Here is a 55,076-nt window from a genome sequence, read left to right as displayed (position 1 = left end):
GAGGCGGGCACCGGACCGGCGTACAACGGGGCATCAGCGGCCCCAGGGGAGACGAAGCTGCTCGGTGGCGGTGAGGCGGCCCCGGTCGGGAGCGGGGAAGGGCTGGACGGCGTCGAGGACCGAAAGCCGCGCACCAGGACAGGCTGGTGGCGGCGGCCGCGAGGTCACCGGTACCGATCTCGTGCCGCGGAACCCGGTCCACGGCCGCACACCGCCACCAGCAGGCTCCGGGCCGCACCCGGTGCCGGCGCGGGGGCGCCGGTGAACGCGGCGCAGGCGGCCGGACGGGGCAGGCGGTGCCGGGCGATGGCGCGCGGGAGATGCCGGACGGAGGACGCGGTCGAGCGGCCAGCGCGGCGACGGCGCGACGGCCGGTCGCGGCGTGAGCGATCTGGACGTCCGGCAGGCGGCGCCGGGCGGGCCCGAGCTCGCAGCGCTCGAACGGTACGGGGGTTGAAGGGGGCGGGTCCGTACGGCACGGGCGTCGGGAGCAGTTCGGTGACGCGGCCCACGGGCGGGTCCTTCGGGACCCGCCCGGTGGGCCGGCGCCCGGGGCCGCGGGCAGCACGCCGGCGGGTGTGGGCCGGCTCCCCCTTCCGCGGCGCAGCCGGGAAGGGGGAGCCGGGCTGTACGGGCCCCGGGTGCCCGCGGGTTCAGTCGGCCTGCGGCCGGCGAGGGGCGGGCCCCCTCTCCCGCCGGCGGCCGCGCTTGTCGGCGTTGGCCGCTCGCTGAAGTGCGCGGAAGGTCCGGCCGCCCTGCCGTTTCTTCAGGTGGGGGATGTTGTTCGCTGCCAGGCCGAGCGTGGGCGGCCCGTACACCGCGCGCAGATCCGATGGCGTCTGCGAGGTGTAGCCGGCGGCCTCGAGCGACTCCTCGTCGGGGAAGACGTCAGCGTGCGCGTGGTGCACCGGGTCGATCAGATCGTCCTGGGTGCCGCCGTAGCTGTAGCGCCAGCGGAAGTTGGCGGGCGGGTCGGGCCGCACCCACTTTTCCATGAGCGCGACCTGCTTGGTGTAGCTGTAGAAGGTCACGTGCGGGGCGCTGCGGAAGATCCGCAGCCACGCCTGCAAGTACGGCAGGGACCAGTAGTCGCCGGCGTCGTGGACCCTCACGTGAACCGTGCCTCCGTCGGCGGCGCGGTAGCGGCGGTGGGTCAGCTCCTGGGTCATCTGCGCTTCCCAGCCAGGCAGGTCGTCCATGACGTACTGCAAGTTGCGCTGGTGCGCCGCCAGGACGGTGCCCCGCTGGAAATGTCCCGCCCTCGCGTAACACAAATCGGCGCAAACCCCGGCAGTCGGGCAGGCGTTGTAGCGGCGCCCGTCGGGCAGCTCGCCCTCGTAGGCCGGCAAGCTCCACTTGTAGATGCGCTCCGAGGCGCAAGCGGAACGCATCGGCAGCAGCAGGAACCGGGGGCGCCGGACGGCGCCGGCGTCGGCGCCGTCTGCCGGGTCGGTCCCGGTCACGGAACGCGCGGTGTCGTTCACCTCTGTCCTCCCGTCGTCGGATGTTCACGGCCCGTACGGGCGTGGGGATGGGGCCGGGCCGGCATGGCCGGCGGCGTCACCCGGGGCGGAGCCGGGCTCCGGCGGGCCGGCGGTGCGGCAGGTGATGGGAGCGCTGGGCTCGTCATGTGGTCGATGGGCAGTGGGTCCTCCCTGGCCGGCGGATACGTGTGCGGCCGGGGTTCCGGTCCGCATGGGCAGTGACCATGGGAGGTCGTGCCTGTGGACAGAAACCGGCGATCGCGCGGCCCGGTCCGACGGCCGGGCCCGGACGGCGCCCGCCACCGGGGCAGTCCGCGCCGGGTGGCCGGGGGGGGTCACCACGCCGTACGGCGCCAGGTGCTGCGGACGCCGCGAGGTGTGCGTGCCCCGCGTCTTCCAGCGGTGCGGAAGGGCGGCGCGCGGCAGGGGGACACCACAGGCCTGGCAGACACAGGCGAGCCGGGCGGCGGCCGGGCGGCTGCGGGGGTGGACGAACGGCGGCGAGCACCAGCACCTTCCCGGGCCAGCGGTGCCGGGGCGGCCGGCAGCGGCCCGGCACGCGGGAGCATGGGGGGACCGGGGGCGTCCGGACAGTGCGCCGGAACCGGGACCAGGCGGCGGGCCGGGCCCGGCCCGGAACAACGACCGGCGACCGGACGCACAGGCGACGCCGGAGCCAGGCCGGGCGACGACCGGCGCACCGGGTCAGGCGACACCGTGAAGAGCGCGGACAGGGCCGACGGCCGAGCCCCGGGGGCAAGCGGCGCCGGGCGGCCGCGGGCAAGACGGGCTCGGGCCGAGACAGCGAGGCGGGGGCCAAGGCGCAGCGGGGCGCGCGGCAGCGAGCAGCAGCACCTCACCTGCCGCAGCGGCGCAGCACGGCGGCGAGCGGACGGCGACCGCCGGGCGGCAACCGGCCGGGCCCGGACCGGCGGACAGCGGGGCGGACGACGGCCGCGGGCGCCAGGCGGACAGCGGGGCGGAGGCGAGCACCAGTACCTCCTCCCGGCGCCGGCGCGCGGACGGCGCGGACGCCGGCGGCGTCGGGACGGCGCGACGGGGACGCCGCAACCGGGACCAGGCGGCGGGCCGGGCCCGGCCCGGAACAACGACGGTGGACCGGACGCACAGGCGACGCCGTGGCCGAGGCGGGCGGCCGGCGGCGGACCGGCGCGCGGCACGAGCAGCAGAACAGCGCCGGCAACGACCACGGGGGGCCCGGCGGCCGCGGGGGCCGGCGGCCAGCAGCCCCTCTCTGGGACAGCAGCCGGCGCGGGGCGGGCGCGCGACCGCGTCGAGCGGCGCGCAAACCAGGCACCGCGACGGCGGCCGGCTTGGAGGAGCTCGCGCCCGGCGACGCCGCAGGACGACGCCGGACTCACGGGTCGGCGGCGAGGCCGCGGCCCGGCGGGCCCGTACGGCCTCATCCCGGAAACCACGCCGGGCGGCACCGCGGCTGGGCGACGCCAGCGGCGGCGGCGCGGTCGGGCCCGGGGCGGACACCCGGGAGCGCGGCGGGCGGCGAGCGGGCGGTACGGCGCCAACGCGGCACAGCGGCGAAACGACGGCGGGCCCGGACCGGCGAACGGCGGCGGCACGGCCGGACGGCGCGGCCGGCCGGACGGCGAGGCCGGACGGCCGGCGAGGCCGGACGGCCGGCGAGGCGTAGCGGCGAGGAAGGCGGCCGGGCGGCGGTCCGCACGGGGCCGTGGCGACGCGGCGCGGCGGCACCCGGGGCGCAGTAGAGCAGGACGGCGCGGGGGCGGGCGACGGACGTCGGGCCCGGGCAGCGGAGGCAGCGACGGGCGGCGCGGACGCCGGGCAGCAGCAGCGGCCTCGAACAGCGGCCGGCCCGGCACCATGCAGCGCTGGAGCAGCGGGCAGCACCACGGCAGCCAGACCGGCCCCCGGCGGCGGGCGGCGCAGCACCAGGAGCAGCAGTACCTCCTCCCCCCAGGAGCGCGGCCGGCGCAGCACGGCAGCGAGCAGCGGCGGGCCCGGGAGCCGGCGACGCACGACGGGCCGGGGCGCGGCCGCCGGCGGGAGCGCGGCACGTCGGCGGGGCACCGGGGCAAGTCACCACCACGACCGGACCAGGTGTCGAGCAGTGAGCGGAGGCGTACGGGCCGAACGGCGGATACCGGGCGGGCGGCAGGCGGGCGCGGGCGGGGCCGACGGACTGGCCCGGCGGCACGGCGGCACGGCGGCACGGCGGCACGGGCGCGGCGGCACGGGCGCGGCGGCACGGGCGCGGCGACGACCCGGCGGCGGAACCCGAACGGACACGGACACCGGACACGGACACCGGACGCGGGCACCGGACGCGGGCACCGGCAGAACGGCACAGGCCCGGCCACGAGCACCACCCCGGCCGGACCGGACGGCGAGCAGGAACAGCAGGACGCCAAGTTCGGCGGAACCCGGACGGACACGGCCTCCAGGCGGCCGGCAGGCGAGGGGTGTCACGCTGTCACGCCCGGCACCCGGACAACCGGCAAACACGAAAATCCGCAGGTCAGAGCACGTTTCCAGCGGGCGTGACAGCCGGACGTGACACCAGAACGTGACAGGGACCCAGAACGAGCAGCCAGCGGCACCGGCGCGGCGGCGGACGGCGGCGCGGCCGGGCGGCGAACCGCAGGGCCGCGGGCGGCGGGCACCGGCGGCAGGGGCCGGGCGGCGGTGCGACGGACCCGGGCGGTAGGCGACACGGCCTGACGGCGGGCCGGGGCCGGACAGCGGGCGCCGGGGGGCAGGCGCCGGACCGGGGTGCGGCGGGAGCGGCACCGGCGCGGCGGCGGCACGCGGCGGCGAGCGAGGCCGGGCGCGTGGCAGGGCCCGGCGGCGGCACCACGGCGGGACGGAGCGCGCCCAGGGCCGGACAGCGCAGGCGCGGCGGGACGGTAGAGCCCCGGGACCGGGCGGCCGGCGGCCGGCACCGGCGACAGGACGACGGCGGCCAGGAACAGGGGCAGACACGGCACGACCCGGGCCCGGACAGCGGCACCACGACGGGACGACAAGACGGCGGGCGCCGGGGCCCCGGCGGCGGCCGGAGGCGCGGGGTCGTGAGGCGGCGGCCGGAGGCGATGGCGCGTAGCCGGGCAGAGGACGACGGGCGGCCGCGCGGCGGCGTGAGCGCGGCACGGCCGGACGGGGCAGTCACGGCCGGACGGCGAGCAGCACCCCCCCGGGAGGACACCAGCGCGACCACGACCGACGCAGCAGGAGCAGCAGCAGCCCCGGAGACAACAGCAGCGACCACGACCACGAGCAGCACGAACAGCAGGAGCAGCAGGAGCAGCAGCGCCGGGGCACAGCAGCGGCGAAGGCAGGCAGCCGGACACGACAGCAGCAGCAGCAGCGGGCCCGGGGAACCGGGCAGCGAGGACGCCGCGGCGCCGGACAGCAGCACCGGCAGAGACGAGCGCCGCACACCCCCCGCCGGACCCGGCAGGCAGCGGACGCGGACGGCCGGACCGGGAGGCGGACCCGACGGGCGGCGGCGGTGCCGGCGACGGCGAGGGGCCGGACGGCGGGCGGGCGACGGACCGGGAGGCGGCGGGCGAGGGGGCGGGCGGCCGTCACCGGCACGGACCGCGGGGCCGGCGGACCCGGCGGGGGCAGCCGGGCCGGACGGCGGCACCGGCGGCGCGGGCGACGGGCCGAGGGCGGCGGGGACGGGGCGGCGGGCCGACACGGGCGGCGGGGGGCAGCGCGCCCCGGGGTGCGGCAGGCGGGCGGACGCCGGCGACGGCGAGGAGCCGGACGGCAGCAGCGCGACGCGGCGGACCGGGCCGGACGGCGGCACCGGCGGCGGGGCACGGCGGGCCGAGGGCGGCGGGAGCGGCAGAAGGCGGCGGCACCGGCACGGACGCGGCGGCGGCAGCCGAGCCGGACGGCGCGCGGCGGCGCGGGCGGCGGGCCGAGGACGGCCAGGCGAGAGGGTGTCACGCTGTCACGCCCAGCACCCGGAAGACCGACAAACAAGGAAAACCCCAGTTCAGAGCACATTTCCAGCGCGTGACAGCCGGACGTGACACCAGAACCAGAACCAGCGGCCGACGACACAGCGCAGCGGCGGGGCCAGAAAGCATGGCGGGCCCCTCTGGGAAGGGGCCCGCCCGCCTGACTGGAGATCGTCCCAGACCCTGGAAGGGCACTGGCGGAAATCCGGATGCTGGTTAGCGAGACGTCATGATGAGAAGCGTGGCATGCAGCAGCAGCGTGGCGGAAACCAGTGCCGACCCGAGGAAGATCACCAGCGCCAGACGCTGGATCTCCGACTTGTTCGAGCTGATATCAGTGTCCTTCACAGGCAGTCTCCTAGTAGGTGAATCAGGGCGTTGCGAATTGACAGGTCACGGCGGGCGGTCTCTGCCATGCGGGCTCGGCCCGGAGCGGCCGATCCAGACCGCGCGGCGCTCAGTGACGCCGCCAGTTCCCTCGGCGGGATTCGAACCCGCGGTCTCCCCGCTGAGAACGGGGCGAGATGAGCCGGACTACTCCACGAGGGCGTGGGCTTCGCGGGAGGCGCCACCCTCCGCTTTGACTCTTCTAATTTAACTCATATTGCTATTTACGTCAACCTAAAAGGGTCAATGGCGGGCGGTGAAGGACCCCGAGAGCGACTTCCCAATAGTCACGACACCAGGTAGTGAACCCAGGACAGGGCCGGAGACTCAACAGCATCTACCTCGAAGGCACGGAGCCGGTAAGAGCAAAGGGACCGAAGGGACCGAAGCCGAACTCGGCGGCCGTACGGACGGCGGGGCCAAGTAGAAGGCGGAGGGCAGGCGGCGTCCCCTCCGGGCGTTCAGAGCGGCTGCCGGCGGCGGGCGAGCTGGGGCGCGTCGACGGGCACGGACGCGGGCCGGCCGGGGCGGGGCGGACCCGGCAGGGCGGGGGCGGGCGAGCGGCGGCGGACGGCGGCGGGCCGAGGGCGGCGGAACGGCGCGGACGGGAGCAGCACCGCCCCCGGGACGGCAACGGCGGTCCAGCAGCACAGGGACCAGTCGGCGCGACGGAACACCGGACCGGGGACCAGGCAGACAACGGGACCGCTCGGACGGGCGGCAGGCGCCAGGCGGCGGTGTCAGAAGTCGCCGTCGGCGACCTGAAGAACGGTGAGTCCGAGGGCCCGCCACGCCTGGACCACCTGCGTGCGGTCATCGAGGACGCAGGTGACGTCATAGGCGTCGCGTACGTGGGCTTCGAAGAGCTCGACCTTCACGATCGAATCCTTGCGGAAGTCGCCGGCGGGCCGCATGAAGGGTCCGTCGTACGGGACGCCGACGTGTTCGTTCAGCCATGCCTCGGTGGCGGTCCGGCAACTGTCGGTCCGGCCGGAGAGGAACACGATGCGCCGGCCATCCGTGTGCAGGGCCCGTACGACGCTGATCACAGGAGCGTTGGGGAGGTCCTGGTGCACCCGGGTTTCGTCGAAGGGGCTACGGCCGTCCATCAGGGCGACGGTCCCGTCGATGTCCACCAGGACGGCCTTGGGGCTGTCGGGCTTCGGCTCGTACTGCACCCCCACCGGAGCAGCCACGCGGACTTCCTCCGGCATGGGAAGCGGCGACGGCTTGCCCGCCAGGAAGCGCTGGTGCAGGCTGCGGATGGTGTCCTCACCGACAGACGTCTCGCGTACCGCGTCGCGCTCCACGCAGGTCTCCAGCGGGACGTGGGTGAAGTCGTGCACCTGGAGCTCGGCGCAGGCCCGGTCGGCGAGGCGGGCCAGGTCGCGGGCGATGCGCTGCGGCAGGTTGGTGTCGTCGCAGACCACGTCGTAGCCCTGGCGCAGCAGCGTGAGGATCGTCGCGTCGCGGACTGCCATCACGCGCTTCTCGGTGACGCCCTTGATGTGCTCGCTGGAGTCGAGCATGGCACGCAGGTCGTCGCGGTTGACGCGCACCCGGTCCGCGCGGTTCTCGGCGGTCCAGGTACGTGCCCAGGTGGTCTTGCCGCTCGCGGGCAGGCCGCGGGTGAAGTGCAGGGTGGGCATCAGGAGTTGTCCTCGGTGGTGTTGACGGGGCGGACGTCGGCCTCGGGGCGCAGGGTGCGCCAGATCTTGGCCGACGGGTCGCCGCCGTCCAGGAGCATGAACAGCCAGGCCCGCACCGGCGAGCGGCTGGCGATCATCGCGTACGGCTTGCGGTCCTTGGGGGTCCACCCATGCGGCAGCGCCGCCAGGATGCGCTGGTGCTCGGCGCGGGCCTCGGCGAGGATCGCGTCGCGCCGCGCGGTCAGGTCGGCCGCGATGTCCTTGACCCAGTCGTGGAACTCGTCGGGCAGGCCGTCGCAGATCTCGGCTACGGTGTCGCCCGCGCCGAGCCGCTCCCAGACCGCACGGGCGTTGAGCCCGGTGATGATCCGGTGCAGGGCCACGTAGTCGTCCTGCTTGATCTTGATCATGGCGTTGTCGCGGCCGGGGAAGCGCAGCACGAAGCCCTCGGCCCCGTGGCGCGGCGGCGCGGCCAGGGCGTCGGCGAGCGTGTTGAAGGCGAAGGTGTCGACGCGGGGGCCGTCCCACGGCAGCTCGTCGGCGGGCAGCGGGGTGCCAGTGGCGATGTCGACGCCGCCGAGCAGTACCAGGTCGTCCAGGGTTCCGTAGTCGCAGACGATCCGGTTCTCCGGGAAGATGATCTCGAAGAGGTAGGTGACGCCAGGCTTGATCGAGGCGGTGTCGGCGTAGCGCTCCTGCCAGATCCTCGTCGCGTGCAGCGCCTGATCGGAGGCGAACGAGCCCCGGGTCGCGATGGCGTGGCCGCCATCGGGCAGCGGGTAGAGGATGCCGAGCGAGCCGTCGAGCTTGTCGGTCACCACGACCGTGTCGTCCAGGTCGAAGGTGCCCTCGGGGTGCTCGGAGTAGTTGAAGAACTTCGCGTACGGCCGGGCGAGGATCCGCCCCTGGCGGTCGATGACCAGCCCGCGGCACTGCCGGGTGACCTCGTTCCACTCCCGCTCGAACACGGCCTTCTCCGCGTAGTTGAAGATACGCAGCGGCAGTGTGAGGTGGGCCTGCTCGCGGATGTAACCGGCATCGAGGCTGCGCGCGAGAAGAACGGGGTCGAGCAGGTCATCTATGTGGGAATACATCGCCTCTCCTGGGCTGGGACGGAACGACCGATCGTGCACGTGCGGCGGTGCCGGGCGCATACGGATTTCTCGGGACTGGACGCCGGTGCGAACTGTTCGGCTGGGGCCCCCGGAACCTTGTTCTCTAATGTACTCAAATAGGGATGGTAAGTCAACTTTTAAGGGTCGAGCAGGCCGGTCCCCGGCCCGATGAGCGGACGCCCCCAGGCGCCGAGCGGGCCGGTTCGCATCGGGATTCACGCCGCCCAGAGGGGACACCACAGTGCGGTGGGCGTAGTCGCTCAAGCCCGCCCGTCGTCCAAGGCCGAGCGGCAGTCCTCGTTGCTGCACAGGTCCTCGAGAGGCGTGCCATCGACCTGGTCGAGCTCGCCGCCCCCCGGTTCCAGGCTGACCGCGGTGAGGCGGTGGCCGTCGAGGGTCGTCAACTTCGGTTCGAGCTCTTCATTCTCAAGGCAGCACCGATGCACGTCGGCTTCGGCTTCGCTGCGGGCAGTGACCTGAATCATCACGGTGGCGCCGTACTTGTAGGAGTAGACGGTCAGCTGAGTCAACGAGGTGTCCTGACTACAAGAGGGTGTTCGGGAATCCTTGGCTCACCGGCTGCCAGGGGCGTCATCAGGTGCCGGCCCCCGGGTGCGCTTCACTCGTCTGCCTCCTCGTCCCCGTCATCGTCGAATTCGGTGTCGGACTCGTCGCCGGACCAGCAGCGGGCGCAGAACCAGGCCGATGCGGCCAGCTCTGACGACCTGTTGCTCATGCCGGGGTGGGTTGCCTGCGTTGCCTCGAAGAGTCGCTCAGTGCTGTGCGAGCAGGACTCGCAGCGCAGGATGGCGATCGACTGGTGGACCAGACTGCGGCGCGTCATCTCGCGGCGCAGCGCGTGCGTGTACTCGTAGACGGCGCGGCTGTTGTCCCCCATGAGCTCGATGAGCTGGAGGCTGCGGATCAACGTTGCGTTGTCCATGCGCTCCCGGGCGGCGCGCGTCATGCCGTACCGCGCGAACCGGTCGGCCTTGGTGCGCAGCGCGGTGAACTCCTCTGCTTCCGGGGCGCGGTAGCCGTCCGGTGGCCAGAGCCGCATCCGGGGCGCGAAGGTCGCCGCCATCCAGGCCCAGGGCGCAAACGGGTCCGCCATCACCCGAGCGTCTCGATCGTGGTCCATCGGGGGCTGGTGCAGCGCGGTGGTCTTCCTGGTCAGGGACAAAGAACGACTCCGGAAAGCGGGTCGAGGGTGGACGACAGGCAAGAAGGGGTGTCGGCGGTCGCGGCCCCGGCGGGGCCATCGCCTCCAGGCCTCGCGAGAGGGCTCTGTGAGCGCTCCTGCGGGGACTCGAACCCCGTTTACCGGACTGACAACCCGGTGCCCTACCTATGGACGACAGGAGCCTGCGTTAGCGTGCCCTCGGCGGGATTCGAACCCGCGGTCTCCCCGCTGAGAACGGGGCGAGATGAGCCGGACTACTCCACGAGGGCGTGGGCTTCGCGGGAGGTGCCACCCCCCCCCCTTGACTCTTTTAATTTAACCCATTTCGCCACTTACGTCAATTCAAAAGGGTCAACGATGGGTGACGAAGGACCCTGAGAGCGACTTCGTAATAGCGCGACATCAGGCAGCGAACCCAGGACAGGGCCGGAGACTCACCATCATCTGCCCCGGAGGCACGGAGCCGGCAAGGGCAAAGGGACCGAAGGGACCGAAGGATCCAGGAACAGGCACGGCGGATCCCGGACGGCGCCAAGGGCAGGACGGCGGGGCCAAGTAGAAGGCGGAGGGCAAGCGGCGTCTCCTCCGGGCGGTCAGAGTGGCTGCCGGCTCGTAACGGACGGAAGGCAGCGCGGCGCAGGAGCGGTCCAAGCCCGGTGTCCCTCCCGATAGTGTCGGGTCGGCGGAAGCTGACCGGCGGGTCGGATCGCTGTGGCTTCTCGTACGGCAGCGGATATGGAAAAGGGGTTCCGTGGAGGGCCTGGAAGATCTGAGGGGTCTCCTCACGGAGATGGCGGGCCAGTACGCCCGGGAGGACGGAGACAGCGGCCCCGCCCTGATGGCGCTCGGCGGCATCGGGGGGCAGGAGGGCGAACGGGTTGTGGACCTGGATGCTCCGATGCTGGGCCACTCCACACGCGAGATCCGTGACCTGCTCAAGCGCGGCGACTCCTTCGGACTGCACGTCCGGGACGCCCAGCGGGCCGTGCACCTGAACCGGGCAGGGTGCCTGGCGCTGCTGGCCGCCCTCGTCGGCGCCGGACACCTGACCGCGCCCGATGACCTCGACCAGCCCCAGCACTGCTACAACTGCTTCACCGAGGACTGCGAGTACCCCGACTACCGGACCTGGACGCTGACGCCCGCGGGGCGGAGCCTGGCCCATGCCTCCGGCCGCAGGCCGTCCACCCGCAAGAACGCCGACGCGCTGGCCGCCAAGGTCGTCAAGGCCGCCCGGGCGGTCAACTCGGATCCCGATGCGACGCTGTGGTGGGTCAAGGAGATCCGCGCTGTCGGCGCCTACGCCGATCCCGGCCGGGAGTCGCTGCTGCACGTCGATCTCGCCGTGGAGCTCCGGCCGCGCCTGGACGACCCCCACGAGCAGCGCAAGGCCGAACAGCGCCTTCACGATGCCGCCCGCGACCACGGGGAGCGGCAGCGGGTGCTGGACATGGGCGGGTACGGCCACTGGCGTACCCGGCTCGCGCTCGCCGGGCGCAGCAAGGTCGTCCGGCTGTTCGAGTCGGTCCGGGGCGTTGAGCGGAGGGTGCTGTTCGAGGAGGAGCGGGAGCTGACCGTCTCCACGAAGACGACCGTGCCCTATCAGCGACCGGCGGAGGTGCCGTTGACGTCCTGTTCGTGGTGCGGGCGGCAGGGTGAGGCGGCGCGCGTTGCCCAGCGCGGGGCCCCTCTGGCTTCCTCCCCTGTCGGGCTGTGCGAGCAGTGCCTGTCGCTGGGCTGGGCCGATGATCTCCAGTACCAGGGCTCGATCGAGGTGTGGCCGTGGGGTGCGGTCCGCAGGCTGCGCCCGGCGCTGGCCGAGGAGCCGTTGCACACGTCCGGGTGCGCGCTGTGTGGCCGCGAGGACGTGGTGGAGCGGCCGTGGTGGCCGGGCGATCACCGCGACGGGTCCGGCGGTGACGAGCCGGTCGTGCTCCGGTTGTGCGACGTGTGCCCGGGGCTGCTGGAGCTGGTCGACTCCCCTGGCCGGGACGGCATGTGGTGTGCCCGGCACGAGCACGCGTGCATGGTCGGCATGCGCGCCCTGCTGTGGCGCCGGGCCGGCGTCGAGGAGGTGCCCCCGAGCGCGCGGAAGGCCCGTAAGCGGCCGCGGCTGACCGCGCTGCACCGGGACGTTCTGGCCCGGGTGGAGGATCACGGGGCGCTGTCGGCCGTGGACCTGGCCCGCGCACCGATCAGCCAGATCCACCAGGACTCGCGCTGGTGGATGGTGCGGCTGGCCCACCTGTTCGACCACCGCCTCGTCGCCGAAGTCCGCGACGGCGGCGATGAGGCCCGGGGGCTTGTGCGGGCTACCAGCGACCTCGAGCGGGATCTGGAGGCCCAGCTGGATGCGCTGTACCGGCCGGGCCCGGTCTGGGACGGGGAGCGGGTACTCGAACCCGCGCCGCCCGCAGGCTGGGCCGAACTGCGCGACAGCGCGGGCCAGGAGGCCGCCAGGCTGGACCGGGAAGCGTTGCGGCGGCGCGCGGATCACCCCGTTCCGCAGGCCGAGCGCGGCCGTTGGGGGTAGTCGCCGGTACCCGTCGTAGTGCGGGTGATGGTTGGGCGAAGTGGCTGGCTGCCGCTTCGTCGCCTCCTATGCTCAATGCTGCGGTGCGTACGGTCGTCGGAGCGGCCGCCACACCGGATCCCAGCATCCATTGACCGGCAGGAGCCCAGCGGCAATGTCTCACGCTTCCCCGTCCCGGGCCGGGCTGGCCACCACCGCCTTCGGAGTGTCTTCGACGGGACGGGACCTGGTCGCCACCGTGTCCGCGTTCTGCGGCTTCTCCGCCCCCGGCGAGGGCCTCGCGGAGCGCCTGGTCGCCGAAACGTTCGCCGCGCTGGACCAGGTGCCCCTTGATGTCCGCCTGTACGTCCATGACCTGCAGGACACGGCCGAGAAGTGGCCGGCCCTGCCGATCACGCTGCCGCCGACACCGTGGCAGGCCGCCACCCTCGTCGACGACCTGGCCGCGCTGGTCACAGATCTGTCGGTGGCCGAACTGCGCGAGGCAGCCGAGGGCTTGGCGCTCACCCGCGGCGACGTCGCCCAGGCCCACGACGAGCCCGTCCTCACCCAGGTCTGGGCGGCGCTCGACAAACCGGTGCCCGATGTTGCGGCACTGCCACGGGACCGCCGCGCCCGGGAGGCCGCGCTGCTCCAACTGTTCGACCACCTGGACCCGCGCGAGTGGACTGCCGAGCAGACCGGCGCCGTTCGCAAGGCCCTCCTGATCCGCCTGGCCTGCCTCGGCGACGCCCTGCTGCGCGTCTCCGCCCTTTCACCCGCCCACCTGGACTGGCAGGGGGACAGCGAAGGGCTCACCGCAGTGGTGCCGGTTCCCGGAGCGCCCCAGCCCCCGGAGGCGCGGGTCGCCGCTGAAGCCGTCGAACCGCACCCCTTCACCTCGTGGGACGAGCCCATGTGGGGATCCTCCGAGACCGGCGCTTCCCACGAATACTGGCGCTGGACGGTGGGGTGGCGTTCCGCCGACGGCGTGTTCCACAGCGACGCCGGAAGCACCGAGGCGAGCGAAGCCGCGGCGCGGTTCGGCGCAGAGCAGACCCTCGCCGCGTACGCCGCACAGGCATCGACGGTGCGCCAACGGCTTCGCCACCGCCTGCTGGTGCCGCGGCAGCCCGGCACGCTGTCCATGAGCGACCCCGCCGTCCTGGTGCTGGGACTGCGACCGCTGCTTCAGGCGGTCTGCGACGAGTACCGCTCCGAGACGAGCCGGCCGGAGGACGCGACCGGGTGGCGGGTCGTGCCGCATCAGGACGAGGACAAGGAGTGCGGCCTCGTCACGATCCTCCTCGACGACTGCTCCCTGCCTCACCCCGAGCTCGGCGACCCGGCCAACACCGCCGACCCGGCCGACCCCGCGTTCGAGGACTTCCTGCACTCCCACGCCGTCGTCCTCACCCCGCCCGCCCGCACCTACCTGGCTGGGCTCTCCCAGGCCGGCCCCGGCGTACTCCCGCTACACCGGCGCCACGAGGCGGCGATGCGTACGGTCCTCGCCGTCGGCGGGGAGGCGGCCGACCTGCTGGCCGCCGACACTGGTCCCCTGCCCGACGGCATGGCCTGGATCGACCTGTTGGACGTCGCGGCGCTGGAGGAGTTCCTCACTGCCACGGAGCCCGATCAGCCCCGGTGACCTCCCGGGCCGGCCAAGGCCGGTGCGTACGCCAGGCCGATGACCGTGGCGTCGTCGCGGTAGCCCTCGGCGTCGGCCTCAGCGGCAGCGACCAGGGCATCGGCCAGGGCCTGGGGCTCCGCCGCGTGCGCGCGGCACAGCGCCTCCATCCATTCATGGCCCACCTGATCGGAGACGCCGTCGGTCACGAGCAGGACCAGGCGGACGGCCGCGGGGATCTGCGCCTCACGGCACATCGCCGCGCCCGCCTGCGCGAGACCGGTCCTCGACCAGTTGTCGTGGTGCTCCGCGATCTCCACAGCCACGCCGTTGCGGCGCAGGTACTCGCCCATCGTCTGGTCGGTGCTCCACCGGGTGAGCACGGTGCCGTCCCAGCCGTAGGCGCGGCAGTCTCCGATCCAGTGGATCGTGGTGGGCTGACCCGGCTCCATGCGGGCGTAGACGGCGGAGGCGTGCGGCGGGGTGTCGTAGGCGTGGGCCATCTGTCCTGCGGTGGTCAGGGCGGCCAGTCCGCCCATGGTCATCCCGATGTGGGTGATGACCGGCGGCGTGATGCGGGCGTAGCGGACGACGGCCGCGTCGTGTCCCGCGCCGTCGACGACGGCCGCGCACACCCGGCCCCCGCGCCGCTGGACGTCATACCCGTCCGCACACGGCGGCTCGGTGCCCGGACGCTGCGCCATCCCCACCCTGATCGCCGGCATGTCCGCCGCGCGGTCGGTACTCGTCTCGGTCATCGCTTCTCCTTCTTCGTGTCGGCTGGGCCAGGTAGGCCCGTCCTGTATCCAGTCAGGAGAAGAAGTGCATCAACGAGTCCAAGGGAGTGGGAATCTGAGGCCACTGGGACAGAAGTCACGACCGCCGACATGTGGGCCGGCATACCTCATGAAGGCGGGCGCACCGGGGCGGCGGTCGAGCTCGAAGAGAGCAGGAAGCCGGTCAACCGTGTCTCAGCGAGGTCAGGCTGGCTCGCCCCAGGGCTCGGGGTCGGGAATCAGCAAGTTCTCGGCCTGCTGGGAGTCGCCGACAGTGAGGTGCCGCGCGAATGCCGCGAGATCGGCGCGGTTCAGGATCAGCGGCCCTTCATGCTGCCGGTGTTCCGTTGTCCCGACGCCGAGGGACTCATCGTCCCAGCCGCCGAGTTGCGCGACTCGGTCGGAGGTGCCGGTCCGGTCCGCCCGGTCCATGTCCTCCGGCTTGTGACCCGAGGCCAGGAACTCGGCACGGGTGCCGACCTTAGTGCACGCGTCAACGACCGAGGACCACTCCAGGTAGAGATCTTCATCCTGGTTCGCCTTGATGATGCTGCGTCCCACGCGGGTCCTCCGGTTGCGTAGCTAAGGCGGCAGCCAGCTGCTGCTCGCTGCCGTCTCCGGTTCGGATGAGGGTCGGACGCCATTGTCGCCCGCCCTGGGTGGACGCGAGGTCGCCGCCGGCCTTCTGTGGAGGAGCCTCACAAGGCGGCGTTTGACCCTTTTAAGTTGACGCCTACCCCCACCTAGGGTAAAATTATAAGCGTCAAGAGGGGTAATCGACCTTCTGGACGTCGGGCAGTGAAGGGCGGTCGCCCCGCTCTTCGTCCGGGGGCGACTCCCTCGGGCCGCCAGGCATCTGCCGCACATACGGCAGCCACGCACACCAGGGCCCACCGAGCGAGCCCGCCTCCATGCGCCGAGGCCGCGTCTGCGGCCCGATTTGGCGCCCACGCGACGCATCCGCGGCAGTCGCCCCGCGTCGACATCCACCCAGTTCGCATCGCACCGTTAGGACTTCGAGCCATGCCCAACTTCCCGCTCGCCGACGCTGCCTACGCATGGATGAGCACCCAGGACGCGCCTGTGACGTACTGGGACATCGCCCACGCCATCGCTGACGACACCAACGCCGAGGGATGGAGCGCCGCTCACGAGGCCATCGTGCACCTCGGCTTCGAGGGTCGCCTGGTCAACTTGTCCGCTCGCGAGTGGAGCAACGTGGGCGTCACGGCCCGCAGCGCCCGCAAGGGCCGCCACCGCTACTTCGCCACCGACGCCCAGTACAAGGCATGGAACCGTCCCAGGTACTCCGTGATGTGGGTGTCGTCCGACTTCATCGGCGAGACCGACGCGGACGCCTGGACGCGCGGCTACGCGCTGAAGGGCGTGAAGATCACCGGGGACGAGTACGACATCAACGGCATCCGCTCCGATGACTGGTCGCGCTACTTCTGGACCGGCCATGCCCGCAACGCGGCCGACGCGTACGCGCAGGGGTTCCTCGGGTGCGCCTACGACGTGTGGGACCGGTCCGACTTCGAGGCGGACGTAGAGGAGATCGCCGAGATGGTCGCACGCGTGCACGCCGAGTTCGTCGACGAGGACACCAGCGCCCCCGAGTACGTCGCCGCTGTCGCGCGTGACCTGCAGGCTCGCCGGGCCGCCGAGGCGGCCTGATGCTGTACCGCGAGGGAGAAGTGAACTGCGGCCACTGTCACGAGCCGCAGGGCACCGCCATCGAGGACTTCAACGGCGATACCTACGGGGACGGCGAGGTCACGTTCGCCCACGAGCCCTGCATGCGCTGCCGCGTTCACAGCCTCGACACCCAGGAGTCCTGCGACGACGACTGTCCCGACTGCGAGGACCGCGATGACGGGTAACAGCACCCCCTATTGACCCTTTTAATTTGACACGCTCCTACACATGGCGTACATTAGAAGAGTCGGCGGGGGTGATCAACCCCGCAGGCGCCGTACGGCGACGTGGACGCGGCCGGTCCGCACCGTATGGCCGGCTCGCAGCTACAGGAGCTGGCCCTGAAGGCATTCGGGGCTGGGGTTCAACTCCCCTCGGGTCACGATGTGCTGGCGCACTCCACCCACCGGCGCCCCGGCAGGGCACACGCCAGCACACCCATCGGACCTGACCGACTGATTCTCGGTCGGGTTGAAGAGGCGAGGACGCTCGCCTTGGAGCGGTAACTCAGTGGCAGAGCCCCCGTTTGGGGTGGTCGCGGGTTCGAGTCCCGTCCGCTCACGACGTGTCAGCAGGGAGGTGAAGTCCCCCGCGGATCCGGCCTAGCTGACACTCTCCGCCTGCGGTTCCTGGGGAGGTCTCACAGGCGGACCGGCATCGGCCGGGGAAGGTGACGCTCGGGCCCTACGGACCCAACCTGATCCGGTCCCCGGCCGACGCCGGACATGACCTCGACGGCAACTAGACGTCTCGCCTGGCTCCCAGTCGAGAGGTCGCGGTTCGAATGCCACCGCGCGTGCGCAGTTTGCGCAGCGCTCCTGTCGTTCAACGGAGAGGACGCCGGCCTACGGAGCCGGAAATCAGGGTTCGAGTCCCTGCAGGAGCACGTACCGCTGTCGCGCCGTCCATCGGCGCCCAGAGGCGATGGCCCCGGGCACCGGGGCGCGATCGCCAACCCAGGGGGTGTAGCTCAGAGGCAGAGCGACGGTCTCCAAAGCCGGCGGCGCAGGTTCGATCCCTGCCGCCCCCGCCCTATACCCGCCTCCCGATTCATTGCGCCGCCGGACTTCGTCCTCGGCCGGCCACGTCGAAGGGGTTCGCCGTCCGTCTCTCCCGGCGGACTGGTTCCGCTGCTCAGTAAGGGAGTTCACCCATGGCGCCGTCGTACCCGCTCTCCGGAGTGAAGAGGGTCCTGCACCCCGATGGCACCGTCGACCGTGTCGAGTTCCACGACAGGCCACAGACCGCCGACGAGGCCCGCGCTCTCGCCAAGTACCGCGATCTGTCGCCGCTGGAGCTGATGCGCCGGCTGTCCGCCGCGGAATGGAACGCGGACGTCGCCCATTCCGAACGCGACCAGTGGAAGGCGATCGCGCGGCGGACTCAGACGGAGCTGGCCCAGGCGGAGCGGCGCCTGGCCGCGATCACGCCGGACGGCTGGGAGCTGCCCAAGGCCGTTCAGGAGCTGCTCACGCACGCCGAACGCCACGGTTGGCGCTCGGCACGGGCCTGGACGGCGCGCGGAGCGGACGAGATGCTGCTGAAGATCGTCATCGGCCGGGACACGCTCCCGTCCGACGCTCCCTCGCGTGGGACCCAGTGGCGGTTCGAGCTGACCTGGAGCTGTGTACCGGGCTCAGCCCGCCGGGCCGGGACCGGCCTCGCCCGCACGCCTGATCGCCCGCAGTGGCATGACGCTCCGTCGGTGCGCAAGATCTGCGCGCTGATCAGCGACCACCCCTACGCGGCAGACGCAACGTGATCGCCTTCGGCGCCCTCGTCCTGCTCGCCCTCGGTTACGCCGCAGGCCGGCTCCGGCCCTGGGAGCGCTTCGGGATGTGGGTGGAGGACCTGCTCCTGCCGCACCACCGCAAGCGCTGGCTCGGCAACCGCGTGCGCGAGTGGTCCCTCTTCGCCGCCCTGGCCGTCACCCGGCCCCGGGCCGCACTCGGAGTCTGGCCGAGGCGCAAGACCCGCAAGACCACGGAGGCGTCCTGATCATGGCCCCCATCGCCGCGCCGTCCTTCGGCGCGGTCGCCAAGCCCTCACTGGTCGGCCACCTGCAGTGATCCGGTGCCGCCATGAACAGAAGTCGTCCGCACAGCAGAGGAGTTCCTTGTCCGTCCGCCATCTCACTGAGCGCGTCGAGCTGCCGCTGCCCGGCATCGGCTCCGCCGCCGCGCGCGTGACTGTCCTGGAGCGCGGCCGCGTCCGTTACGTCGTCCGTGCTCCGCACGTGCATGGGACCTTCGTGGTCATGCCGAACCACATCGCCAACGGTCCGGATCTGCCGACCACCGTCGCGGTGCAGTTCGGGGACGGCCTTGAGCCGCTCGGCAGCTTCTACCGCGAGCACCGCCCTGACGAACCGGTGGTTTACGGAGCCCGTATCCATGGCTGGACCGAGCACTTGCACCCGGACGACCTGCCGAGCGGATGGTTCCTGGGCCGCTACGCCACCGGGCTGAGCAACGGCATTCACCGGGAGCTCACCCGCGGCACGCGGCGCCGCACCGAGGCCGTGATCCTTGCCATCGTCACGCACTGGCGCAGCCTGCCCTGCCGGCGCGACCTCATGGTGACGGCGGCGCGTGAGAAGGCCGCGGAGTACGCCGAGCACGAGGGCGACCTCGCCGCCGCGGCGGAGGCGCAGGCCGTCGAGCTCGAGCAGGAGCGCCGGGCCGTTCGTCACCGGCTCTGCGTGCTGGCCGGCATTCTGCGGCGTCGCCCGCGTCTCGTGCAGGCTCCGCAGGCCGAGCCGGTGCAGCTGCAGTTCGAAGATTCCCGCCGGGGCCCGCTCGGGCAGATCACGGTACGCGAGATCGCCGTGAACGCCGAGGTCGCCGGCGGTGTCGTCTACGAGGTGACCGGCCCCCGGGTGTCCGGGCGGTTCACCGTCGGACCGAACCGGTACCGGCCGGAACCGATCCCGCAGGGCATCTGGGTCGCCTACGGGCACGCCAGCGACCGGTACTACGAGGACGAGCGGGCGCACGCCCCCATGGTCAACGGGGTGCACCTGTGCGGCCAGTGGGATCACAACACGAGCGACGACATCACCCCCACCGCCCCGGACACGATCGGCGCCCGGGTGCCGTCCCGGGGCTCGGCACCGTACGCCACCGAGCGCCGCACCGCGGCTGTCGTCCGCGCGCTGGCCCTGCACTACCTGCGTCGGCCGGACCTGGCGGCGCTGCGTCTGGCGGCTGCCCAGGCCAACGTTCCGAGCCTGCGCGCAGACGCCCGGCGTCAGCTGAGCGAGGTCAAGAAGGAGCTCGCCATCGAGGAGCGCAACGCGCGCCGCCATCGGGCCCGCGAGCGCGGGCTGCGCTCCCTGATTCTCGGGGAACTGCGTGAGGACCTGTCTGCCGAGGCCGCCTGACCGCATCGGAAGGGGTGGTTCAGGGCGATGCTGCACAAGCGGTTGGAGGAGCGGCCCACGGCGACCCAGACCCGGCTGAACACGCCTGGAACGGGCGCTGCCCACGCTGGGGCCGGCACTGCCACCGGCGACCGGGACCGGGACCGGGTCTTCGGTCCCGCGACCGTCCCCGGCCTCGCCGCACGGCCGGGGCCCAGGCGTCCGCGCCTCCGTCGGCCGACCGCCGCGTGGCCGCGACGGCCGTGCGCTCTACCAGGCGGCGACGCGGGTGATGTGCGCGAGTAGCACGGCAGTCACATCGGGTGAGGCCGGCACCTCGGCGTTGACGGTCATGGTCGAGGCGTCGAAGTCGCGGCTGGCCGTGTGCGTGATCGTGGCGGTGCCTCCGTCGCGGGACAGTGAGAAGGACGGCACCCCGGGCAGGCGCTCGGGCAGGTCCGGCGCTGCGGCGGGCCCGCTGATGGGCGTGGCGCCGTCGAGGTCGGCCAGGTCGGCGGCGAGGTGGTGAAGGTGCCAGTCCTCGTGCGCGCACGTGCCGTGGCACTTCACCCCAGCGAGGCGCCGGGCACCGGGCGCGTACAGCACGTGCCGGGTGTGGTCCCGGAAGTTTTTCGTGTGGACGGTCGTCTGCTCGGCGCCCGGGTTGAGCCGGACGATCCAGAAGGCGTCGCCGTCCTGGTCGTGGAACTGCCAGGTCATGCGGATCTCGGCGGCGATGGCGAGGTCGGGCCAGTCGACGGCGACGCCGGTGTCCTGGCCCTGCCAGGTGTGCAGGTGCACGCTGCTGCGGCCGGCGGCCGGGTCGGCGATCCACATTCCGGGGGTCCGCGGCCAGTCCCTCACGCGGCCGAGCAGCAGCACAGACTGGTCGGGCCAGTTCGGCACCGGCGGGTGCTCGCGGGCGTTCTGGTAGACCGGGCAGGTTCCGCACTGAATACGCGGCGTGTCCGGCGAGGCGTCCGGGACGGGCCGTGATGCGAGCTTCGCGCCCATGCACCGTTCGTAGCCGCCCCAGCGCTGACGGCCGGTGCGGGCCTCGAAGAGTGAGGCGAACCGGATCGGCCGGAGTCCGCAGTGGGCGGGGGTGTCGAAGTGGGCGTTGAGCGAGAGCCTGTTCCACCCCTGGCCGTCCGGTCCGTGCGGGCTGTACTCGTGGGGGTTGTCGAGGTAGGTGGGCACAAGTCCTCCGTTCAGGGTGTGCTTGGGCATGCCGGAGCCCGGTCGCAGAGCGAGGGCTGTTTGATCAGATGCCGGCGCTGGAGGCCGCGCGAGCGGGCTTCTCGCCGGGAGTGGAACGGCCGGGCAGCGGCACGGGGTTGAGCATCGGGTCGTCGAGCTGGGCGTACCAGTCCTCCTCGTTGGCGAAGACGGTGTCGCATCCGGCGGTGCAGATCAGCTGGCCGGGCTTGAGGAGCCTCTGCACCTCGTGCACCGGCGGGTGGCCGTAGCCGATAGCGGAGCCGTGGTTGCAGAACCCTCGGTCACGCACCGCGTGCCACGCATCGGCCTCGGCGTCCATCTCCGCCATCTCCAGATCGACGTCCAGGCGCTGAGTGAGAACGGCCTCCAACTCGTCTGCGCTGCTCTCGTCGGCGTACAGCAGGTTGGCTCCTTCGTAGGGGGCAGGGCCCGGCGCGATGAGCACCGTCAGAAAATCAAAAGTACGCACATGGGTAACTGAGAGTCAAGTTAAAAGAGTCATCCATGCACCACCCACCCCCTTTTTTCGACCCTTTTAATTTGACTCTTTGGCGTTATCTAAGTACATTAGTGCAAAGTTGGAGATCGCGTCCACGTTGATCTCCGCGCGCCAGAGCACGCTCGTCCTGCCCCAGATCGTCGACCGGTCGGGCATCTTGCGGGCCTTGTCCGCCGCTCCGCCCTAACCAGGACGTGCCGCCTGCGCATGCAGCCGCAGGTCCCTGATCAGCCGCCCGGCGCCGTCACCAGAAGCCGGGCTCCGTCGGCCCCGCACGCTCACCACCCACGGTTGCGTGCCGCCTCCAGCCGAAAGGCCCCATAAATGATCACGAACGTCGAGAGTCTCGCCCCTGCCCACGTCGTGGGGGAGATCCTCGTTGCGGCCATTCACAACATCGCCGAGCAGGACATCGACGGGCACGACCTCACTGCGGTCAGGAACCGGCTCGACGGCGACCTTTCCGCCATCGTCCGCTCGGCCAAGACGTACGCCGAGTCCGTCGAGGACGGCAAGACCGACGAGGAGGCCAAGCGGGACGCCGCCATCGCGGTCGTCGACAACTACCGCCTGCAGCACAACCTCTAGCGCTCGCGGGCAGTTCCCGGCCCTGCCTCACGAAGTGCACCCAGCAGAAGGAGACCGCGTGACCGACCTGATCACCCTGCCGCTGACCGGCCTTGAGGTACCGCACACCCGCTATCGGATCACCAGCCTCCAGCAGGTGACCACGAGCTGTGGCGTCGCGCTCAGCGCGAACGTTCGCCAGGGCCGCGCTCTCGTGGGGGTGATCGAGAACCACGGTAGCGGCGGCGGCACGGGGTTCACTCCGGCAGACTGCACCGGTCGTCAGGGTATGGCTGAGTTCACGCGCGCCTGCCGCTGGAAGGGCGAACCGCTCGGCGAGGAGGAGGTGTACGACCACCTCATCGACGAGTACGACCTGACACGTACGGCCAAGCGGAGCGCGCGGAAGCGGACGAGTCTGCTGCGCGGGCTCGACGCCGACGGGTGCACCGAGCACGTCATCGAGGCCAAGGTCCCCGCCGTCTGGCTTGTCAGGGGCGACTACCCGTACTTGGGTCGGCTGGCCCGGGAACTCTCCGAGCAGCAGCCCGCGCCGAAGGTCTGGCAGGTGTGGGACGGCGAGCAGTGGCAGGAGCTCGTGCTTCCTGACACCACGAGCAGCGCCCCCATGGTGAGGCGCTCGGCATGACGGCTCTCTGGTACCGGGCGAACGACGACCGGCGCGTCATCGTCCACCTGGAAGACCCGTCCTACGCCATCGACAGCGCGCGCTTCGCCCGGTGCGGAACCCTGCTCGCCGAGATCGCACCCCCACTCAGCGACGGAGACACCCGGCGCCTGTGCCGCACGTGCGGCCTGGACGACGACGAGCTCGGCACGACGCGCTCCGACTTCCATCACATCCAGCCGAACGTGGTCGGGTAGCCCCGCTGCCGCCGGTGCGGCACTCCGGCCGGCTGCCCGCCCACCAGCGGAACCTCCGGCGGGCGGGGCCGGTACGGTGCCAGGCGCGCAATTCCGCCCCGCCCCGGGCGCCGGCCCCGTCCCACGAAGTGTCGGAGGCCGATCGGCCGGCGGGACCTGCTCGCCGACCACACCACGGCCGCGGACTTCAACGCCGCCCGCTCAAGGGCGCCCTGGGAGCGGGATCGCCGCGGGAATCGGGCGAAGCTCGGCGCGCCCCGATCTGGCTGCCGGAAGCGACCGTGACACCCTTTCAGGCGTTCTGTCATATTCGGCACGCAATGTCATGGAAATGGTCAAGGAGGGGTTGCCATGGTGCGACGGAGTGAGTACGACGACGGCCAGGCGGCAAAGCGGCTGCGGATCCCTGTGGCCGCCTTCCGCTGGGCACGTCACTGCGGGCTCGTCCCGGAACCGGATCTACCTACACGCCGGTGGTCGGCAGCCGCCGTGGCGGCGATGGACCCGGCCGCGATCCGCGAGGCGCTTCCCCGGACGCCGATCTCCGGTGCTGCCGCCGCGAACCAGATCGCCGAGACGCTCGGCACCCCGAACCTGAGCGGCGAGAAAGCGACCGTCACCGCGTTCGTCATCCGCCGGCTGATCGACCTGCGGATCCTCACCGATCTCAGCGCCAATCCGGACGGATCCCTGGTCAACCCCGACCAGCTCGACCTCGTCTGCGCGCGCGAGGATCTCGCCGGACTGGTGGCCGCCAACACCCCGCTGGGCCCCGACCAGGCCGCGCAGCGGCTGTCCGTCCGGCGCACCGACTTCAACCACATGGTCCGGCTGGGGTGGATCACGCCGGCCGACAGGGTCGAGGTGCGGTACGGCACTTCGCGGGCCGGGGCCGTCGATGTGCCGCTGTTCCGCGCCGCCGATGTCGACAGCCTGACGGCGGCCCATCCCGAAGTCGAGTGGACCACGCTCCGCGCCGTCGGCAAGGGGATGCGCTCTCCTCTCGCCGCGCTTCCGGCGGTCACTGCCTGATCTCGGCTGCGGGCGAAGCGGGGCTCGGACTCAGGAGGTCCAGGTGTGGAGTGCGCGGGCAACCCCGCGGAGGTCTTCCTCCCCGGCGCGAACTGCTCCGGCGAGCCCCCACAGGGCGTCCGGCGGGGCTGTGACCGTATGCCCGGACATCTGGAGATAGGCATCGGCGGCCGCGTATCCGACGACGAGGTTGTAGTCCGCGAAGGGGCGCATGACCAGAGCGTGGTGCAGGAAGGTGGCCGCTCGGGACGCAGCGTCTTCGTAGTACGGCTGCCCGGCGATCTGTTCGTACCTGTGCGCGCTGCCGGTCCAGTGAAGGGCCCCCCAGTCAGCGATGGCGACGTTCCGGGGGGCGACTTCCTCCTGGATGGCTAGCAGCCAGCCAGGATCGACGTAGACGATCGGGCTCACCGCATGCCCTCGGGCGCGTCCTTGACGGCCTCCAGCGCGGTGGGCAGGGCCGTACGGGCGGCGGTCAGGAACCGCGCCCTGTCCGCGTCCTGGACCAGGGTCTGCTTGGCCCACGACCGGGTGGAGACGCCCAGGCTCTGGGCCCGCTCGTTCACCCTGGCGAGCTCTTCCTCGCTGAGTTCTACAGAAATCTTCGGCATGCTCCCACGATACCGCGCCATGCCTCCACGTGTGGAGGCATCCACGGAGGCAGCGCACCCCGAGGGTGCGCTCATCCGGCACAGCGGCGCCCGCCCCCAGGAACGGCCGGCCGCGGAACGCACCCCAGCCCAGTCGACCCTTTTATTTGATTTACGCCCACCTTCTAAGTACTCTAGTGATTGCGAGCCTGAAGGCCCTCACTCACCGATTCACGACCCTCTCGGGGAGCCGTCCATGACGCGTCAGACCACTCACCCGCTCGAGCATCACAACTTGCGCACCTCGGACCGCTCACCTCGCGAGCTCGCCACCAGCTTCCGGAACACCTTCGGACTCGACCTGGACCCGAAGTATCAGCGCGGTGACGTGTGGACGCTCAACCAGCGCGTCGCGCTCATCCGGTCCTGGCTGACGGGAACGCCGACCGGTGTGGTGATCCTCAACGACCGCACCACGCCGGACTGGAAGGACGCCAACGGCTACGACCCGACGGACCGCGGCGAGGCCATGTACGCGTGCATCGACGGCAAGCAGCGGCTCACTACCGCGTACGAGTGGTACGACGACAAGCTGGCCGTCCCTGCCACCTGGTTCCCGGCCGGCGACGTGACCGCCGTCGAGGAGACCTCCGACGGCCCGTACGTCCGCATCTCCGGGTTGACCAAGCCGGCCCGGCTCAAGTTCGCCAACCGCGCGCACCTGTCCATCGCGATGGCCAAGGTCGCCACGGTCGCCGAGGAAGCTGAGATCTATCTCCTGGTCAACGGCGGCGGAACGCCGCAGACCCCCAGCGACATGGACAACGCCGCCCTCGTCGCGGAGACGGCTTCGCCGAAGGCCGCCCGGTGACCGAGCCGATCCGGCGCCCTCAGCGTCGGCTGTCCGCCGAGGATCGCGCGCTCGTACGGGCGGTGCAGTCCCTCGCCCGGCATCGTATGCTCCACCTCGGTCTCGTCGACCCGGTGCCCAACCCCTCCCCGATGAGCGAGGGGGAGGGCGCCTGGGTCCGCCGGCACGTCTGGCCGGCGTTCCTTGGCCGGATCGACGACGGCTACGCCTTCGGTTTCTGGCGCTGGTCCTTCTGCGAGCGGGGTACCTGCTGGAACTGCCTGTTCGGACGCTGTGAGTGGTGCATGCACCGGCAGAAGGGCGGCCCGGACGCCTGCGACAACACCGAGATCGTGCACAACCATATGGGGCGTAACGTCGCCAAGTTCCTGCCCCGGCCTGGCGGCGAACCGTGTGTGTGGTGGTGCAGGTGTCCGTGCTCGAAGAGCGACGAGCAGGGCGAGCCGCCGGTCTCGGTCCCGACCCGTCGCGCTGCGGCGCCGCGCCGGGACAGCCCCCGCCGTCCCGGCATTGGAAGCCCACCCGGTGACCAGGCAGCCCTCCCCGGCTTCTAGATCGCTCCCCCGGCACGTGCCGACAACCACCAATCGATCGTGGCGTCGGTCGTCCCGTCATCCTCTGACAGCGAGGACCATCTACTGCTTGGCCTGCTCGGCCGCGGTGGCCGTGGCCCGCTCACCGTCCTGCACCTGCTGCAGCCGCTTGAGCGTGGCCGCGAGGACGTCCTGGGCGCCGGAGCTGTCCCCGGCGGTCCCGTCGATCTTCACCCTGATGTTGATGTTGCCCGAGCGGCTGAAGGCCGACAGGCTGTCTTCGCTACGGCCGGGATTGGTGACGAGCACGGACTCCTCCCCCACCGGCTTGTCGAGGCCCTGCTCCTTGTCGGCTTCCTTGCCCCTCCAAGCTGCGTAAGCGGCCTTGGAGTGTTGCGCGGTGTCGTACAAGCAGACCGAGACGCCCATCATGTCGTTCGTGGAACCGTTGTAGACGAACCAGGCCGAGCCGCCCCGTACCCAGCCCTCGGGCGCGCCGGTGCTGCCCGAAGCCGTGCAGTAGCTGGCCTCCTTCGTCACGCGCTTGTCCTTGTAGGGCTCCCACCCCGAGATCACGTCTCCGGTGCCCGGCAGCGCCTGCGCTATCTCGCCCTGGCTGAGTTGCTTGGTGACCGGCTTGTCGGTGTCCGCCTCGGAGTTGCCCGACGAGCAGGAGGTGAGAACGGTGACGCCCAGGAGGGCAACGAGGGCTGCAGTACCTTTGCGTGACATGCGCACACCCTAGATCGTTGACGAAGCGCGCGTCCTGACAGGCGATTTGACTGTGACCGGAATCGCCCCGGGGGCGCGTTCCCGGGCGCACCGCAGGTCCTTCTCGGCCTTTCCGCTTCTTTTCAGCCGCTCTCTCACCGTGTGTGCGTGAACACCGTGTGCGCATTCGCCATGCCGGTGACACTGCCGGGAGCTGCACCGCTGATTTCGGAGGGACAAGGTAGTGATCAGTCGCTTTGCCGAGTCGGAGTTCAGGGTTCCGTCCACCCCTCCCGCCTGGGAGGAGTTGCGGAAGACCATGAGCGCTCTCGCCGCCGGCGAGCCACGACCGGCAAGCCGGCGGTAGCGGGCAGTGACAATGCCAGGCCTCCGGCAGCCGGCGCGCCGTCCCAGGATGCTGCCGCTGCCTTGGCGCACGGCCCTGCTGCTTCGCCTTCGCCCGCTTCAGGGGAACCGGCCGTGGCGGCCGGTCCCACCCAGGCGGCGCAGACCGCCGGCAGCGGCGTACCGCCCGGCCCAGGCGAAGCGGCCGGGGCTGGGCACGCCGAGTCCCCGGTCACGGCCGGTGGGGCTCCCGCCGATCCCTCTCCCCCAGCCTTGAATCCTCGCGGCGAGCGGGACGGGCAGGGTGAGACCGAGAGCGTTCCGGCCGGCGGCGGGGTGCCACTCGATTGCCGGGGTGGCATGCGGGTCGTGGCCCTGTGGTCTCGTGCCATGCGGCGCGATGTCCGGTCCTGTGTTCATCGGGTGACGGCAGACAGAAGCCCCGGCCGGGCCGCAGGGGCCGGCCGGGGCTTCTCATGCCGTCATGGCGTGGTCAGGACGGGAGGGTCTCGTGGATCTCCCGCCCGGCATCCTCCATGCCGTCATCAAAGACAAAGAAATCGTCGTTGGGCGCGTAGCTCAGCGGCTGGAGCCACCCGGCCGAGGCCCACTTGCCGGTGTCAGCAGCGTCCTTCGAGAAGTCGGTGAAGCCGGTGCCCTCGTCACCACCGTCGTCCACGGCAGCCTCCGGCTTCTTCAGGTACAGACGCACGGAGATCACGGTGCCCGGTGCGAGCGCGTCCTCGTCGCCGCCCTGCTTCACCTTCACCGAAGCGATCTTGTCCAGGCCCGTCGCCGCGAGCGAGTACGTCTCGCCATCCGGCCGCACGAAGCAACTCTTGCCCTTGAAGTCCGGTTCGCTGTACAGCGTCACACCGAAATCGCTCATCTCCATGTCCTTCCAAAGGTGCACCCCCGCTGTGCCTGCAATGACGCACAGCGGGCGGCAGCGCCCATGGAGTGTAGCCCTATGTAGCTAAGCCGATTCGGTGAGTGACATAGTCCGTCAGGTCCTGGACGGGCTCGCGCTCAGCGTGTGAGTGCGGTGCAGCGGATGCCGTCGGCGGGGTGCCACTCCATGGCGGGCTCCACGGCGGTGCCGTGGTCGGTGCAGTACGCGGTGGGGATGATGCCGCCGCAGGTCTGCCGGGCGCACCGGCACCAGGTGCCGGGGGCGGTGTAGGGCAGGCCGTGGCGGATGACGCCGCCTGCGAGACGCGGCGAGGCCGAACCGCGCAGGTGGGCGGGCCAGGCGAGGGTGACGCGCAGGCCTCCGGATCCGGCGCGGAATCGGTCGATGACCTCCAGGCCGTCGGGGACGGCGAGCGGGGTGGTGCCGGGGCGGTGAGCTTGCGGAGGGACGCCCCTGTCTCGGCGGCGAGTTGGGCGAGCGTGTCGGCGGCGGCGTCGGTCATCCAGCCGGACAGGAGGTCCTGGCCCTCCGGATCGTCGGTGAGTTCCAGGAGGGGATCGTCCATGCGGAGGTGCTCGGGCGCCCCCGCGCCGAGGGAGGGCCCGACGGTGAGCGTGGCGGCGGGTACGGCGGCGGGGACGGCGATCTTGTCGTGGTCGAGGAGCCACGCGACGACGTCGCGGAGGGCGAACTCGGGGTGGACGTCGGTGCCGGCCACTGGGGCGGGGAAGTCGGGGTGTCGGCGGCGCCAGTTGACCACCGCGGCCCGGCCGACGCGGGCGATCCGCGCGACCCTCGCCAGGAGCAGCCGGTACTCGCCTTGCGGGTCGGGGGTGAGCGTGGCGAGGGGTGAGCGGCGGTCGGCGGTGAGGGTGCGTAGGGCGTGCCAGTCGACGGTGGGGCGGGTGACGGGCAGGAGGGCGATGTCCTCGGCGGAGTACAGGGGGATGGTGGTGAGGCCGCCCTGCCGCTTGTAGTCGACCTCCACCGAGCCGACCGGGGCGATCCAGCCCAGACGCACCACCTGGTCGAAGTCGGTGCGGCGTACGCCGAGTCGGTGGGCGGCCTGGTCGGGGCCGAGGGGGACGTGGCGGTCGAGGAGGGCGGGCAGGTCGCGGCGGCGGGCGAGGGCGTGGACCTGGTCGGGATGGACGTCGGGTAGGCGGGCTCGCCGCCGAGGTAGGTCAGCAGGCCCGCGCGGACGAGATGGCCGACGGCGGCCGGGGTCACGCGCGGGCGGAAGCGTCGGGGCTCGCCCAGTGCTTCGGTGAGCCGGTCGGCCGCCCAGGATGCTCCGGCCGGGCCGCGCAGGGCGGCGCGGACCGCTTCCGCGTCGGCCGCCTCCACGGCTGCCCGCGACCACCGGCGCGGGCCGGCGTCGGCAGGCGGGACCAGGCCCGTCGCGGTGGCCCAGCGCCACGCCGCGACCGGCACTCGCAGTCGGCCCGCGGCCTCCGACTCGTCGTACGTCTCGCGCATCACTCACTCCGATCTCACGGTGGCGTGGCCCGTCGGCAGGGCCACGCCGGAAAGATGCCGAAAGATCCCGTTTCATGTCAATAGCCCTTTTTTCGGGGCGAGTTGGGGGCGTGCCTCACAAGTCGCGTACGTGTACGCGAGGGCAAAACACACCCGGACGGGTGACCCGGGCGGGGGCGGGAACGACGAAACCCCCGCCGCGTGCGGCAGGGGCTTGGAGACGGGGCACGAACGGGTGCGCGACCCCCAAGGTCGCCTGTCCGGCCGGGGCGCTATGGCTCCGGGGCGCGCAGGTAGGAGCGGGCGAAGCGGGTGGCCGGCTCGATGAGCGGGGCCGCTCCCTCGGCGGCCCCGAGCTCCTGCGCGCGTTCCTGGAGCGCGGCTGTGGTCTCCAGCCAGACGGCGAGCGCCACTGCGGTCTGCGGGTCCAGCGCGGCCGTGTGCGATGCCGCTGCGAGGGCGTGGGCGTGGGCCGCGCGCTGGGGGTTGTCCGGGTAGGCGTACCAGCACACGGTCGCCCCGCTGACCGTGCCGTCCAGGGCGACGTCCTCGGGTACGAACGCGGAGACGACCAGGGCGCCGGCTTCGTCCTGGTCCACCATCCAGCGCTCATCCGGCGCCGCCACGGCCTCGCCCGCGCGCCGCCGCAGAAGGGCTGCGGCCTCGCGCAAGAGTCCCTTCGCCATCACGCCCTCCGGATGGGTCCTACCTCCAGGGTCCTCCCACGGCGGACGCTGCGCAGGGGCCCGGCGAGGGGCTGGAGAGCGCGTCCGGTCCCCTGCGTGGGGTTGCAGGGGACCGGACGGAGGCAACGGGGCGAGACCAATCGGCACCCGGGGCCGAGCGTCAGAGTAGCCACTCACGGGCGGCGGGGTTACTGCCTGTTGAAGCGTTCGTGGGCGGACTGGCGGGTGGTCTCCAGGGGGCGGGCGATCTCCTCCCAGGAGAAGCCGGCATTCCTTGCGGCCTGGACGGCGGTCCTCTGGAGGATCTCCGCCGTGGCGCGCAGCTCGGTGGCGGCGGCGATGGCGGCCAGGGGGCGGTGTTCGTCGAGCCGGAGGAGGTCCACCTGCGGGAACGTCAGGTCGGCGATGGCGTCCTCGGCGGTCTGGATGGCGTTGCGCACGTGGGGCGGCAGCACCTTCGCCATGCTCACCTCGGTGTGGTGGAACCAGTCCTCGCACGCGATGCTGTCGGTCGTGTCGGGGTCGTCGAACTGCGCTTCGCGCTTGGGTCCCTTCCAGCCGCAGTAGCAGGTGGCGCGGATGCCGGCGGCGCGCGGGCGGCCCTCGCGGCCGTCGCACTTCAGGCTCCAGGCCCAGGACAGGTCGTGCTTCTCGGCGGCCTCCAGGGCCTCTTCCCAGGTGTCGCGCGGCGCGTCCGTGCCGTCCGGCAGCACGGCGACCACCCAGCCCTCGTGCCCCTCGGGGCTGTACTCGGCATCGCGGTGTGTGAAGCCCATCGTGTCCCTCTCACCAACTCGCGTGCTGTCAGGTTTCCCTGACAGGCTAGAGTCTGTCAGGGAAACCTGACAGCCGCGAACGGTGAGGACGGTTGTGCGAGGGATGAGCGGCCTCAGCCCTCGGCAGGGGCCCCACGGCGGCAGTAGACGAAACCCCCGCCGTGAACGGCGGGGGTCAGGGGGCGGACGACATGCACGCAAGCGGGCTCGGTCGGTCGGCGACCGACCGGCCAGCCGAGGTGCTGGGGTCAGCAGTCGATGAGGTGCTCGAACTCCTCGCCCAGGCCGTCAAACTCCTCGTCTCCGTCCTCCCACCCTCCGGCCCCGCTCGGTCCGTGCGCGACATCGCACAGGACGTACCCGGCACGGGTCGTCCATCCGATCCGGAGGACCGTCTTCACGCAAAGCGCCACCAGGCACTCGTCAGGGTCGATCGGATCACCCGCAAGGCTGTGCACCGCGACCGCGATGCAGTGACCGGAGTCCCTCGTGGCGCAGTACCAGGGAGCCAGCTCGGGCGGGAGCTCTCGGGGGTAGACCGCACCCAGCACCGGGGCACACACGTACTTCCTGATGACGCCCTGCGGATCGACGGTGCTCACGGGCGGCTCCTTTGACTGGGCTTCCATCGAGCGTCTTGCAGCGCCACGCCGCGCAGGTGTGCGCGCGGGCGAAGTACACCCAGACGGGTGACCGCTGCGAGAGCGCGGAAACCCCCGCCGCGAACGGCCGAGACTTCACGGGCGGCCGGCGCCCCCGCGAGCGCGTGCGGGCTGGAAACCACGTGCGGGAACCCTGCGATTGCGGATCATGTCCCGATGGACATGGACATCTCTCTCCTCACCACAGGCATCACGGTCGCCGGCACCGTGGCGGTCCTGCACCTGGGTTCCCTGGAGACCGCGCGACGCGCTCGCCACGCGGAGACCCGGAAAGACACGGCCGCCGAGAGCGCGGCTCTCGCAGCCCAGGCTGATGAGTTGGTGGCGGCCGTACTGGCGTTGCAGATAGCCGGGGACACTCACGATCACGTCTGGGGAGGCTGGGCCGCGCGCGGCAGGGTCGCCCTCCGCGCCCTCACACACGGAGCCGTCGCCTACGGGCAATCGGGCCGGACGGGCGGGCCGGCGGTCTTCGCCGCCGCCGGCGAAGCTGCCCGGACCGTCTACAGCTGGGACCACGAGACCGGACTCTCCGCAGCCGCTCTTGCCGCACCTCTCGCACGGCTGGGGACGGCGGTCGCGCCGCTTAAATCGAACAGTAGTACGCTTACCGTGTGAGCGAGAACGACACCCCTGCCTTCGCCTTCCCTGCGGACCTCACCGCCCTCCAGGCCCGCCTCCACCAGGCCCGCGCCGAACTGGAGGCGCTGGGCCGGACCCTGCCGTGGTCTGTGGAACCGATGGCCGGCTGGGGCCCCAAGACGAACGGCAACACGGGCGAGGTCATCAAGCCGGGCCGTGAGCCCTCCCCCGGCTACACCCCCGAGCAGATCGCCGAGGACACCCGCCTGCGCACCCTCGTCCGGGACCTGTCGGACCAGGTGTCCACCCATCCGCACTGGGGCACTCTCGAGCGCGGCCCGGCGCTCGTCGACGCCCGTATCGCACTGAAGTCACACCCCGACATCCTCGGCCGGCCCGCGGCCGCCGCCTGAGAGCGGGGGCAGCCGCCGTGCAGATGCCGATAGCCGACCGGCTACAGAAACAGGAGACCCTGCGCGACTGGCTCCGGTGGCAGCTCGACCAGACCGAGCGGACGATCCGAGAACTCAAAGCGCAGCAGGTCGAGGAGCAGCGGCGCCAGGAGGTCGCGCGCCGGGAACTGTCGTGGAAGGTTTTGCCCTCGCGCGCGGTGGAGGGGCATCCGACGCTGCACCGGGGAAACTGCCCGGACGCCAAGAACATGCCCAGCTTGCTCAACCGCGAGGAGGTGCGGCTGGCGTTCGAACAGTTCCCCGAGCTGGAGATGCACGAAACGTGCGCCCCGTGGGGCAGTCTCGGTATCGACAAGCCCCTGGCCCGGCCCACCGGAGGCCGAGGGGCCTAGGCAGTGTCTTCAAATGATCACGGTCGGTGGATGATGGTGTCGTGATACGTCGCCATGAACTGTCTGATGCCGAATGGGAGTTCGTCCGGCCGCTGCTGCCGGAGTCGTTGCGGGGACGCAAGCGGCTGGACGATCGCAGGGTCCTGAACGGGATCGTGTGGAAGTTCCGGACTGGAACGGCCTGGCGGGACGTGCCCGAGCGTTATGGTCCGTGGGCGACGCTGCATACGCGTTTTCGCAGGTGGGCGGCGGACGGGACGTTCGACCGGATGCTGCGGGCCGCCCAGGCGAAAGCGGACGCGGCGGGCGACGTCGAGTGGCTGGTGTCGGTCGACTCGACCGTCGTCCGGGCTCACCAGCATGCGGCCGGGGCCCGAAAAGGGGGCTCCGCGACCCGGCCCTCGGCCGGTCCCGAGGCGGTCTGACCAGCAAAATCCATCTGGCCTGTGACGGGCGGGGCCGTCCGCTCGCTTTCGTCGTGACGGGCGGCAACACCAACGACTGCACCCGGTTCACCGCCGTGATGGAGGCGATCCGGGTGCCCCGGATCGGACCGGGGCGGCCCCGGGTCCGGCCCGATCACGTCCTGGGTGACAAGGGGTACAGCTCGAAGGCGATCCGCGCCTGGCTCCGCCGCAAGGGCATCGCCCACACGATTCCCGAGCGGGCCGACCAGGTCCGCAACCGGGCCCGGCGAGGCAGCCGAGGAGGCCGCCCGCCGGCCTTCGACCGCGAGATCTACAAGCACCGCAATGTCGTGGAACGGTGCTTCAACCGCCTCAAGCAATGGCGCGGTATCGCCACCCGCTACGACAAAACCGCCCAGTCTTACGAGGCAGCCGTCACCCTCGCATCAGTCCTGATGTGGGCGTGACATTTGACGACAGAACCTAGGTCGTGTTTCGAACCGCTTGAGCGGCTCTCGTCTCGGCCGTGCCTTGTGTGGACGAAGAGGAGCCACACCAGTCCTGGAGCGTGGGCTCAATATGATCTTCTGGATCGGTTGCTGCCCGCCCAGGGGGAACGATGCCGAGCTTCAAGAACACCGCCCGAGGACTCTGCTTAGCCGGAGTGCTCCTGCTGCTTGCCGGGTGCGGATCCGGAAGCGGTGAAAGGAAACCCGGTCCGCTGCAGAAGAGCAGCCCGCCCGCTGCTCAGGCCCCCGAGTTTCTGGGGTTGCCCGAGTTCCAAGCCGTCATGCCTGGCGCCAGCGACATCCCGACCGGTTGGGAGAAAAGCTCCGAACTGCGTACCGAGGGTCCAGATGACACCACCCTCGCCGGCGTGCAACAAGGCTTCGCCGCGCCCGACCTCGAAGGCATCGTCGGACTGCGCGCCTACTCCTTCCGGTCCACCACCGACGCCATCCGGTACTACACGGACTTGAAGTCCAAGATGGCAAGTGCCAAGCCGGGTCCGGTGGAGCTTCCCGACGTCGATGCGGCGTACACGGCCGCGTACTGCCTGACGGACAACTACTGCAGCGCCTCGATCACGTTCCGGCTGGGTTCCGTCACAGGAGTCGTGAACCTCAATACAAAGACCCGACCCGCCGTCGATCCCCGTGTGCTGAACTCCGTCACCCGCATGTTCGTCCAGCGCGTCCGGCAGGCACAGCAGGGCCAGACCCCCTCAGCGAAGGCGGCATAGGCCCGACGCCCGTGGGCCGGTGGGCCGTGACTGAGGTCAGAAACCAGCGCGGCCCGGCTCTGCGCCGCCGCCTGAGACGCCGCGCCGCCCTCCGCCGGCAGAAACTGCACGGCCGCCGGCCGTCGCCGCCGTCCCGGTGAGGCGCGTCCTGGTCCCTCCCAGCTGGTCGGCACTGCTCCGCCTCCGCCCGCTGGGCGGGCTCCAGAGCGCGACCTCTGTCCACAGATGCCTCGGTCGAGGATCGGCATGCGGCCGTGGAGAGCCGCGCCGCCGTGCTCCGCCCGCCTGCCTGGCAGTCCGGGGAGCCGATCTACGCGAGCAGGAGTCCTTGTGGGCAGGTTCAAGCCGAAGAAGCAGCGCCGGAGCCGTTTTCACGTTGACGGGCGGGCAGTGGACTACGCCACGTTGTCCTCCCATGCGGCCGCCGTGGCCCGCACGGTCGACGACCACGGGCGGGTGGCGTTCTGGGACGACCCCGCGCTCCAACTCGGACAGGTCGCCGACGGCGTCACCCCCTCCGGGGAGGTGACGTTCGATCCAGGCCAGACGGGCCAGCTGCCGGCGGCGTTGTTCGAGCCGGAGCGGGCCCTGGTGGTGCGGGTCCCCGGGCAGCCGGATCGCGAGCAGCAAGCGGAGGCCGCGATCGAGCTGGGGATGGGGCGGTTCAACCTCGGTTTCGCCGCGCTTCGCCCGGCGGTGGGATGGTCCCTTCACCGGCTCCCCGATGAGCGGCTTGAGCTGCGAAGCCCCAACGGGGAGGTGTTCTCGCGGATCGCCGCCCCGCTCAACCCCGCCTGGATCTCCGCAGCTCTCTCCACGGGGTTCGTCCTGTGTCTGTACGGGATCCAGCTCGGAGTGCGAACGCCGCCGGGGATGCCGGCGGATCGCTACACCGACCGTAAGAGGCTGGAGGAGTTCCGCCAGGGTCGCGGGCTGGGCCTCACGGCCGCAGGCCTCGTTCCCTACGTCAACAACCGCGGGTAGTCCGACCCCGGCTCCGGGCGGGACGGCCATCGGAAGGTCAGGTGCGGGCGCTCGTCCAGGTCTGTGCGGTGCGGGAGTCGATACGCACATTGACCTTGAGGTGGCCGTCTGCGTCGCGACGGAGCAGGGAGAGGGCTTCCTCGGAGTTCACGTCGATGGACAGCTCACCGTCTTCGGTGATGTAGCCGGCGATGCGCGCCCCGGCGAGTGCGACAACAGGTACGGCTTCCCCGGGGGCCTCGGGGTCGGGCGGGAGGTAGAACGCGGCCTGGTGCAGTTCGTGAATGAGTTGGGGGTTCAGGTGCTTCTCCTAGTCAGGTGGATGGTCCCGGGCGTCGCGTGACGGGGTCAGGCTTCGGAGCCCGGGTGCTGGCGTTCCTGCGCCCAGGCGTAGGCCAGGCGGCGGATGTTGGCGAGCGTGGCGTCCAGTGCGGCCGGTGAGATACCTCCCGGCCCGGTGTTCTCCGTGACCAGCTCCCGCAGGGCATGGTCGAAGCGAGCGTCGGCCTGGGCGCGAGCAGCCTCCGGGCCGGCGTCCTCATGGGTGACCTTCCGGCAGGACTGGCGAGCGGTGAGCGCCGCCTTGAAGAGGGCGTCGGCGGTTTCGAGTCCGTGCTGAGCGACGAGGCGGTCCCAGAGGTTGGGGTACGGGGCCTCGACTCCCTGCTCGGGATGGTCGATCAGCTCGACCACGGTCTCGATCTCGGCGTCCAGGAGAGGCAGGTGCGGCTGCTCGGGGGCGAAGCGCGCCACCTCGGCAGTGGCCGCGGCCCGTTCCGGAATGGTGGTGGGCCGCGACAGCGAGGCGTGGATCGCCTCGGCTACGTCCGGGGTGGGGATGGGGCCGATCCGGGTGACGTTCCCGTTCGCCTTCGTGACGATCACCGCAAGGGGTGTGGATGTAGTGGCGGTCACGGTCACTCCAGAGGCTGTGGCGTTCTAGGCGGGTGAGTTCGCGGTCATCCGGCGGTCGCCGAGAAGCGGATGGCCGCCTTCTCGGACGCACGGCGGGTGCGCTGGCGCTTCGGGCCTGCCGCGTGAACCCCGCTCGCTCCCGAGCGACGCAGGTTCTGAGTGGCGACAGCGTGGGCGCGGTTCCGCGTATAGGCGCTCAGCCGGGGCTTCATGACGCTCTTCCTCCAGGTCAACGATCCGAACTCGTCACACATGTAATGTACTCAATACGGGGATGCAAGTCAACTTTATTGCGTCACGAAGCGCCCCCTCCCGGGCTTGACTCTTTTAATTTGACACTACTCACCTTTGTGCGTATTTTTGAGCATGCGGGGCACTCGCCTCGCTCGCCGATGCCGGGCAGAGAGCCGGCCTACGGAGGACTTCTTGATCAAGCTCGACGCACTGGACCTCGCTGCTCTGAACTCGGCGACGAAGTACCCGCCGATCCCGACGTACCACGAGATCGACCGGGGCACGTTGCTCGACCGCACGGTGCTCTTCCACGGCGACGTGGTCCTCACCGAGAAGCTGGACGGCACGAACGTCCGGGTCGTGGTCCTGCCCGGGGGCGACTACGCGATCGGCAGCCGGGAGGACCTCCTCCACGCTCGTGGCGACCGCATCGTCAACCCGAAGGATCCGACCGTTCCCGCTCTGCGGTCCGTGGCGGACCGGCTGACGGCCCCCGCCACCGGAATCCGCGTCTACTTCTTCGAGGTCTTCGGAGACAAGATCAGCAAGGCCAGCAGGCAGTACACCGGTACCCGCGCGGTGGGCTACCGCCTCTTCGACGTCGCAGTCCTGGACGCCGCGGTCCTGGAGCTTCCGCGCCCCATGATCAGCACGTGGCGCGAGAACGGTGGTCAGCAGTTCCTCTCCGAGGACGATCTCGCCCTCACCGCCGAGGAGAACGGCATTGAGGTGACGCCGCGTCTGGGCCGCATCCCGGCGGAGCAGCTCCCGACCGACCTGTCCGGGATGCAGCAGTTCCTCGACACACGCCTGCCGGACACACTCGTCGCGCTGGACGAAGGCGCTGGCGGCCGGCCGGAGGGGCTCGTCCTGCGCACGACCGACCGCTCCGTGATCGCCAAGGCGCGCGTCGAGGACTACGCCCGCACGCTCCAGCGCCTCTCCGCCATCTGATCACCCCTCGTGCCCCGGGTCCCTGTCGTGGCGGATGCCGTGACAGGGACCGCCCGCGGAGGAACGACTCAGCCCCTCCCTCATCCCCCGTTCCCCGTTCCCCGTTCCCCGTATGAAGGAGGCCAGTTGACGTCGCCGTCCCCGCGCGTCCCGGACGCCCCGCACCGCTACCTGGACGTCCCGGTTCCGGAGGAGATCAGGGAGGAGTGGCACAGCTGGGGCGCTGCCACATGGCGCCGCAACCGGCATCTGAGCACCAACGACCTCTTCCCGCCCGATCAGCGCTACTCGGTTCGACCGCCCGCGGGGATGTGTCCGCGCCACCGGGAATCGTGGCTGGCCTACCGGAACATGAACTTCGACCCGGTCAGCAGGAACCGCTGGCCGGGCCACCCCGGCTCCCCGTTCATCCCCGTCGGCCGGGACCTGAACCGGGTTGCCGAGGAGCGCCGGTGTGAGTGGGATGAGAAGGCCTCCGCGCAGATGCGCCTGATCGAGGCGATCTGTCTCTCTGGCCGCTCCCCGCAGTGCGACCGGGTTGACGATGCCGCGACGCCTTGACGCGATGGCGGCGTCAGCCGGCGTCGGCGACGGTCAAGCCGAAGTCGAGCGTCGTGCTCGCCTCACGCAGCGCCTGCTCCGCCGTACGACGGGTCTCGGCGAGGACGTCGCCGCGTTCTTCGACGAGCCCGGCGTAGATCGGGGCATCGGCTTCTGCGAGGCCGGCAGTCTGCGGTGTGTTCATCGTGGCGCGCTCCCCCGGTTCTGGAAATTCAGGTGCCGAGTGTACGGGTGGGGTGTGGCGCTGCGGCCGGGACCGCGAAGGCGGTAACCGACAGACACCAGCTTGACCCTTTTAAGTTGACTCATGTCGACGTTCAGGGTACATTTGTTGCGTGCGTCGGGTGCATCGAGCCCCGCCGCCCGGAGGGTGGCGCACCTTGACGCCCCGATTGACGCAAAAACGTTAACCTGCATGGAGGGTTCCTCATTTGACTTCCAGCGACGACGTCCTCGGCTTCGGCTGGGAACTTCACGACGACAGCGGCGGCAGCGACAAGTTCTACCGCCTCATGGTCGTCACCGGGCCCGAGCCACTGGCGATCGGCCTGCACGGAAGCCGCGGCCAGGACGGCCAGATCGGACTGCTGCGCGCGGGCATCACCTCCGAGGAGGCGCTGAAGGAGGTGGTGAAGAAGTCCCGCGACAAGGAGCGCAAGGGCTACGAGGCGAGCCGGGAGTTCACCGTCTTCTACGTCCCCGCCTCGCTCACCGGCGCCGACAGCGCCAGGGACAACGCCCGCGCCATCGCACGCCACTTCGGCCAGTACGCCGCTCAGACCGGCACCGAGCTCCCCAAGGCCTCCCGCATCCCGGGATCGGCTTTCTAGCCGCGCAGACCGCCGCCCCGTCCCTCCCGGTCCTTTCCCCACACAGGAGTCCCTTGTCCACGCCGTTCACGAACCAGATGGCCCAGCGCGGCCGCGACAAGCTGGAAGAGCTCGCACGCCAGCGCACCCAGCCCCGTAGGCCCGCCTCGCCCCCTCTCACCCTGTCCTCGGCGCTCCCGCCGATCGGCCCCCAGATCCGCCCGAACGGGCAGCTGTACCAGCCGCGCCTGCTCGGCGGGCTGGAGGACCTCGCGTTCCTGCGCGACGCCCGCAGCCACCGCGAACACGTCCTGCTCGTCGGACCGCCGGGCACCGGCAAGACCGCCTTGAGTGAGGCCGCGTTCGTCCAGGACGCCGTCTCCGGGCAGCACTCCGGCCTGGAGACGATCGTCGGCACCGCCAGCACCGAGGTCGCGGACTTCGTCGGCACCTTCGTCCAGAACCCGGCCACGGACGCCTTCGAGTGGGTTCCGGGCCCGCTCATCCGCAGCATCGAGAACGACGTCCCGCTCCTGGTCGACGAGATCGCTCTGATCGATCCCCGGGAACTGACCGTGCTCTACGCGCTCATGGACGGGCGCGGTGAACTGCACGTCACCCAGAACCCGGCACTGCCCCCGCTCAAGGTCGGTCCCAACTGGTTCGTCATCGGCGCCTGCAACCCGGAGGTACCCGGCGCGCACCTGAGCGACGCCCTGCTGAGCCGGTTCCATCACCACGTCGAGGTGACCACCGACTGGGACCTGGCCGCCGACTTCGGCGTTCCGGTGGACCTGATCACCGTGGCCAAGAACCTGGAGAGCCGCAAGCGGCAGGAGACGTACGAGGGCTGGATCCCGCAGCTGCGCGACGCGCTGGCCTTCGCCGAGACGAGCCGGCGGTTCGGCCAGCAGTTCGCCGTCGCGGGGCTGTTGCGCAAGTGCCCCTCCCAGGACCGCCGCGAGTTCGCCGCCGCCATGAAGGAGAGGTTCGGCGACCACGCTCCGCTGTCCCTCGGTACCCGGGTTCCTGCGGGGCGCCGGTGACGAGCGTCCCGGCGGCGTCCCCCGCTCACCACGAGGAAGTCGACGCAGACCTCGCCGACGCCCGGGAAGCCCTTGCCCGGCGGCTCGGCTCCATCATCAACACCCTCGCTGATCGCGACGACGTCCTGCTCACGATGGTGTGGGACGGCGCGCCCACGGCCGACGCGGCGTGGTTCGACCCGCGGCTGATCAAGGTCACCGTCAACGGGGCGGTCGCCCTGAAGGACGGGGTCCATCCCGACCACGTGGACCCGCTCAGCATCTCGGGCAGGCTGCGGCATCCGGTGATCGTGGGGATGTCCGCCCACGAGGCCGCTCACGCGCGCAGCACCCGGTGGGGTGAGTGGGACACGTCGGCAGGTCGGGCGGTGATCCGCGCAGCCGTACTGCTCGAAGAGCCCCGGATCGAGGCCCGGCACCTCCAGGAGCGCCCGCAGGACCGTGTGTTCCTGCGCGCCTGCGCGAGCAACATCGTGTTGCCCGCCCAGGACAGCGCCTCCTCGTTGTACGACCGCTGGAGGGCGGCGGCCGGCGCCGCCCTCATCCTGGGCCGGGTGGACGCGGGTGTGCTCACCGAGACCGAAGTGCTGCCGGTGAGCGCGGCCGTTGAGGACGCTCTCGGCCCTGGCGATCTCGCCGCCCTGCGTGCCCTGTGGCAGGAGGTCCTGACGCTCGACGACGGCGACCAGCACGGTCTGCTGGATGTCGCCCGCCGGTGGGTCGAGGTCGTCGGGGCGGACGACGACGCCGACCTTCCCGGCGTCGGGTGCGCGTCGGGCGAGCCCCATGCCGGATCCACTGTGGACGACGCGGACGGCTCCGACATGATCGGGGCAGCCGTCGCCGCCGTGGCCGTGGCTGCCTCGGTGCAGGCCCAGATCTCCACGGGAGCGTTGCCCGATCCCGAGCAGGAGCGCCGAGCGGAGGAGGAAGCCGCCCGGTGCCAGCAGGAACGCCGGGTCGAGGCGTCCGCCCAGCAGGCCGCGCAGCAGGCGGCTCGCCGGGTCTTCACGCCCGCCCCCGCCCCGTCCTCCCACCGCGCGCGGCCGCGGTATCCCGTCAGCGGCCACCGGGCGCCCACACCGGTGGAGCGGGCAGCGGCCCGTCGGCTGGGCACCGCCCTGGCGAAGGCTCGGTTCCGCGAGCCCGCCCGTGTCCGCGTCGCCTCCGCGCTCCCGCCGGGCCGCCTGTCCGGGCGGGACGCCATGCTCGGAGCGGCGCAGCGCAGCCTGGGGATGCCGGTGACCGTCCGCCCCTTCCGTTCCAGGAAGCGCACGCTTTCCCCGGAGCCGCCGGTCGCCGTCGGCGTGGCCGTCGACGTGTCCGGCTCGATGCGTGCCTACACCTCGATCATCGCTTCAACGGCCTGGATGTTCGCGCACGGCACCCGGGAAGTCGCGGGGAGGGCCGCGACCGTCGCCTTCGGCACGGCCGTCACGCCGATCGTCTCGCCCGGGCAGCCGCCCTCCCAGGTCACCGAGTTCCACGCGAACGACAACAACCACCGCTTCACCGAGGCCACCAACGCGCTGGACGGCGCCCTCGGCCTGGCCCGCCACGACGGTGCCCGCGTTCTGGTCATCGTGTCCGACGGCCACTGGGAGCCGGAGGAGCGGAGGGGCGGCGAGCGTCTTGTGCGCCGCCTGATCCGCGCCGGAGTGCACGTCCTGTGGTTCTGCCTGGACCCAGGCTCGAACGTTCTGCCCGGTGCTCACCGGGTGGACATCAGCCAGGTCTCCGAGATTCCCGGCGCTCTGAGCAGCGCGCTTGTCTCCGCGCTGCGCGAGGCCTGATCGACCGGCGGGCGGGCTGTCACAGGCCCGCCCGTCTCCTTCGGCGCCCGGACACGGTGCGCCCTCATGCCGAGGAGGCTGCATGCCTATCACCACCCCCGAACAGGCCCGCCACGCTGCGAGGGACATGTCCGCGGCGGGCCCGATCGCCGAGTTCGCCGGCGGCGGCACCCCGCCGTGTTTCGCCCGCCTGCGGCTGGCCCTGGCCGGCATGCGGCGGGAGAGCCTGGCGACCGCGGCGGAGCTGGACATGGCCGACGGTCCGGACGACCCCCTCATGGAACGCGGGAAGGAAGAGGTGGCCGAGATCTCCTCCGCCATCGGTGCCCTCCTCGCGTGGGTCGAGGAGCAGCTCTGCCAGGTCGAGTTCTGCGAGTGCCGGGCCGACCGCCTGCTGCGCCGGCTCCTCGAGGAGGCGCAGGTGCCCGGGCAGACGGGCTACTCCCCCCAGCTGGGGCGCAACAGCTGCATCATCGCCGGGCGTTTCGACCGCGCGCCGGACGAACGGACCGCGTACGTCCTCATCGAGCACCAGAATCACATCGATCATGCTGTCCAGGCCCACCGCGGGTGGCGGGCCCGCATGGTCACGGCCGCCGGAGTCGCACCACTGTACGAGTCGCCGGGCTACCCGATGACCCCGGTGTCCGTCTACCGGGAAGACACCCTCGCGTGCGTACGCGTCGTCACCAACGCTCTGTACCCCTCGGCGTAGGCCGGGCCTCCTCCTCGCCGTTGCTGCCAGGGCCATGTGGCGTCGTGGTCGGTCCGCGGGGCCTCTGTCCACAGGCCCTGGGGGCGAGGCTCGCCTGAGCCGGGTCGGTTCCGTCCGGTCCAAGAGCTCTGAAACCGAGGAGACCGCCTGTGGTGATCGCCGTGCTCGACCTGTTGCTGACCCTCCTGCTGCCGTTGCTGCTGGGCGCGGCGATCACCTGCACCAGCCCCAGCGGCGCCTTGTTCACACGCCCGCCGGAACAGGGCCTGCTCGGGCGGCGCCGGCTGGACCCGGTACGCGTGCTCCCATTGCTGTTGCCGCTGGTGTGGCAGCCCGTGGTCAGCACCTATCTGCTCGTGGAGCGGTTGATCGGGGTGCTCGTCATCGCCGCCGTCGGAATGGGCCTGGGAAGGATCGGACGTGCGGCAGCCCAGCGGCTGATCCGTACGCGGAGCGGGAGTTGAACTTCCCCATGCACGCCCTCTCGCCGTCGGTGCCCTCCGTGCGGCTGGCGGCCCGGGCATCCCGGCGCATGGACGTGACGGACCGGCCGTCTGCCGGCGGGCGCGCACGCCGGCCGGGACGGACCCCGATGACCGTCTGAGGCGTCCTCACCGTTTGCGTGCTCGTCGTTGCCACAGCTGCGTGCACCTTGCTTCTGCTGGCCGCGGCCGTCGGCGGGACTGCGCCGCTCCCCCTTACGCAGGTCCTGGTCCTGCTCCTTCTGCTCGGAGAGGTGGTCGGCCTGGTCGCACTGCTCTTCTGCAGCTGGCATGTGCACCACACGGGTGTGCTTGATCGCCTCCGTCCGCCGGGCCGGCGCGGGCGCGGGCGCGGTGACCGGGCGGCGGCCGTACACGAAGGCCCTTGAGGGCGCCGCGCGGGGCGGGGCGCCGTCAAGGGCTCGTTGGTGCTGATTGGCCGCTAGCGCGGAATGAGAGCGGAGACCAGATCGGAGGCGCCGAGCAGGCGCACCTGGCGGGCGTCGAGTCCTGCCGGGTGCAGGGCGTACGCCTCACCGCCGGCGGCCAGGGGCAGGTCGCCGCGCAGCAGGTAGGCGAGGTTCACCTCGGTGGCGTCCAGGTCGACGTGCCGGTCGGTGAGCGGAGTGCCGATGCGTGCGGCGAAGTCCGCGGTGGTTTCCTCCGGCTGGCGCTGGTAGGCGGTGGTGGAGCCGTCGAGGTGACGGACGACGACGTTGGTGGCCCGTGCGGCTGCCTGCCAGGTGGCGAGTTCGCCGAGTCCGATGCGGGCGCCGGAGGTGAACAGGCCGGTCAGGCCCTCGCCGAGGTCGGCGAGGTCGTGCGCGTGCCGGTGGACGGCGTGGTGGGTGCCGGTGGCGCCCCGGACGATGTCGAGCCAGCGCATGGTGCGGCCCTGGACGTCGATCAGCAGGGGGACGCTGGCGCGGGCCTGCCCGGTCAGGTCGAAGCGCTGCTCGACCTGGCGCGGGTCGTAGACCGCTCCGGTGTTGCCGTCCTCGTCCCGGGCCATGAATCCGGCGAAGGCCTCGGCGAGGTGGTCGAAGGGCACGTTGTTGTACGAGAAGACTGCGGTGACGAGGTAGCGCACGCCGGCGGCGGCCAGCTGGTCGAGGTCGAGGTCGATGAACTCGCTGGCGCCCCGCGGGGCGGGGGCGCTCTGCAGGTCGCCGGAATGAACGGCCGCCGACCCTGCGAAGCGGAGCCGGGTGTAGTCGCAGGTGCCGATGTGGTCCCAGGTGTCGCTGAACATCGCTGCGGACAGGTCAAGGTCGGTGGTGCCGGAGTCGGCGCTCTCCATCCAGTGGAGGAAGAGGCGGACGGTGCGCCCGTCGGGCAGGGGCAGTTCGCTGCCGCGCGGCAGGGTGACCAGCGCCCGCGAGGCGGTCCGCTCGGCGAACGGTGCGATCACGCCGTGCAGGCCCGCGTCGATGACGGCGGTGTCCACCGGGGTCAGCCGGCCCGCACGGCGCAGGATCTCGCCGGTCAGGATAGACACGACGCGGTCGACGACGGCGTCCGGGAGCGGGGCGCGCTCATCTGCGGCGATGTGGGCCTTGGCGTTGCCGCCCTTGGGGAAGAAGACCCGCTTGGTGCCCTTGCGGGTCCGGGTGCGGATCTCGCCGAGGGCCGACAGGATGACCGCCGGTGCGACGCGGGGCGATGCCTGCTCCAGAGCGTCGAGGACGCGCTGGGCGTGGTCGTCTCCGGCGGTGCGCAGGACGTGGTCAAGACGCCGCAGCAGTTCGCCGGGCCTCTGGGCCAGCAGAGTCAGCGCGCGGGGCAGGTCGGCCTCGGCGAGGGCCGTCTCCACCTGGGAGGACCAGAGGGCGAGAGCGACCTTCGGGCGGTTGGTGCTGGCGGCCGGTACCCGGCGCGCAGTCGCCTCCAGGGTGCGGGAGAGAACGTCGCCGGTGAGCGTGGTCTCGCGCAGGGCGGCGATGGCCAGCGCGACCTGCGGGTAGCGGGTGGCGTACTCGAAGGGGTGCAGCCGCTCGGCCAGGTGCTTCCACGCCTGGGCGTGGCGGCGCATGTCCTCCGCGACCAGGGTCACGTCGAGGCGGTCGAGGGCCTGGAGGAGGGCGCGGCGCAGCGGGCGCGGGATGGCGGTGAAGCGGGTGGGGGTGACCAGTCCGGCGTCGCCGCCGGAGCGGACGGCCTCCAGGCGCAGGACGTCGGTGGCCGTGGTGATGTGGGCGGTCACGGCCGGGAGCACGCTCTGATAGTGGGCCAGCTCGTTGAGGAGCCACGCCAGGACGCGGGCCTTGGTCTCACGGCCGGGGATGGTCTCGGGCAGCCACTGCAGGTCCGTACGGTCACCGGCGTGGTCCAGGAGAGTGGCCAGGTCGTCGGTGTCCTGCGGACTGAGGGCACCGGTGCGCGAGAGCAGGACGGTGAGTTCGGCCGTGGCGTCGGCCTTACGGTCCGCGAGGTCGCCGCCGTGGGCGAGGATGCGCAGCCGGTCCGGGAGGGCACGGCGGGCACCGGCGGTGGGCCGGTGGTGCTGCGGGCGCAGGAAGGGGTCGTCCGCGTCGATGGGGCGCTGGCAGATCGGGCAGGCCGAGAGGTCGGCACCGTCGAAGCAGGACGTGCAGACCAGGTGCGCACACGGGTCGACCGGGTGGACGGTGGCGTTGGAGCCGCACAGCACGCACGGCTGCTCGGGGGCCTGGAGGAGGACGGACAGCACCCGGTCGACGTAAAGGGCGAGGGTGTCGGTGGGGGTGCTGGCCGGGAAGCTGCGGAACAGGGGCGTGTGGTCGCGGTCCGCGCCGAGCGCCGCGTCGATGTCGGCCAGCAGGACGCGGCCGATGGTGGCCAGTTCGGTGTCGGTGTTGCGGACGAGGACCTGGCGCAGGTCGCTCGACAGCAGGAAGCCGCGCTCGAGGAGGTCGGCTTCCAGCAGGGTGATGCCGGCGAGGGAGCCGAGGGCCGACGTCGGCGGGAACGGGGCGGACTCGTTCAGGTAGACGGCTCCACGACGGGCAAGGAGCGTCGCGGCCAGGCCGCGGCGGGCTCCGGTGGTGGTCGTGATGGTCGTCGTCATGATCGTCCTCCCCCTGTCCCGGTCGCTTGCCGGGCCTACAGGGCCCTGGCGTGCAGGGCTTCGTCTTCATGAGCCGGAGCGGAAGGGTCGCGTGCCCGCCCCGGAGGGGCGGGTGCCTGAGAGCCGCTCGGCATCGCCGAAAGTTCAACCTCATCGTGGTCGACGGGCGCAGCGGAGGCGCCGGCTGTTCGCAGCGCACCAGGAGGTGAGGCTCTCGGAGGCGGGGCGGAAAGTGAACGCGCTGGAGTCTTTTCCAAAGAGTGAGAAGGAAGCACGTATCGGAGCCGCCCCGCAGCCGGGACACTACCAACCGTCGTTTCGTCGTGGCACGGGGTTTTCGTACGTAGGACCGTAGGGGCGTTGGTGCCCCTGCACGCCCCGCAAGGGGTGGGCCCGTTGCCGCGGGGCCGGGGCCTCGCTGCGATACGACAACAGTACCCACGCCGGGGCCTAACGTCAACTTTTTTGCGTCACCCCACAGGCTCGCCCGCCTGTTGACCCTTTTATTTTGACTCTATGGCGACATTAAGGTACATTGGTGCTATGGGCCCGCTCGGGGCTCTCGACCAGGAAGGCCACCTTGACCGACACCACCCGCCCGCCCGGGAACGACCGCCCGTTCATCTCCGGCCCTGTTCCGCTGGAGCTTCTTCCGTTCCTCCCGGAGGACTTCCACGACGGAGGCGATGCCGGCGACTGGCTGGCGCACCTCAAGCCCTGGGGATGGACCGGCGTGCGGGACTGGGGCAGCGAGGGGTGGGACCTCACCAACTGGCCCTACCAGGCGGTAGCCCTCTACGACTCGCCGTTCGACATCTGCTACGCGCTCGCCGTCTACACGGAGGGGGACGTAACTGTCGAAGCCTGGGCCACCCGCGAGGAGCGCAACGCCTCGGTCGCGGCCCTCGCTCTGTCCTACTGGAGCCACTCCGGCCGCGGTCCGGCCGATGCTCCCTGCCCCGGCACTCCCCTGGCCGAGATCCCAGCCCGCTTCCGCAGCCCGTACACACCTGACGACAGCGCGGCCTGACCCCGACCCACGCCGATACCCACCCTCTCGGAGAACTGGAGCTGCATGCCCCCGACCGACGATCTCGACGACACCGAGCGCACGACCGAGGAACTGGCCGAGGTCATGTTCAGCGGCAACGTCATCGAGGTGCTCTTCGGCCACCTGCTCACCTTTCGCATCTCCCTCGGCGACGTCGACGTCTCCGTCCGCCACGCGCTGAGCCCGGAGCAGATCGCGGACTTGACCGCCGGTCTCGGCCAGGGCGAGGTCCGGCTTACCGTGCCCGCCGCTCCCCAGACCCGCGGCCCGTTGCTCGTCGACCCTGGCGAGGCCGCACTCCTGACCCGTGCCCTGGAAGCGCGGAACAGCCTCCTCGGCGGCTAGCCGCGCGCAGAGGGCCCGTTGGCTGCTCACCCCTGTTCGCGCAGGTAACGGGCTGTTGCGCTCAACTCCGTGACACCTCGTACCCGCACCCGTCCCAAGGCCGAGGACGACCTGAGCACCACCCGGGCCCTGCACCGTGCATCGCTGCCGTCTCTCTGCTCGCCGCCCTGGAAGGCCGCTGCGGCCGGCTGTCGAAGCGCCTGCCAGCCATCCGGCCGCTCGACGCCGCCCCGGAGCCTCGTGATCGTGACCGGGAGCGCCGGCCCGGCCTGTGGTAGCCCTGCACCCGCCCTGCCGCTCGGTGTCCGAATCTGTCCGACGGCGTCCGTCGGACAGGCTCGGACGCTTCCGGACAGCAGGACGTCCGCGCGCCGGTAACCTGGCCAACTGTCCTTTGCAAAGTGCGATATGGGGTGGTGGGCGCCAGTGGCGCAGGGAACAACCGCAGCAACAGCATGGGTGGCCGCGGGCACCCGGCAGCAGATGAAGGACGTCCTCGATGTCGAGAAGAGCCGCCGCATCATCCTTTCCTCCGCGCCGGCCTGGCAGACCCGGGGCCTGACTCGCGAGGAGAGGGCCGAGGTTCGTGACCGCTGGCGGCTGGAGGTGCTCCGTCTACGCGAGGCAGCGCAGTTGCTCGACACGATCGACACCCTGGCGGCCTGCGGTATCGCGCAAGAGCTCAGAGAACGTGGCTGGTCCCGGACATGGCCCGCGATCCCCTCGGAGGCCCGAGCCCTCGGCGGCCGGTGGCCGGGGTCGCGCAACGGCGGCTTCCCGGAGAGCATCCCGCTGCGCCTGCCGAGCGGTCTCGCCGATCAGGTGCTGGCGGCATGCTGGCATACGTCGGTCACCTCGATCCGGAAGATCCGGCAGTGGCGCGAGAAGTACCCCGATCTCGTACCACCAGCTGCCGCGCCCGATCCCAAGACCCTCTCCGAGCTGCCCGACCCCCTGGCGGAATACGAGCATCTCGCTGCGAACGTCACCACCGTGGGCGCCATCTACCGGTCGGGGATCAAGCGCGGAATCCAGGCTGCGCAGGCGCTTCCGGCCGCGCACTCCCCCGCCCTGGGGAACGAGGCCGAAGCGGCCACGGAGCCGTCCTGAGAGCGTCGCCTCCAGGCGCGGCGGGCCGGACCGCCGCATGGGCTAGAACAGCACGTTGTCATCCGTCGGCGGCACGACGCGTTCCGTGGTGGGCGGCCGGTAGTGGATCTCCACCCAGCCGTCCCGGCGGTAGACCCGCATCTCGTCGCACTGCGGGCAGCGCACCGCGTAGTGGGTCTTGCACCAGTACGGCTTGCCCTGGGCGCACACCCACTTAGACGGCTGGCCAGGCTGGGAACGCCGGACACGGACCATGGTCGGCTCCGGGGTGTACCAGGTAGCGCCGAAGACGGTCGACAGCGGTCCGGGGAAGGCGCACGTCGGGCAGGCGGGGTCGATGTGCGAGGCGATGACGGCGGGTTCCCATCTCCCCCAGCGGATCTCGCCCGCCTCCTGGTCGTGGTCCGGCAGCGCGGGGAGGACCCGTGCGGTCGCGGTCTCGGCCGGTGTCACCATGGCACCCAGTGTGCCTGTCTCCACCGACAGCGGCCCCGGGCCGGCGCCTCGGGGCCAGCTCTACTCACTCACCCGTACGGCTTGAGCCCGTCATCACGGGCACGTTGAAGACGAGGGAGCCCGCGTCGTACCCGAAGTCCCCGGGGTGGAAGCCGCCCGCGACACCGCCGTTGAAGTACGAGGCGATCCCGGCCTGAATGATGGCGTCGACCTCGCTCTCGCTCTCCGCCCGCGCCAGAGCGGCGAGATCCTGCCCACTGAGGGTGACGTTGATATCTCGTGAGCGGATCGCGTCCGAGCCCCGGACGGTGAAGTTGTTGACCCGCGGTACCAGGACGTGACCGCGGTGATGCTCGGCTTGCCGGGCTCGGCGCTCGCGGCCGCGCTTGGTCGTCTGCGCGGCTGTGGAGTCGCGCAGGAGCCGGGCGGCGTTCGCTCCCTGCGGCCTACGTGATCCGTCGAGCCAGCGCTGGACGGTGCGGGGCTTGACGTTGTACGCAGCGGCCATGGCGGCCGTCTCGCCGCCGTAGATCCGTTCGAGGGCATGCGCGGTCTGCGTGGTGGTGCGTACCGGCGCCTGCTTGGACGTGTAGAAGAGCTGATTGACCCGGGAGTACATCTCGGTCAAGTCAGCCTGCCTGGCCTCTTCTTCTCGGCTCGTGGTCACGGCTGGTCCTTACGCGGCTACGGCGATGCCGTCGGTGGTGTAGTCGTGGGTGAGGGGGGAGGGGTGCTCGTTGTCGTTGAGGAGCTCCAGGACTGCGGCCATGGGGATGCTCGCCTCGTGCTTGAACTGGCCGGGGCCGATTCCCAGGCGCAGGACGCCGAGGACCGGCTTGCCCTTCTCCGGCGGGGTCAGCAGCTCCAGCGGCGACGGCTGCTCGGTGGCGTACAGGTAGGAGTCGACGTTGATCGCGAACGGGGCCCGGCCGGTCTTCGTGTACGTCTTGCGCATGCGCCTGTGGTTGGCGATGCGGGCCGCGGAGATGATGGTGTACCGCACTTCCGGCCGGTAGGACCAGTTGGCCACGACGTCCCGCAGCCAGGTCTCCTCGTCGAGGTACGCGGCCCCGTCGGTCCACTTCCCGACGCCGCCCTTGTAGATCGCCTTGTAGAGGCCGGCGAGCACCAAAGCGTCGGTGCGGTCGGTGTCCTCGGAGTCGATGTCCTTGTGCACGGCGTAGGCGGCGAGGAACTCCTCGGGCTCTTGCCCGTCCTTGAGTCCGAGAAGGCCGTAGGCGCCCTTGTACGCCTCGCGCAGCCGGATGGTCCACTCCTTGAGGAAGGGCACCGTCATGGTCGACAGGTACGCCTCGGTGATGGTGGTGGGGTCGAAGCCATACTCGGTGACCATGTAGGCGACGGTCGGGGTGGCGTACCAGCCGGCGCTGGCGGGGGGCTGGCCGTGGAACGTGGCCGGGTGCGGCAGGAGAGGGTCCACTTCGATGTCGGTGAAGTCGCACCACCACAGCCCAGCGGGGGGCGCCTTGGTGTCCCAGACCGGTTCGGAGTAGTGCTCCAGGGGCCCGGCGGGCAGGCGCAGTGACATGGTCACCGACAGGTACGAGGCGCACACATCGCAGGCAACGGCGTACGGCATGGCGGCTTCTGCCTCCGTGAGGGGCCGGGACCAGTACTTGTAGTCCTCCTCCTCGCACACGACGTCGCCGCGCTCCTGGAGTTCCCGGGTCAGGGGGTGGCGGGCTCCGGCGGCCGGCGGCACGACGATGTCACCGCCGGGCAGTGCCCCCTCACGAGGCCGCGACCCCCACTCGCCCTCCTCGTTCTGGAACGGCTCGGTGCGAGGGCGGACAGCGTCGAGGAGCAGCTTGCTGGTGGTGGCGGGGGTGACGCCGGGCGCGATCCCCAGGTCGGCTACGTACTTGCGGATCCGGCGCGCGAGGGTCCGCGCGTCCAGCTCGCCGGTGGGCGTGGCGGCGAGCTCGGCCAGCATCGCGCCCGTCACCTGCTGCTTGTCGCTCCCCTGGCCGAGCCAGGGTGCGATCAGCACACGCAGGGAGGACTTCGGTCCGCCGACAGCCCCGGCGCGGCGGAAGGCGTGGAAGACGGGACCGAGTTCCTGGGAGAGTTCCATGCCGACGCTGGCGGCCGCCGTGTTCATCTTCTTCGTGAACGCGGCGAGCGCCTTCTCCGTGGACGGAAAGGCCGCCGACAGCCCGAGGGCCTTGAGCGCCGTGGCCGACAGGCAGACGATGCCGTCACCGGTCCGTCCAGCGTCGTGGACCCGGTCGATACGCAGAGGCAGGCCGGTGCCGAGCCAGGCGAACCAGTCGGTGAGCTTCGTCCCGGCCGGCGACGGGACCTGGGCGATGTCCACCTGCCAGCCGTTTTCGTCATGGTCGAGTGCGACGGCCGGCCACCGTCGAGGAGCGTTCGCGGCCGGGTTGGTGACGCTCCCGGCGCGGGCGGGAGCACGGCGTCCGCCAGGGCGGCCGGCCCCCTGTGCGGGGCGTGTGCTGTGGGAGGGGCGAGGGGGGACCGGCTGGCTCACCGTCTGCTCCTGCGTGTGCTGGGGAGGGGTGTTGACGATGCGGTCCGGGCTGACGGCGGGCGTGGGGGCGACATCGGGCTGAGTCTGCCGGGCGGCCTCGGCCTCACGTTCGGCGCGGCGTCGCAGGTGACGCTCAATGGTCGCAGCGCGGGATTCCGCCGTGCACCGCTCCGGGCAGCGCTTCCATTTCGGGACCATCTGGTCGTCTTCAAGGACCCAGGCCACGACATAGCCGGGGCGGCCGTGGCCGACGCATCCGCCACATCCGGCGGGGCGTACCTGGGTCATCGTCTGTCCTACCCTTCCGGGATCCTGTCCTGGAGTTCAGGTGCTCTGGGGTGTGGGGGTGCCGAACATCTGCTCGGCGGAGGGCAGTTTCGCGGCGGTCCGGGCGGCCTGGTCGCGGGCGGCCTGGTCTGCGGGGAGCAGGCGGTCAAGCTCCCGCTGGGCAGCGTCGCGTATCCGTGCGGCGCTGGCGGGCTTGTTCCCGGCCAGGCCGGGGATGTTGGCCGCGATGCTGGCGAGCAGCGCGTTGATCGCGTTGCCGTCTCCGTGGTTCTCGCCAGCGGTTCCCGCTGCGGCGTCGGCCAGGTTGACCGCCATGGTCAGGTAGTTGACCTGATCCGTGCCAGGAGCGAGGAGCCGTTGGCGCAAGGGCCATGCGGAGGATGCGAGCACGGAGCGGGCGGATCGGAAGGACTCGGTGAGCAGGGCGGGACACACGTGCGTGCGTACGACTCTGTGGCTGCGGAAGCTGCGCTCTTCGTCCCGGCGCAGGCTCGCCATGCGCGCGGAGGACAGGGGCGCGCCCCCGAAGAAGGCCTCGTTCACGGCCCGGATCGTCTTCTGACTCGCCGGGGCTCCGATGAGGGTCAGAGTCTGCAGCACCCGCTCGCGCACGGACTTCAGCGGCCGGAGCTCGGCCATGACGGAAGCCGGCGGATCGGCTGGCACGCCGAGCAGTGCGAACCAGTGATCCTGGGCGCTCTGCAGCCGCGAGCGGAGGTCGATGAGGAGTGCGGTGTCCGACACCTCGGACGCGGCCCGCATCTCGGTCCGAAGTCGGGCCATCTGCCCCTCGACCTCGTCCAGCGCCTTCTTCATGCCGCCAACTTACCAGGGTTTTCTCATCTATACCTATGTTTTCCCATATCCAAAATAGGCCCGGAAGCCGATGGGGCGGACCGGATTCCCCGGTCCGCCCCATCGGCAGCTCGACGACGGCAGGACTGCAACTTCCCGCCGACCCCTGGGGGAGCTACTCCCCCTTGGCGGCTTCCTTGAGCTTCGAGCCCACGGAGACCTTCACGCCGTAGCCGGCGGGGATGGTCATCCGCTGACCCGAAGCCGGGTTGCGCCCCTCCCGAGCGGCACGGTGGGTGCGCTCGAAGGTGAGGAAGCCGGGCACGGTGACCTTCTCGTCGCCCTTGGAGACGACATCGCCGACGATCTCGGCGAACGCGGCCAGGACGGCGTCGGCGTCCTTGCGGGCCACCCTTGCGCGGTCGGCCAGCGCGGCCACCAGCTCACTGCGATTCATCCTGAATTCTCCATGTCGTTCTGCCTGCACGGCTGCTGCCCCTTCATGCTGCCAGGCCCCACCGACAACGCCGTCCGGCGCGCGAGCCGCAGGCCGGGCCGCCCGATGCCGGCCACCCGCCGAGCCGCCCTACCGGGTCCTCACACCGCCCGGACTCGAAGGTCGCGGAAGGGGCCGGCCCGCACGCGAACCCCCTCCCGTACCGGCGATCCAGTCCGGCCCGTAGTGACGCAATAATCTTGACCACTCCTCACGCTTACGTTAAACTAAAAGAGTCAAGCCGGATGAGGGGCACCCTCCCGGCAATGACCCGCCAGCCCGCCGTCCGGCGCTCTCCCTACGCCCGCCGGACGGCTTCCTCCGACGGGCCCGCCCCATCCCCCCCGGGCGGGCCCGTCGGCCCCCTGATGCCCGGGAGGAGCCGAGGTGCCTGATCCAGGACTGCGCGAGCAGCACACGACCACCCGCGACCTCGGGCCCTACGGCCGCCTCGACATCGCCGAGCGCACCGACGCCCGGTCCGGAAGCGTCCTGTACCGGCTCCACGCTCCACACGTACGCGGATGCGTGATGCTGTCCCCCGCCACCTCGGCGGACGACCCCACGATGCCCGCGCGGGCTCCCGGCGAACTCCTCATCCATCCCGACCAGTTCGCCTCTGCCTTTGCCCTGCACGACCCGCGGCCGTTGTCAGTGAACAACATCGTGCTCACCGGCCCGGTCCGCGTCACCATCGAGGAGGAGACGGACTTCCGGCCCCTGCGCCGGGGAAAGACCGGCCGCCCCGAATGGCTCCCACCGCGCACGCACCGGCACGCCCGGGCCGTCCTCGGCGCCCTCATCGAGACCTGGCGGCAGCGCCAGGACCTTGAGGAGCTGACCACCGCCGCCCGACGGCAGGCCGCACAGATCTACCTCAAGACCTACACCGCACAGCTCAGCGCGCGCCGCGAGACCGCGCTCCGCGCCCTCACCGCCGTGGCGGACGCCGAGCGGCGCGTGAGCGCGCTGCACGCCCTCCTCACCGCGTAGTCCCCGCCTGACGGCAGCCATCGCCCCAGAGAAACGGACCTGCCATGCCCACGACCCCCCAGGCCGACCCGGCCATCTCCGCCGTCCGCGCCGCACTGGATGCAGCCGGCCACAAGCTGAGCGAACTCCTCGTCATCCGCCCCGACCGCGGCGCCGAACACCTCGTCGTCCGCTTCAACCCGCTCAGCTCCGACACCTGGGATCTCGAGGAGGAGCAGAGCACCGCGTACGCCAAGACGCTCCGCCGTGCTGGGTGGGAGAGCGCCGTCGACCTCGGCGCCCTCGTGTTCATTCCCGATGTCCCGGCCCCCTCGACCGCACCGAAGACGTACGTCGCCTCCTGGCGTATCGCCGTCGAAGGCGTCGACGACGCCCAGCAGGCGGCCGACGAGGCGCGCGCGCGTCAGCTCGACCCGGGTGTGACGGAGTCCTTGTGGACGGTCACCGACGCCGTGGGCCGTACGCGCACGATCCACTGCTCCGACCCTGACCTCTCGTAACTCACCGGACCACGCAAGGGCGGGAACGATCACTCCGGCCTCGTCGGCGCGCCTGGCGGCACATGCCCGCGCCGACGTACAGGCCCGCATGCCCGCCTCGGACGGCGCCGACTCGGAGCCTGCAGCGAGGCGTGTCGGCCCCGGCCTCCGAGTACCGGCCGCTGGAGGATCACGCCGGCGTGGCCAGCTCTGTGCCTAACCGAACCACCCACAGCGCTTCGCCCACTACGACCCATGGAGGGCCCGTGCCCCGCTACACCTTCTCGTCGCTGCCCACGTCCCTCCGGTTCAGCCTCATCGCCGCAACCGCCGAGGAGGCTGAAGCGCGGGCTGCGCAGCTCGAAGACGAGACGCATGACCTCGCCTCCCTCGACAAGCTCGGCGTACGGATCGAGGGCCTCTCCTTCGGCGACCACAGCGA

At 71.3% G+C, this 55,076-nt stretch carries 60 protein-coding genes and 5 tRNA genes (1 of these 65 running past the window's edge); 34 read left to right on the top strand and 31 right to left on the bottom strand.

The features are described from left to right. Nucleotides 1–653 precede the first annotated feature (653 nt). From ACZ6K0_RS38715 to ACZ6K0_RS38670, 10 genes are all read right to left on the bottom strand, one after another. Nucleotides 654–1,484 carry a GP88 family protein gene (locus tag ACZ6K0_RS38715; protein WP_469578363.1) on the bottom strand — a complete coding sequence of 277 codons (831 nt, stop codon included), beginning with the start codon at nt 1,482–1,484 and terminating at the stop codon, nt 654–656. Between the two features lie 4,184 nt (nt 1,485–5,668). Further along, a complete protein-coding gene (locus ACZ6K0_RS38710; RefSeq protein WP_469578360.1) occupies nt 5,669–5,800 on the bottom strand; it encodes a hypothetical protein in 132 nt (43 codons plus the stop codon). 125 nt (nt 5,801–5,925) lie between these two features. Continuing rightward, a tRNA-Glu gene (locus ACZ6K0_RS38705) sits at nt 5,926–6,000 on the bottom strand. 300 nt (nt 6,001–6,300) lie between these two features. After that, nucleotides 6,301–6,516: a hypothetical protein gene (locus ACZ6K0_RS38700; protein WP_469578357.1), complete on the bottom strand. Its 216-nt coding sequence runs from the start codon at nt 6,514–6,516 to the stop codon at nt 6,301–6,303. Nucleotides 6,517–6,579: 63 nt separating this feature from the next. Next, a complete protein-coding gene (locus ACZ6K0_RS38695) occupies nt 6,580–7,488 on the bottom strand; it encodes a phosphatase domain-containing protein (RefSeq protein WP_469578355.1) in 909 nt (302 codons plus the stop codon). Beyond that, nucleotides 7,488–8,582, bottom strand: a complete 1,095-nt coding sequence (locus tag ACZ6K0_RS38690; protein ID WP_469578352.1) for an RNA ligase — start codon at nt 8,580–8,582, stop codon at nt 7,488–7,490. The genes ACZ6K0_RS38695 and ACZ6K0_RS38690 overlap by 1 nt, the downstream gene beginning before the upstream one ends. Nucleotides 8,583–8,863: 281 nt before the next feature. Next, entirely contained in the window at nt 8,864–9,133 is a 270-nt protein-coding gene (locus ACZ6K0_RS38685; protein ID WP_469578350.1) for a hypothetical protein, read from the bottom strand. A gap of 89 nt (nt 9,134–9,222) precedes the next feature. Further along, a complete protein-coding gene (locus tag ACZ6K0_RS38680; RefSeq protein ID WP_469578348.1) occupies nt 9,223–9,717 on the bottom strand; it encodes a hypothetical protein in 495 nt (164 codons plus the stop codon). 180 nt (nt 9,718–9,897) lie between these two features. Beyond that, a tRNA-Asp gene (locus ACZ6K0_RS38675) sits at nt 9,898–9,968 on the bottom strand. 11 nt (nt 9,969–9,979) lie between these two features. After that, nucleotides 9,980–10,055, bottom strand: a tRNA-Glu gene (locus ACZ6K0_RS38670). A 482-nt stretch (nt 10,056–10,537) separates the two neighbouring features. On the opposite strand from ACZ6K0_RS38670, the gene ACZ6K0_RS38665 reads away from it, so the two are divergent. Together ACZ6K0_RS38665 and ACZ6K0_RS38660 are read left to right on the top strand one after the other, a co-directional pair. Further along, nucleotides 10,538–12,319 (top strand): hypothetical protein, encoded by a 1,782-nt coding sequence (locus ACZ6K0_RS38665; RefSeq protein ID WP_469578345.1) that lies wholly within the window; start codon nt 10,538–10,540, stop codon nt 12,317–12,319. A gap of 154 nt (nt 12,320–12,473) precedes the next feature. Further along, nucleotides 12,474–13,949 carry a hypothetical protein gene (locus ACZ6K0_RS38660; RefSeq protein WP_469578342.1) on the top strand — a complete coding sequence of 492 codons (1,476 nt, stop codon included), beginning with the start codon at nt 12,474–12,476 and terminating at the stop codon, nt 13,947–13,949. Here the strand turns inward: ACZ6K0_RS38660 and ACZ6K0_RS38655 are convergent. After that, a complete protein-coding gene (locus tag ACZ6K0_RS38655; RefSeq protein WP_469578340.1) occupies nt 13,937–14,686 on the bottom strand; it encodes a hypothetical protein in 750 nt (249 codons plus the stop codon). The two genes, ACZ6K0_RS38660 and ACZ6K0_RS38655, sit on opposite strands and share 13 nt — an antisense overlap. 222 nt (nt 14,687–14,908) lie before the next feature. Beyond that, nucleotides 14,909–15,265, bottom strand: coding sequence for a hypothetical protein (locus ACZ6K0_RS38650; RefSeq protein ID WP_469578338.1), 357 nt, complete (start codon nt 15,263–15,265; stop codon nt 14,909–14,911). Nucleotides 15,266–15,727: 462 nt separating this feature from the next. Here ACZ6K0_RS38650 and ACZ6K0_RS38645 point away from each other — a divergent pair, with 462 nt between their 5' ends. From ACZ6K0_RS38645 to ACZ6K0_RS38615, 7 genes are all read left to right on the top strand, one after another. Beyond that, nucleotides 15,728–16,381, top strand: coding sequence for a hypothetical protein (locus ACZ6K0_RS38645; protein ID WP_469578336.1), 654 nt, complete (start codon nt 15,728–15,730; stop codon nt 16,379–16,381). After that, the gene (locus ACZ6K0_RS38640; RefSeq protein ID WP_469578334.1) at nt 16,381–16,587 is read left to right on the top strand and encodes a hypothetical protein; all 207 of its coding nucleotides are present in this window, start codon (nt 16,381–16,383) and stop codon (nt 16,585–16,587) included. The genes ACZ6K0_RS38645 and ACZ6K0_RS38640 overlap by 1 nt, the downstream gene beginning before the upstream one ends. A 629-nt stretch (nt 16,588–17,216) precedes the next feature. Further along, nucleotides 17,217–17,288: transfer RNA gene (locus ACZ6K0_RS38635), tRNA-Arg, on the top strand. Between the two features lie 73 nt (nt 17,289–17,361). After that, nucleotides 17,362–17,432, top strand: a tRNA-Trp gene (locus tag ACZ6K0_RS38630). A gap of 123 nt (nt 17,433–17,555) precedes the next feature. After that, nucleotides 17,556–18,164 (top strand): hypothetical protein, encoded by a 609-nt coding sequence (locus ACZ6K0_RS38625; protein WP_469578332.1) that lies wholly within the window; start codon nt 17,556–17,558, stop codon nt 18,162–18,164. After that, nucleotides 18,161–18,400, top strand: a complete 240-nt coding sequence (locus ACZ6K0_RS38620; protein ID WP_469578329.1) for a hypothetical protein — start codon at nt 18,161–18,163, stop codon at nt 18,398–18,400. The genes ACZ6K0_RS38625 and ACZ6K0_RS38620 overlap by 4 nt, the downstream gene beginning before the upstream one ends. 118 nt (nt 18,401–18,518) lie before the next feature. Continuing rightward, complete coding sequence (locus ACZ6K0_RS38615; protein WP_469578326.1) at nt 18,519–19,784, top strand: hypothetical protein; 1,266 nt, start codon at nt 18,519–18,521, stop codon at nt 19,782–19,784. Nucleotides 19,785–20,033: 249 nt separating this feature from the next. Here ACZ6K0_RS38615 and ACZ6K0_RS38610 read toward each other — a convergent pair whose 3' ends face one another. Both ACZ6K0_RS38610 and ACZ6K0_RS38605 read right to left on the bottom strand, forming a co-directional pair. Then, nucleotides 20,034–20,963, bottom strand: coding sequence for a hypothetical protein (locus ACZ6K0_RS38610; protein WP_469578324.1), 930 nt, complete (start codon nt 20,961–20,963; stop codon nt 20,034–20,036). A 64-nt stretch (nt 20,964–21,027) separates the two neighbouring features. Beyond that, nucleotides 21,028–21,429: a hypothetical protein gene (locus tag ACZ6K0_RS38605; RefSeq protein ID WP_469578323.1), complete on the bottom strand. Its 402-nt coding sequence runs from the start codon at nt 21,427–21,429 to the stop codon at nt 21,028–21,030. 378 nt (nt 21,430–21,807) lie between these two features. Here ACZ6K0_RS38605 and ACZ6K0_RS38600 point away from each other — a divergent pair, with 378 nt between their 5' ends. The 4 genes from ACZ6K0_RS38600 to ACZ6K0_RS38585 all read left to right on the top strand — a co-directional run bounded on the left by ACZ6K0_RS38600 (nt 21,808) and on the right by ACZ6K0_RS38585 (nt 23,967). Next, nucleotides 21,808–22,071 (top strand): hypothetical protein, encoded by a 264-nt coding sequence (locus tag ACZ6K0_RS38600; RefSeq protein ID WP_469578321.1) that lies wholly within the window; start codon nt 21,808–21,810, stop codon nt 22,069–22,071. 58 nt (nt 22,072–22,129) lie between these two features. Further along, the gene (locus tag ACZ6K0_RS38595; protein ID WP_469578319.1) at nt 22,130–22,699 is read left to right on the top strand and encodes a hypothetical protein; all 570 of its coding nucleotides are present in this window, start codon (nt 22,130–22,132) and stop codon (nt 22,697–22,699) included. Beyond that, nucleotides 22,696–22,935 carry a hypothetical protein gene (locus ACZ6K0_RS38590; protein ID WP_469578317.1) on the top strand — a complete coding sequence of 80 codons (240 nt, stop codon included), beginning with the start codon at nt 22,696–22,698 and terminating at the stop codon, nt 22,933–22,935. Before ACZ6K0_RS38595 ends, ACZ6K0_RS38590 begins: the two co-directional genes overlap by 4 nt. A gap of 351 nt (nt 22,936–23,286) precedes the next feature. Continuing rightward, nucleotides 23,287–23,967, top strand: coding sequence for a hypothetical protein (locus ACZ6K0_RS38585; protein WP_469578314.1), 681 nt, complete (start codon nt 23,287–23,289; stop codon nt 23,965–23,967). A gap of 30 nt (nt 23,968–23,997) precedes the next feature. On the opposite strand, the gene ACZ6K0_RS38580 is transcribed toward ACZ6K0_RS38585, so the two are convergent. Both ACZ6K0_RS38580 and ACZ6K0_RS38575 read right to left on the bottom strand, forming a co-directional pair. Further along, the gene (locus ACZ6K0_RS38580) at nt 23,998–24,378 is read right to left on the bottom strand and encodes a hypothetical protein (RefSeq protein WP_401215639.1); all 381 of its coding nucleotides are present in this window, start codon (nt 24,376–24,378) and stop codon (nt 23,998–24,000) included. After that, entirely contained in the window at nt 24,375–24,578 is a 204-nt protein-coding gene (locus ACZ6K0_RS38575; RefSeq protein WP_469578311.1) for a hypothetical protein, read from the bottom strand. The genes ACZ6K0_RS38580 and ACZ6K0_RS38575 overlap by 4 nt, the downstream gene beginning before the upstream one ends. Nucleotides 24,579–24,852: 274 nt before the next feature. On the opposite strand from ACZ6K0_RS38575, the gene ACZ6K0_RS38570 reads away from it, so the two are divergent. Beyond that, nucleotides 24,853–25,428, top strand: coding sequence for a DUF262 domain-containing protein (locus ACZ6K0_RS38570; protein WP_469578308.1), 576 nt, complete (start codon nt 24,853–24,855; stop codon nt 25,426–25,428). Continuing rightward, entirely contained in the window at nt 25,425–25,982 is a 558-nt protein-coding gene (locus ACZ6K0_RS38565; RefSeq protein ID WP_469578306.1) for a DUF6248 family natural product biosynthesis protein, read from the top strand. The genes ACZ6K0_RS38570 and ACZ6K0_RS38565 overlap by 4 nt, the downstream gene beginning before the upstream one ends. Before the next feature lie 81 nt (nt 25,983–26,063). Here the strand turns inward: ACZ6K0_RS38565 and ACZ6K0_RS38560 are convergent, their stop codons facing one another. From ACZ6K0_RS38560 to ACZ6K0_RS38530, 7 genes are all read right to left on the bottom strand, one after another. After that, nucleotides 26,064–26,693 carry a hypothetical protein gene (locus tag ACZ6K0_RS38560; protein ID WP_469578305.1) on the bottom strand — a complete coding sequence of 210 codons (630 nt, stop codon included), beginning with the start codon at nt 26,691–26,693 and terminating at the stop codon, nt 26,064–26,066. Nucleotides 26,694–27,137: 444 nt separating this feature from the next. Then, nucleotides 27,138–27,437 (bottom strand): hypothetical protein, encoded by a 300-nt coding sequence (locus ACZ6K0_RS38555; RefSeq protein WP_469578302.1) that lies wholly within the window; start codon nt 27,435–27,437, stop codon nt 27,138–27,140. A 73-nt stretch (nt 27,438–27,510) separates the two neighbouring features. Then, nucleotides 27,511–27,906: a hypothetical protein gene (locus ACZ6K0_RS38550; RefSeq protein WP_469578301.1), complete on the bottom strand. Its 396-nt coding sequence runs from the start codon at nt 27,904–27,906 to the stop codon at nt 27,511–27,513. Between the two features lie 79 nt (nt 27,907–27,985). Continuing rightward, nucleotides 27,986–28,954 carry a hypothetical protein gene (locus ACZ6K0_RS38545; protein ID WP_469578299.1) on the bottom strand — a complete coding sequence of 323 codons (969 nt, stop codon included), beginning with the start codon at nt 28,952–28,954 and terminating at the stop codon, nt 27,986–27,988. 727 nt (nt 28,955–29,681) lie between these two features. After that, nucleotides 29,682–30,095 (bottom strand): hypothetical protein, encoded by a 414-nt coding sequence (locus tag ACZ6K0_RS38540; protein WP_469578297.1) that lies wholly within the window; start codon nt 30,093–30,095, stop codon nt 29,682–29,684. A gap of 188 nt (nt 30,096–30,283) precedes the next feature. Then, the gene (locus ACZ6K0_RS38535; RefSeq protein WP_469578294.1) at nt 30,284–30,871 is read right to left on the bottom strand and encodes a hypothetical protein; all 588 of its coding nucleotides are present in this window, start codon (nt 30,869–30,871) and stop codon (nt 30,284–30,286) included. 248 nt (nt 30,872–31,119) lie between these two features. Next, complete coding sequence (locus tag ACZ6K0_RS38530; protein ID WP_469578292.1) at nt 31,120–31,473, bottom strand: hypothetical protein; 354 nt, start codon at nt 31,471–31,473, stop codon at nt 31,120–31,122. Between the two features lie 216 nt (nt 31,474–31,689). On the opposite strand from ACZ6K0_RS38530, the gene ACZ6K0_RS38525 reads away from it, so the two are divergent. From ACZ6K0_RS38525 to ACZ6K0_RS38500, 6 genes are all read left to right on the top strand, one after another. Continuing rightward, the gene (locus ACZ6K0_RS38525) at nt 31,690–32,151 is read left to right on the top strand and encodes a hypothetical protein (protein ID WP_469578290.1); all 462 of its coding nucleotides are present in this window, start codon (nt 31,690–31,692) and stop codon (nt 32,149–32,151) included. Next, the gene (locus ACZ6K0_RS38520) at nt 32,148–32,528 is read left to right on the top strand and encodes a hypothetical protein (protein ID WP_469578287.1); all 381 of its coding nucleotides are present in this window, start codon (nt 32,148–32,150) and stop codon (nt 32,526–32,528) included. Before ACZ6K0_RS38525 ends, ACZ6K0_RS38520 begins: the two co-directional genes overlap by 4 nt. 23 nt (nt 32,529–32,551) lie before the next feature. Further along, the gene (locus ACZ6K0_RS38515; RefSeq protein WP_469578416.1) at nt 32,552–32,920 is read left to right on the top strand and encodes a DUF6233 domain-containing protein; all 369 of its coding nucleotides are present in this window, start codon (nt 32,552–32,554) and stop codon (nt 32,918–32,920) included. A gap of 44 nt (nt 32,921–32,964) precedes the next feature. Continuing rightward, a protein-coding gene (locus ACZ6K0_RS38510; RefSeq protein ID WP_468614507.1) for an IS5 family transposase occupies nt 32,965–33,794 on the top strand; the annotation gives its coding sequence in 2 pieces (ribosomal slippage) (nt 32,965–33,304 and nt 33,304–33,794; 831 coding nt in all). A gap of 152 nt (nt 33,795–33,946) precedes the next feature. Then, the gene (locus ACZ6K0_RS38505; protein ID WP_469578285.1) at nt 33,947–34,570 is read left to right on the top strand and encodes a hypothetical protein; all 624 of its coding nucleotides are present in this window, start codon (nt 33,947–33,949) and stop codon (nt 34,568–34,570) included. Nucleotides 34,571–34,900: 330 nt separating this feature from the next. Continuing rightward, a complete protein-coding gene (locus ACZ6K0_RS38500) occupies nt 34,901–35,554 on the top strand; it encodes a hypothetical protein (RefSeq protein ID WP_469578283.1) in 654 nt (217 codons plus the stop codon). A gap of 348 nt (nt 35,555–35,902) precedes the next feature. Here the strand turns inward: ACZ6K0_RS38500 and ACZ6K0_RS38495 are convergent, their stop codons facing one another. After that, entirely contained in the window at nt 35,903–36,469 is a 567-nt protein-coding gene (locus ACZ6K0_RS38495; protein ID WP_469578281.1) for a hypothetical protein, read from the bottom strand. A 426-nt stretch (nt 36,470–36,895) separates the two neighbouring features. On the opposite strand from ACZ6K0_RS38495, the gene ACZ6K0_RS38490 reads away from it, so the two are divergent. Both ACZ6K0_RS38490 and ACZ6K0_RS38485 read left to right on the top strand, forming a co-directional pair. Further along, nucleotides 36,896–37,657 (top strand): RNA ligase family protein, encoded by a 762-nt coding sequence (locus ACZ6K0_RS38490; RefSeq protein ID WP_469578278.1) that lies wholly within the window; start codon nt 36,896–36,898, stop codon nt 37,655–37,657. A gap of 126 nt (nt 37,658–37,783) precedes the next feature. Next, the gene (locus tag ACZ6K0_RS38485) at nt 37,784–38,218 is read left to right on the top strand and encodes a hypothetical protein (RefSeq protein ID WP_469578275.1); all 435 of its coding nucleotides are present in this window, start codon (nt 37,784–37,786) and stop codon (nt 38,216–38,218) included. Nucleotides 38,219–38,231: 13 nt separating this feature from the next. Here ACZ6K0_RS38485 and ACZ6K0_RS38480 read toward each other — a convergent pair whose 3' ends face one another. Further along, the gene (locus ACZ6K0_RS38480; protein WP_469578274.1) at nt 38,232–38,402 is read right to left on the bottom strand and encodes a hypothetical protein; all 171 of its coding nucleotides are present in this window, start codon (nt 38,400–38,402) and stop codon (nt 38,232–38,234) included. Between the two features lie 247 nt (nt 38,403–38,649). On the opposite strand from ACZ6K0_RS38480, the gene ACZ6K0_RS38475 reads away from it, so the two are divergent. The 5 genes from ACZ6K0_RS38475 to ACZ6K0_RS38455 all read left to right on the top strand — a co-directional run bounded on the left by ACZ6K0_RS38475 (nt 38,650) and on the right by ACZ6K0_RS38455 (nt 43,045). Next, entirely contained in the window at nt 38,650–39,048 is a 399-nt protein-coding gene (locus tag ACZ6K0_RS38475) for a WGR domain-containing protein (RefSeq protein ID WP_469578271.1), read from the top strand. A 53-nt stretch (nt 39,049–39,101) separates the two neighbouring features. Beyond that, the gene (locus tag ACZ6K0_RS38470) at nt 39,102–40,073 is read left to right on the top strand and encodes an AAA family ATPase (RefSeq protein WP_469578268.1); all 972 of its coding nucleotides are present in this window, start codon (nt 39,102–39,104) and stop codon (nt 40,071–40,073) included. Next, nucleotides 40,070–41,866: a VWA domain-containing protein gene (locus ACZ6K0_RS38465; protein WP_469578266.1), complete on the top strand. Its 1,797-nt coding sequence runs from the start codon at nt 40,070–40,072 to the stop codon at nt 41,864–41,866. The genes ACZ6K0_RS38470 and ACZ6K0_RS38465 overlap by 4 nt, the downstream gene beginning before the upstream one ends. A gap of 82 nt (nt 41,867–41,948) precedes the next feature. Continuing rightward, nucleotides 41,949–42,581: a hypothetical protein gene (locus tag ACZ6K0_RS38460; RefSeq protein ID WP_469578263.1), complete on the top strand. Its 633-nt coding sequence runs from the start codon at nt 41,949–41,951 to the stop codon at nt 42,579–42,581. Between the two features lie 149 nt (nt 42,582–42,730). Then, nucleotides 42,731–43,045 carry a hypothetical protein gene (locus tag ACZ6K0_RS38455; RefSeq protein WP_469578261.1) on the top strand — a complete coding sequence of 105 codons (315 nt, stop codon included), beginning with the start codon at nt 42,731–42,733 and terminating at the stop codon, nt 43,043–43,045. 460 nt (nt 43,046–43,505) lie between these two features. Here the strand turns inward: ACZ6K0_RS38455 and ACZ6K0_RS38450 are convergent, their stop codons facing one another. Continuing rightward, nucleotides 43,506–46,109 (bottom strand): MXAN_6230/SCO0854 family RING domain-containing protein, encoded by a 2,604-nt coding sequence (locus ACZ6K0_RS38450; RefSeq protein ID WP_469578258.1) that lies wholly within the window; start codon nt 46,107–46,109, stop codon nt 43,506–43,508. A gap of 580 nt (nt 46,110–46,689) precedes the next feature. Between ACZ6K0_RS38450 and ACZ6K0_RS38445 the strand changes: the two genes are divergently transcribed. From ACZ6K0_RS38445 to ACZ6K0_RS38435, 3 genes are all read left to right on the top strand, one after another. Next, entirely contained in the window at nt 46,690–47,139 is a 450-nt protein-coding gene (locus ACZ6K0_RS38445) for a hypothetical protein (protein WP_469578257.1), read from the top strand. 45 nt (nt 47,140–47,184) lie between these two features. Then, complete coding sequence (locus ACZ6K0_RS38440) at nt 47,185–47,505, top strand: hypothetical protein (RefSeq protein WP_469578253.1); 321 nt, start codon at nt 47,185–47,187, stop codon at nt 47,503–47,505. Nucleotides 47,506–47,988: 483 nt separating this feature from the next. Next, nucleotides 47,989–48,615, top strand: coding sequence for a hypothetical protein (locus ACZ6K0_RS38435; protein ID WP_469578250.1), 627 nt, complete (start codon nt 47,989–47,991; stop codon nt 48,613–48,615). A gap of 42 nt (nt 48,616–48,657) precedes the next feature. Here ACZ6K0_RS38435 and ACZ6K0_RS38430 read toward each other — a convergent pair whose 3' ends face one another. The 5 genes from ACZ6K0_RS38430 to ACZ6K0_RS38410 form a co-directional block, all read right to left on the bottom strand. Beyond that, on the bottom strand, nt 48,658–49,071 hold the full coding sequence (locus ACZ6K0_RS38430) for a hypothetical protein (RefSeq protein ID WP_469578247.1): 414 nt from the start codon (nt 49,069–49,071) through the stop codon (nt 48,658–48,660). Nucleotides 49,072–49,135: 64 nt separating this feature from the next. Beyond that, nucleotides 49,136–49,738, bottom strand: a complete 603-nt coding sequence (locus ACZ6K0_RS38425) for a helix-turn-helix domain-containing protein (RefSeq protein ID WP_469578245.1) — start codon at nt 49,736–49,738, stop codon at nt 49,136–49,138. Between the two features lie 9 nt (nt 49,739–49,747). After that, nucleotides 49,748–51,409: a hypothetical protein gene (locus ACZ6K0_RS38420; protein WP_469578244.1), complete on the bottom strand. Its 1,662-nt coding sequence runs from the start codon at nt 51,407–51,409 to the stop codon at nt 49,748–49,750. Nucleotides 51,410–51,907: 498 nt separating this feature from the next. Next, nucleotides 51,908–52,687: a hypothetical protein gene (locus ACZ6K0_RS38415; protein ID WP_469578241.1), complete on the bottom strand. Its 780-nt coding sequence runs from the start codon at nt 52,685–52,687 to the stop codon at nt 51,908–51,910. 154 nt (nt 52,688–52,841) lie between these two features. Then, nucleotides 52,842–53,123 carry an HU family DNA-binding protein gene (locus ACZ6K0_RS38410; RefSeq protein ID WP_362485577.1) on the bottom strand — a complete coding sequence of 94 codons (282 nt, stop codon included), beginning with the start codon at nt 53,121–53,123 and terminating at the stop codon, nt 52,842–52,844. A 426-nt stretch (nt 53,124–53,549) separates the two neighbouring features. Between ACZ6K0_RS38410 and ACZ6K0_RS38405 the strand changes: the two genes are divergently transcribed. The 3 genes from ACZ6K0_RS38405 to ACZ6K0_RS38395 all read left to right on the top strand — a co-directional run. Beyond that, nucleotides 53,550–54,155, top strand: coding sequence for a hypothetical protein (locus ACZ6K0_RS38405; RefSeq protein ID WP_469578239.1), 606 nt, complete (start codon nt 53,550–53,552; stop codon nt 54,153–54,155). Between the two features lie 44 nt (nt 54,156–54,199). After that, the gene (locus tag ACZ6K0_RS38400; protein WP_469578237.1) at nt 54,200–54,655 is read left to right on the top strand and encodes a hypothetical protein; all 456 of its coding nucleotides are present in this window, start codon (nt 54,200–54,202) and stop codon (nt 54,653–54,655) included. Nucleotides 54,656–54,900: 245 nt separating this feature from the next. Continuing rightward, nucleotides 54,901–55,076 carry the 5' portion of a hypothetical protein gene (locus ACZ6K0_RS38395; protein WP_469578235.1) on the top strand. 46 nt of this gene lie beyond the right edge of the window, so only the first 176 of its 222 coding nucleotides appear in the window; it begins with the start codon at nt 54,901–54,903; its stop codon lies beyond the right edge, outside the window.

The organism is Streptomyces sp. NPDC042346 (assembly GCF_055581845.1).
The sequence above is the reverse complement of the archived record's forward strand: the minus strand, read 5'-3'. Positions and strand labels throughout refer to the sequence as shown.

Coding starts and splice junctions, on each gene's coding strand:
- ACZ6K0_RS38695 (WP_469578355.1), bottom strand. CDS start 7,488: ATGCCCACCCTGCACTTCACCCGCGGCCTGCCCGCGAGCGGCAAGACC.
- ACZ6K0_RS38690 (WP_469578352.1), bottom strand. CDS start 8,582: ATGTATTCCCACATAGATGACCTGCTCGACCCCGTTCTTCTCGCGCGC.
- ACZ6K0_RS38680 (WP_469578348.1), bottom strand. CDS start 9,717: ATGGCGGACCCGTTTGCGCCCTGGGCCTGGATGGCGGCGACCTTCGCG.
- ACZ6K0_RS38660 (WP_469578342.1), top strand. CDS start 12,474: ATGTCTCACGCTTCCCCGTCCCGGGCCGGGCTGGCCACCACCGCCTTC.
- ACZ6K0_RS38655 (WP_469578340.1), bottom strand. CDS start 14,686: ATGACCGAGACGAGTACCGACCGCGCGGCGGACATGCCGGCGATCAGG.
- ACZ6K0_RS38645 (WP_469578336.1), top strand. CDS start 15,728: ATGCCCAACTTCCCGCTCGCCGACGCTGCCTACGCATGGATGAGCACC.
- ACZ6K0_RS38640 (WP_469578334.1), top strand. CDS start 16,381: ATGCTGTACCGCGAGGGAGAAGTGAACTGCGGCCACTGTCACGAGCCG.
- ACZ6K0_RS38625 (WP_469578332.1), top strand. CDS start 17,556: ATGGCGCCGTCGTACCCGCTCTCCGGAGTGAAGAGGGTCCTGCACCCC.
- ACZ6K0_RS38600 (WP_469578321.1), top strand. CDS start 21,808: ATGATCACGAACGTCGAGAGTCTCGCCCCTGCCCACGTCGTGGGGGAG.
- ACZ6K0_RS38590 (WP_469578317.1), top strand. CDS start 22,696: ATGACGGCTCTCTGGTACCGGGCGAACGACGACCGGCGCGTCATCGTC.
- ACZ6K0_RS38585 (WP_469578314.1), top strand. CDS start 23,287: ATGGTGCGACGGAGTGAGTACGACGACGGCCAGGCGGCAAAGCGGCTG.
- ACZ6K0_RS38575 (WP_469578311.1), bottom strand. CDS start 24,578: ATGCCGAAGATTTCTGTAGAACTCAGCGAGGAAGAGCTCGCCAGGGTG.
- ACZ6K0_RS38560 (WP_469578305.1), bottom strand. CDS start 26,693: ATGTCACGCAAAGGTACTGCAGCCCTCGTTGCCCTCCTGGGCGTCACC.
- ACZ6K0_RS38555 (WP_469578302.1), bottom strand. CDS start 27,437: ATGAACACAGGACCGGACATCGCGCCGCATGGCACGAGACCACAGGGC.
- ACZ6K0_RS38550 (WP_469578301.1), bottom strand. CDS start 27,906: ATGAGCGATTTCGGTGTGACGCTGTACAGCGAACCGGACTTCAAGGGC.
- ACZ6K0_RS38540 (WP_469578297.1), bottom strand. CDS start 30,095: ATGGCGAAGGGACTCTTGCGCGAGGCCGCAGCCCTTCTGCGGCGGCGC.
- ACZ6K0_RS38535 (WP_469578294.1), bottom strand. CDS start 30,871: ATGGGCTTCACACACCGCGATGCCGAGTACAGCCCCGAGGGGCACGAG.
- ACZ6K0_RS38525 (WP_469578290.1), top strand. CDS start 31,690: ATGGACATGGACATCTCTCTCCTCACCACAGGCATCACGGTCGCCGGC.
- ACZ6K0_RS38515 (WP_469578416.1), top strand. CDS start 32,552: ATGCCGATAGCCGACCGGCTACAGAAACAGGAGACCCTGCGCGACTGG.
- ACZ6K0_RS38505 (WP_469578285.1), top strand. CDS start 33,947: ATGCCGAGCTTCAAGAACACCGCCCGAGGACTCTGCTTAGCCGGAGTG.
- ACZ6K0_RS38480 (WP_469578274.1), bottom strand. CDS start 38,402: ATGAACACACCGCAGACTGCCGGCCTCGCAGAAGCCGATGCCCCGATC.
- ACZ6K0_RS38460 (WP_469578263.1), top strand. CDS start 41,949: ATGCCTATCACCACCCCCGAACAGGCCCGCCACGCTGCGAGGGACATG.
- ACZ6K0_RS38450 (WP_469578258.1), bottom strand. CDS start 46,109: ATGACGACGACCATCACGACCACCACCGGAGCCCGCCGCGGCCTGGCC.
- ACZ6K0_RS38440 (WP_469578253.1), top strand. CDS start 47,185: ATGCCCCCGACCGACGATCTCGACGACACCGAGCGCACGACCGAGGAA.
- ACZ6K0_RS38435 (WP_469578250.1), top strand. CDS start 47,989: ATGAAGGACGTCCTCGATGTCGAGAAGAGCCGCCGCATCATCCTTTCC.
- ACZ6K0_RS38430 (WP_469578247.1), bottom strand. CDS start 49,071: ATGGTGACACCGGCCGAGACCGCGACCGCACGGGTCCTCCCCGCGCTG.
- ACZ6K0_RS38415 (WP_469578241.1), bottom strand. CDS start 52,687: ATGAAGAAGGCGCTGGACGAGGTCGAGGGGCAGATGGCCCGACTTCGG.
- ACZ6K0_RS38410 (WP_362485577.1), bottom strand. CDS start 53,123: ATGAATCGCAGTGAGCTGGTGGCCGCGCTGGCCGACCGCGCAAGGGTG.
- ACZ6K0_RS38400 (WP_469578237.1), top strand. CDS start 54,200: ATGCCCACGACCCCCCAGGCCGACCCGGCCATCTCCGCCGTCCGCGCC.